The 57,671-nt window shown below is 38.9% G+C and carries 52 protein-coding genes and 19 tRNA genes (1 of these 71 running past the window's edge); 36 read left to right on the top strand and 35 right to left on the bottom strand.

The genetic code is table 11. The features are described from left to right. The 4 genes from DC53_RS12765 to DC53_RS21970 form a co-directional block, all read left to right on the top strand. Positions 1-169: the final stretch of an RDD family protein gene (locus DC53_RS12765; protein ID WP_033029104.1), read on the top strand. Its footprint begins 842 nt before the window's first position; 169 of the gene's 1,011 nt are visible here — the last part of the coding sequence; the start codon falls outside the window, past its left edge; the stop codon is at positions 167-169. Positions 170-257: 88 nt separating this feature from the next. Beyond that, positions 258-509 (top strand): type II toxin-antitoxin system Phd/YefM family antitoxin, encoded by a 252-nt coding sequence (locus tag DC53_RS12770; protein ID WP_033029102.1) that lies wholly within the window; start codon positions 258-260, stop codon positions 507-509. Then, positions 499-789 carry a type II toxin-antitoxin system RelE family toxin gene (locus DC53_RS12775; protein WP_033029100.1) on the top strand — a complete coding sequence of 97 codons (291 nt, stop codon included), beginning with the start codon at positions 499-501 and terminating at the stop codon, positions 787-789. The genes DC53_RS12770 and DC53_RS12775 overlap by 11 nt, the downstream gene beginning before the upstream one ends. 89 nt (positions 790-878) lie before the next feature. Then, positions 879-1,049 carry a hypothetical protein gene (locus DC53_RS21970; protein WP_239462874.1) on the top strand — a complete coding sequence of 57 codons (171 nt, stop codon included), beginning with the start codon at positions 879-881 and terminating at the stop codon, positions 1,047-1,049. Between the two features lie 118 nt (positions 1,050-1,167). Here the strand turns inward: DC53_RS21970 and DC53_RS12780 are convergent, their stop codons facing one another. The 7 genes from DC53_RS12780 to miaB all read right to left on the bottom strand — a co-directional run bounded on the left by DC53_RS12780 (position 1,168) and on the right by miaB (position 8,454). Then, entirely contained in the window at positions 1,168-2,229 is a 1,062-nt protein-coding gene (locus DC53_RS12780) for a DUF262 domain-containing protein (RefSeq protein ID WP_033029097.1), read from the bottom strand. A 4-nt stretch (positions 2,230-2,233) separates the two neighbouring features. Further along, on the bottom strand, positions 2,234-2,821 hold the full coding sequence (locus DC53_RS12785) for a hypothetical protein (protein ID WP_045984479.1): 588 nt from the start codon (positions 2,819-2,821) through the stop codon (positions 2,234-2,236). 162 nt (positions 2,822-2,983) lie between these two features. Beyond that, entirely contained in the window at positions 2,984-4,546 is a 1,563-nt protein-coding gene (gene lnt, locus DC53_RS12790) for an apolipoprotein N-acyltransferase (protein ID WP_033029094.1), read from the bottom strand. Next, a complete protein-coding gene (gene corC, locus DC53_RS12795) occupies positions 4,527-5,411 on the bottom strand; it encodes a CNNM family magnesium/cobalt transport protein CorC (protein ID WP_002958541.1) in 885 nt (294 codons plus the stop codon). Before corC ends, lnt begins: the two co-directional genes overlap by 20 nt. 22 nt (positions 5,412-5,433) lie before the next feature. Continuing rightward, complete coding sequence (gene ybeY / locus DC53_RS12800; RefSeq protein WP_033029091.1) at positions 5,434-5,892, bottom strand: rRNA maturation RNase YbeY; 459 nt, start codon at positions 5,890-5,892, stop codon at positions 5,434-5,436. Between the two features lie 4 nt (positions 5,893-5,896). Continuing rightward, complete coding sequence (locus DC53_RS12805; RefSeq protein WP_033029089.1) at positions 5,897-6,955, bottom strand: PhoH family protein; 1,059 nt, start codon at positions 6,953-6,955, stop codon at positions 5,897-5,899. A 50-nt stretch (positions 6,956-7,005) separates the two neighbouring features. After that, positions 7,006-8,454, bottom strand: a complete 1,449-nt coding sequence (gene miaB / locus DC53_RS12810) for a tRNA (N6-isopentenyl adenosine(37)-C2)-methylthiotransferase MiaB (RefSeq protein WP_033029087.1) — start codon at positions 8,452-8,454, stop codon at positions 7,006-7,008. 244 nt (positions 8,455-8,698) lie between these two features. On the opposite strand from miaB, the gene DC53_RS12815 reads away from it, so the two are divergent. Beyond that, a complete protein-coding gene (locus tag DC53_RS12815; RefSeq protein ID WP_033023809.1) occupies positions 8,699-9,880 on the top strand; it encodes an FAD-dependent monooxygenase in 1,182 nt (393 codons plus the stop codon). 193 nt (positions 9,881-10,073) lie between these two features. Beyond that, positions 10,074-11,663, top strand: coding sequence for a putative bifunctional diguanylate cyclase/phosphodiesterase (locus tag DC53_RS12820; protein WP_033029084.1), 1,590 nt, complete (start codon positions 10,074-10,076; stop codon positions 11,661-11,663). 5 nt (positions 11,664-11,668) lie between these two features. Here DC53_RS12820 and DC53_RS12825 read toward each other — a convergent pair. The 16 genes from DC53_RS12825 to lolB form a co-directional block, all read right to left on the bottom strand. Further along, positions 11,669-11,743, bottom strand: a tRNA-Gln gene (locus DC53_RS12825). A 39-nt stretch (positions 11,744-11,782) separates the two neighbouring features. Next, a tRNA-Leu gene (locus DC53_RS12830) sits at positions 11,783-11,867 on the bottom strand. A 71-nt stretch (positions 11,868-11,938) separates the two neighbouring features. Further along, positions 11,939-12,013 (bottom strand) — tRNA-Gln (locus DC53_RS12835). Between the two features lie 40 nt (positions 12,014-12,053). Continuing rightward, positions 12,054-12,138: transfer RNA gene (locus DC53_RS12840), tRNA-Leu, on the bottom strand. 71 nt (positions 12,139-12,209) lie between these two features. Further along, positions 12,210-12,284, bottom strand: a tRNA-Gln gene (locus DC53_RS12845). Positions 12,285-12,323: 39 nt separating this feature from the next. Beyond that, a tRNA-Leu gene (locus tag DC53_RS12850) sits at positions 12,324-12,408 on the bottom strand. A gap of 89 nt (positions 12,409-12,497) precedes the next feature. Continuing rightward, positions 12,498-12,574, bottom strand: a tRNA-Met gene (locus tag DC53_RS12855). 5 nt (positions 12,575-12,579) lie between these two features. Continuing rightward, a tRNA-Gln gene (locus DC53_RS12860) sits at positions 12,580-12,654 on the bottom strand. 39 nt (positions 12,655-12,693) lie between these two features. Then, positions 12,694-12,778 (bottom strand) — tRNA-Leu (locus tag DC53_RS12865). Positions 12,779-12,825: 47 nt separating this feature from the next. Next, positions 12,826-12,902 (bottom strand) — tRNA-Met (locus DC53_RS12870). Between the two features lie 446 nt (positions 12,903-13,348). Then, entirely contained in the window at positions 13,349-14,440 is a 1,092-nt protein-coding gene (gene ychF, locus DC53_RS12875) for a redox-regulated ATPase YchF (protein ID WP_007378123.1), read from the bottom strand. Between the two features lie 53 nt (positions 14,441-14,493). Then, positions 14,494-15,078: an aminoacyl-tRNA hydrolase gene (gene pth, locus DC53_RS12880; protein ID WP_033029079.1), complete on the bottom strand. Its 585-nt coding sequence runs from the start codon at positions 15,076-15,078 to the stop codon at positions 14,494-14,496. 19 nt (positions 15,079-15,097) lie between these two features. Next, positions 15,098-15,709 (bottom strand): 50S ribosomal protein L25/general stress protein Ctc, encoded by a 612-nt coding sequence (locus DC53_RS12885; RefSeq protein ID WP_033029113.1) that lies wholly within the window; start codon positions 15,707-15,709, stop codon positions 15,098-15,100. A 148-nt stretch (positions 15,710-15,857) separates the two neighbouring features. After that, complete coding sequence (locus tag DC53_RS12890) at positions 15,858-16,805, bottom strand: ribose-phosphate pyrophosphokinase (RefSeq protein ID WP_007378121.1); 948 nt, start codon at positions 16,803-16,805, stop codon at positions 15,858-15,860. 88 nt (positions 16,806-16,893) lie between these two features. Continuing rightward, complete coding sequence (ispE, locus tag DC53_RS12895; protein WP_007378120.1) at positions 16,894-17,751, bottom strand: 4-(cytidine 5'-diphospho)-2-C-methyl-D-erythritol kinase; 858 nt, start codon at positions 17,749-17,751, stop codon at positions 16,894-16,896. A gap of 2 nt (positions 17,752-17,753) precedes the next feature. Continuing rightward, positions 17,754-18,341: a lipoprotein insertase outer membrane protein LolB gene (gene lolB / locus DC53_RS12900; RefSeq protein WP_033029111.1), complete on the bottom strand. Its 588-nt coding sequence runs from the start codon at positions 18,339-18,341 to the stop codon at positions 17,754-17,756. Between the two features lie 83 nt (positions 18,342-18,424). Here lolB and hemA point away from each other — a divergent pair, with 83 nt between their 5' ends. From hemA to rlmM, 12 genes are all read left to right on the top strand, one after another. After that, the gene (gene hemA / locus DC53_RS12905) at positions 18,425-19,681 is read left to right on the top strand and encodes a glutamyl-tRNA reductase (RefSeq protein ID WP_204247253.1); all 1,257 of its coding nucleotides are present in this window, start codon (positions 18,425-18,427) and stop codon (positions 19,679-19,681) included. A gap of 7 nt (positions 19,682-19,688) precedes the next feature. After that, on the top strand, positions 19,689-20,774 hold the full coding sequence (prfA, locus tag DC53_RS12910) for a peptide chain release factor 1 (RefSeq protein ID WP_007378117.1): 1,086 nt from the start codon (positions 19,689-19,691) through the stop codon (positions 20,772-20,774). A 2-nt stretch (positions 20,775-20,776) separates the two neighbouring features. Beyond that, complete coding sequence (prmC, locus tag DC53_RS12915; protein ID WP_033029070.1) at positions 20,777-21,616, top strand: peptide chain release factor N(5)-glutamine methyltransferase; 840 nt, start codon at positions 20,777-20,779, stop codon at positions 21,614-21,616. Between the two features lie 54 nt (positions 21,617-21,670). Beyond that, complete coding sequence (locus DC53_RS12920; RefSeq protein ID WP_007378115.1) at positions 21,671-23,215, top strand: DUF3369 domain-containing protein; 1,545 nt, start codon at positions 21,671-21,673, stop codon at positions 23,213-23,215. 28 nt (positions 23,216-23,243) lie between these two features. After that, complete coding sequence (locus DC53_RS12925; RefSeq protein WP_007378114.1) at positions 23,244-23,618, top strand: SirB2 family protein; 375 nt, start codon at positions 23,244-23,246, stop codon at positions 23,616-23,618. 149 nt (positions 23,619-23,767) lie between these two features. Beyond that, complete coding sequence (locus DC53_RS12930) at positions 23,768-24,595, top strand: tetratricopeptide repeat protein (RefSeq protein WP_007378113.1); 828 nt, start codon at positions 23,768-23,770, stop codon at positions 24,593-24,595. 14 nt (positions 24,596-24,609) lie between these two features. After that, entirely contained in the window at positions 24,610-25,863 is a 1,254-nt protein-coding gene (locus DC53_RS12935) for a DUF819 family protein (RefSeq protein ID WP_007378112.1), read from the top strand. 9 nt (positions 25,864-25,872) lie between these two features. Further along, positions 25,873-26,727 (top strand): 3-deoxy-8-phosphooctulonate synthase, encoded by an 855-nt coding sequence (gene kdsA, locus DC53_RS12940; RefSeq protein ID WP_007378111.1) that lies wholly within the window; start codon positions 25,873-25,875, stop codon positions 26,725-26,727. Positions 26,728-26,860: 133 nt separating this feature from the next. After that, the gene (locus tag DC53_RS12945; protein WP_033029067.1) at positions 26,861-27,757 is read left to right on the top strand and encodes a transcriptional regulator GcvA; all 897 of its coding nucleotides are present in this window, start codon (positions 26,861-26,863) and stop codon (positions 27,755-27,757) included. 1 nt (position 27,758) lies between these two features. Further along, entirely contained in the window at positions 27,759-28,406 is a 648-nt protein-coding gene (locus DC53_RS12950) for an alpha/beta family hydrolase (protein WP_033029066.1), read from the top strand. Next, positions 28,406-28,774, top strand: a complete 369-nt coding sequence (locus tag DC53_RS12955) for a DUF423 domain-containing protein (RefSeq protein ID WP_033029060.1) — start codon at positions 28,406-28,408, stop codon at positions 28,772-28,774. Before DC53_RS12950 ends, DC53_RS12955 begins: the two co-directional genes overlap by 1 nt. Before the next feature lie 17 nt (positions 28,775-28,791). Next, positions 28,792-29,877 (top strand): 23S rRNA (cytidine(2498)-2'-O)-methyltransferase RlmM, encoded by a 1,086-nt coding sequence (gene rlmM / locus DC53_RS12960; RefSeq protein ID WP_007378107.1) that lies wholly within the window; start codon positions 28,792-28,794, stop codon positions 29,875-29,877. Positions 29,878-29,925: 48 nt separating this feature from the next. On the opposite strand, the gene cysZ is transcribed toward rlmM, so the two are convergent. Then, positions 29,926-30,636, bottom strand: a complete 711-nt coding sequence (cysZ, locus tag DC53_RS12965; RefSeq protein WP_188085232.1) for a sulfate transporter CysZ — start codon at positions 30,634-30,636, stop codon at positions 29,926-29,928. Positions 30,637-31,182: 546 nt separating this feature from the next. Between cysZ and DC53_RS12970 the strand changes: the two genes are divergently transcribed. The 6 genes from DC53_RS12970 (at position 31,183) to speB (ending at position 37,533) form a co-directional block, all read left to right on the top strand. After that, positions 31,183-31,818, top strand: coding sequence for a sulfotransferase (locus DC53_RS12970; RefSeq protein WP_157847572.1), 636 nt, complete (start codon positions 31,183-31,185; stop codon positions 31,816-31,818). Between the two features lie 259 nt (positions 31,819-32,077). Next, complete coding sequence (locus DC53_RS12975) at positions 32,078-32,539, top strand: GNAT family N-acetyltransferase (protein ID WP_033029056.1); 462 nt, start codon at positions 32,078-32,080, stop codon at positions 32,537-32,539. Positions 32,540-32,865: 326 nt separating this feature from the next. Continuing rightward, positions 32,866-33,735 (top strand): MYG1 family protein, encoded by an 870-nt coding sequence (locus tag DC53_RS12980; protein ID WP_008138255.1) that lies wholly within the window; start codon positions 32,866-32,868, stop codon positions 33,733-33,735. Positions 33,736-33,812: 77 nt separating this feature from the next. Then, positions 33,813-34,145 (top strand): YnfA family protein, encoded by a 333-nt coding sequence (locus DC53_RS12985; RefSeq protein WP_007378102.1) that lies wholly within the window; start codon positions 33,813-33,815, stop codon positions 34,143-34,145. Between the two features lie 547 nt (positions 34,146-34,692). Further along, positions 34,693-36,606 carry a biosynthetic arginine decarboxylase gene (speA, locus tag DC53_RS12990; RefSeq protein WP_033029053.1) on the top strand — a complete coding sequence of 638 codons (1,914 nt, stop codon included), beginning with the start codon at positions 34,693-34,695 and terminating at the stop codon, positions 36,604-36,606. A 3-nt stretch (positions 36,607-36,609) separates the two neighbouring features. Beyond that, on the top strand, positions 36,610-37,533 hold the full coding sequence (speB, locus tag DC53_RS12995) for an agmatinase (RefSeq protein ID WP_024597470.1): 924 nt from the start codon (positions 36,610-36,612) through the stop codon (positions 37,531-37,533). Between the two features lie 54 nt (positions 37,534-37,587). Here speB and DC53_RS0120445 read toward each other — a convergent pair whose 3' ends face one another. From DC53_RS0120445 to DC53_RS13005, 3 genes are all read right to left on the bottom strand, one after another. Further along, entirely contained in the window at positions 37,588-37,953 is a 366-nt protein-coding gene (locus DC53_RS0120445; RefSeq protein ID WP_033029049.1) for a DoxX-like family protein, read from the bottom strand. Between the two features lie 181 nt (positions 37,954-38,134). Then, positions 38,135-39,157: a M48 family metallopeptidase gene (locus DC53_RS13000; RefSeq protein WP_033029046.1), complete on the bottom strand. Its 1,023-nt coding sequence runs from the start codon at positions 39,155-39,157 to the stop codon at positions 38,135-38,137. 9 nt (positions 39,158-39,166) lie between these two features. After that, complete coding sequence (locus DC53_RS13005) at positions 39,167-40,276, bottom strand: YjgN family protein (protein ID WP_008138245.1); 1,110 nt, start codon at positions 40,274-40,276, stop codon at positions 39,167-39,169. A gap of 392 nt (positions 40,277-40,668) precedes the next feature. Here DC53_RS13005 and DC53_RS13010 point away from each other — a divergent pair, with 392 nt between their 5' ends. The 10 genes from DC53_RS13010 to msrB all read left to right on the top strand — a co-directional run bounded on the left by DC53_RS13010 (position 40,669) and on the right by msrB (position 52,724). Further along, on the top strand, positions 40,669-40,872 hold the full coding sequence (locus DC53_RS13010) for a DUF1656 domain-containing protein (protein ID WP_024597474.1): 204 nt from the start codon (positions 40,669-40,671) through the stop codon (positions 40,870-40,872). Positions 40,873-41,040: 168 nt separating this feature from the next. Continuing rightward, on the top strand, positions 41,041-41,901 hold the full coding sequence (locus DC53_RS13015) for an efflux RND transporter periplasmic adaptor subunit (RefSeq protein WP_033029044.1): 861 nt from the start codon (positions 41,041-41,043) through the stop codon (positions 41,899-41,901). Between the two features lie 10 nt (positions 41,902-41,911). Next, on the top strand, positions 41,912-43,948 hold the full coding sequence (locus tag DC53_RS13020; protein WP_033029041.1) for an FUSC family protein: 2,037 nt from the start codon (positions 41,912-41,914) through the stop codon (positions 43,946-43,948). Positions 43,949-44,024: 76 nt separating this feature from the next. Then, positions 44,025-44,756, top strand: a complete 732-nt coding sequence (locus DC53_RS13025; protein WP_033029039.1) for an RNA methyltransferase — start codon at positions 44,025-44,027, stop codon at positions 44,754-44,756. A gap of 67 nt (positions 44,757-44,823) precedes the next feature. Next, entirely contained in the window at positions 44,824-48,225 is a 3,402-nt protein-coding gene (locus DC53_RS13030; RefSeq protein WP_033029036.1) for a chromosome segregation SMC family protein, read from the top strand. A 73-nt stretch (positions 48,226-48,298) separates the two neighbouring features. Continuing rightward, positions 48,299-49,066 carry a cell division protein ZipA gene (gene zipA, locus DC53_RS13035; protein WP_008138233.1) on the top strand — a complete coding sequence of 256 codons (768 nt, stop codon included), beginning with the start codon at positions 48,299-48,301 and terminating at the stop codon, positions 49,064-49,066. A gap of 80 nt (positions 49,067-49,146) precedes the next feature. After that, positions 49,147-51,165: an NAD-dependent DNA ligase LigA gene (ligA, locus tag DC53_RS13040; protein WP_033029034.1), complete on the top strand. Its 2,019-nt coding sequence runs from the start codon at positions 49,147-49,149 to the stop codon at positions 51,163-51,165. Positions 51,166-51,175: 10 nt separating this feature from the next. Continuing rightward, the gene (locus DC53_RS13045; protein WP_008138231.1) at positions 51,176-51,694 is read left to right on the top strand and encodes a DUF2919 domain-containing protein; all 519 of its coding nucleotides are present in this window, start codon (positions 51,176-51,178) and stop codon (positions 51,692-51,694) included. Positions 51,695-51,696: 2 nt separating this feature from the next. After that, the gene (locus tag DC53_RS13050) at positions 51,697-52,137 is read left to right on the top strand and encodes a hypothetical protein (protein WP_033029032.1); all 441 of its coding nucleotides are present in this window, start codon (positions 51,697-51,699) and stop codon (positions 52,135-52,137) included. 146 nt (positions 52,138-52,283) lie between these two features. Then, positions 52,284-52,724, top strand: coding sequence for a peptide-methionine (R)-S-oxide reductase MsrB (msrB, locus tag DC53_RS13055; protein ID WP_033029030.1), 441 nt, complete (start codon positions 52,284-52,286; stop codon positions 52,722-52,724). Here the strand turns inward: msrB and DC53_RS13060 are convergent. From DC53_RS13060 to DC53_RS13095, 8 genes are all read right to left on the bottom strand, one after another. Beyond that, on the bottom strand, positions 52,721-54,358 hold the full coding sequence (locus DC53_RS13060; RefSeq protein WP_033029028.1) for a tetratricopeptide repeat-containing response regulator: 1,638 nt from the start codon (positions 54,356-54,358) through the stop codon (positions 52,721-52,723). The genes msrB and DC53_RS13060 overlap by 4 nt on opposite strands. 786 nt (positions 54,359-55,144) lie before the next feature. Next, positions 55,145-55,220: transfer RNA gene (locus tag DC53_RS13065), tRNA-Val, on the bottom strand. A 61-nt stretch (positions 55,221-55,281) separates the two neighbouring features. Continuing rightward, positions 55,282-55,357: transfer RNA gene (locus tag DC53_RS13070), tRNA-Val, on the bottom strand. 32 nt (positions 55,358-55,389) lie between these two features. Continuing rightward, positions 55,390-55,465: transfer RNA gene (locus DC53_RS13075), tRNA-Val, on the bottom strand. A gap of 48 nt (positions 55,466-55,513) precedes the next feature. Next, positions 55,514-55,589: transfer RNA gene (locus tag DC53_RS13080), tRNA-Val, on the bottom strand. A 153-nt stretch (positions 55,590-55,742) separates the two neighbouring features. Then, a tRNA-Val gene (locus DC53_RS13085) sits at positions 55,743-55,818 on the bottom strand. Between the two features lie 50 nt (positions 55,819-55,868). Beyond that, positions 55,869-55,944, bottom strand: a tRNA-Val gene (locus DC53_RS13090). Between the two features lie 152 nt (positions 55,945-56,096). Then, positions 56,097-56,172 (bottom strand) — tRNA-Val (locus tag DC53_RS13095). Between the two features lie 1,166 nt (positions 56,173-57,338). Between DC53_RS13095 and DC53_RS13100 the strand changes: the two genes are divergently transcribed. Together DC53_RS13100 and DC53_RS13105 are read left to right on the top strand one after the other, a co-directional pair. Then, a tRNA-Ala gene (locus DC53_RS13100) sits at positions 57,339-57,414 on the top strand. Between the two features lie 37 nt (positions 57,415-57,451). Beyond that, positions 57,452-57,527 (top strand) — tRNA-Glu (locus DC53_RS13105). Positions 57,528-57,671 lie beyond the last annotated feature (144 nt).

The following is a 57,671-nucleotide window of genomic DNA, read 5'->3' as shown; positions in this document are numbered from 1 at the left end:
CGGCGGCTACGGTGCAGGCTTTGCTACAGGCTTGTTAGGGTTTTTACAGATATATTGGGACCCAAACAGACAAGCTATTCAAGATAAAATATCAGCGACTGTGGTTATTAAAGGTGACCTGAATCAAGTGGTGGATGTTGAAACAGTTATAGATGCAGTGAAAGAGTAATAAAAACTAACAAGATTATAAAAAAGAATAGCTATAAATAAAAAAAGGTCTAAAATTAGGGCTTAATTTAGTTCTTTTTAGGTGTTTTATGAGACAAGTTTTAGCTGATTGTTCGGCAAGTATTTCAGAACTTAAAAAAAATCCAACAGCGCTTTTAAATGAAGCAGATGGCGCTGCAATAGCCATATTAAATCATAACAAGCCCGCTGCTTACTTAGTACCTGCACCAATGTATGAGCTAATTATGGAACAACTGGATGATTATGAACTAACTAAAGTTGTTGAGAGCCGCAGAGGCGATTTATCTCAAGCGGTTGAAGTCAGTATAGATGACTTATAAGTTAAAGTTTTTGCCTGCGGCGTTAAAGGAATGGGGAAAGCTAGCGCCCCTACTTAAAAGTCAGTTTAAAAAGAAGCTCATTGAACGCTTAGATAACCCACATGTGCCTGCATCCAAGTTGCGAGGCTTTGATAATGTTTACAAAATAAAATTGCGCACGGCAGGGTATCGCCTAGCTTACGAAGTTATTGACAACGAAGTTGTGGTTTATGTACTTGCAATTGGTAAGCGCGATAAAGATGCGATATATAAAAAGTTAGCGTCGCGAATTAAGGAATAGCTTGGCTGCTTAGCAATAAAAGCGATGTTTTGATTGCTGAAAGAAAGCCAGACGTTTCTTCTTATTTTGTTATTAATACAAGGATATGTATGAAAGTCTTATCAACAATATTTTTATATTTATTTTTCACAATAAATGTAAATGCCTCAGAGTTTATTATTTTAGCCAAAACGTATCATTTAAAATCTAGCATTTTAAATGAACAGCGTAATTATAGTGTTTACTTACCAGTAATACATTTAGGTAAAGCCTATGGATAAATCAGGCTACTGTGAAAATGAACATTATAAACATTCATTTTGCTTAGTTGGTATGATGTAATAATATGAAAAACCTCATAGATAATTTCAACTATGAGGTTTTTTATGGGCAGCGTAATTATTGAGACTTTTTTATTATATCCATTAGGTAAGAATGTCGTAGAAGTCTTTCGCTCGTATTATTTACACCTTCGGTTGCAGCTAGTCGATAATCCTCAGGTAAATTTGATTCAAATAATTCAAGATTATCGCTTAAAATATTGATATTGATATTAATATTACTTTCAATAGACGAGTATAATGCAATGAACAAGCTGAAAAAGTTAGCTTTATTATTCCAGTAAGATTTAGATTTCAATTTTAATTTTGAAAATACTTCGGCTACATTTTCGATATTTTTTATTAAATTAGTTTTATCGCGAAAATCTAAAGAAAAGTCATCAAGGAAGTTTACTACTTTGTCATTTCTTCTATACATCCCACCTATTACAGTAGACATTATATTTAAGATATACATAAGGTTATTTTTTTTTGAGATTTCAGTAATTGAAAAAATTGCTTTTGAAGTAAATAACTTAGTAGATTTTGATATTTTTTGCTTTTTTGCCCACTCATAAAATGAATCGGGTATATTCGGATCTTCTTTAAATGAATTATCACTTTTAGTTAATTCTATTTGGTCTGTTAGTAATTTAGCAACTAACATGTATTCTGAGGTTGAGTATTCTGAAGCTAATTTTTCAATAATAGTTAGAGAGTTTGATGTACGGTTAATTCTTTGGAAAATCTCTTTAACTCTTAGATCGTCATTTTCTAGATCTAGTTCGATTACAGCAATTTCATATTTTAAAAAGCTAGATTTTTCTTCTTCTGTAAGATCTTTATAGTATGAACCATCAACATCAAATTCATTTGAGATAAAAGTTTTAATTGCATCTGTTCTTTGTTGGCCATCAACAATACAAGAAACTGTGGACATTTTCTCTACATCTATTTTTCCCTTTGATATAAATATTTCAGGGAAAGGAAAACCGAGTAAAATAGTTTTTATAAAATCTTTCTTATGAGTTTCACGCCAAACTAAGTTTCTTTGGAAGTATGCATCAGGGATAAGCAATCCTTTATTTATGTCATTAACTAAATTTAATAATGATATAGATCTTACTTTATAACTAATCATAGAGTTATAGTTCCTTATTTTTTATATGGGCTTCTATCGCTGTTCTTTGTTTTTTTTCAAAAAAGCTTTGTGATAAATATAAATATGCATTTATACCCTTGAAGTATTTTGTATGTTTAGTTGCTAGCTTGCCGAAGAATGAATTAATTTCATTTCTTTCCTCGCATGCTGGCATTATCCTAGGCGGAAAAATACCTTTACTTATGCATGTAAGGTACTCACTTTTGAGGGATACTCCTGTGCGGGTATCTCTACCAAACTTTGTCGCATCTCTATATCCGTTAGTTAAATTAGAAACTATTTCCATATATTTTATAAAAAGGCGTTCATCAATAATGGCTATGTCTAAATCTGATTCAACTGGATCAAAAACAGTGTTTTTGTGTAGACTTTGGCCAATTTTACCTGAGCCAGTAATTTGAATAGAATGTATAGGAATAGAAAAAAAGTTACTGACTTCACTGAATATTTCGTATTGTAAATTTTCTTTACCAATAAAAGCAAAATGAGGGTATGAAAGATAAACTTTTCTAATTGTTTCTTCATGCGGGATATCTTTTTTAATATCTTGTTCTATCGCTTCTATATGCACAAAATCTCCTTAAATTTCAAATCCGTTTTCTAGATAGTAACTACTTTTACCCCACGGTAGAAGATCTATATAAGCTAAATATGGGTAGAACTATAATTAATATGACGTATTTCATTGTTTAACTGAGTTGCGATACCACATTGTATGAAAATAGAACCGAAGCTAATCAGCTCTAAAAAGTCTAGATGCTGAAATTAATCCCATACTACCAAGCAACAACACAAATCCCCACACAAATATGTTGCCGTATTGGCTGTACACGCTGTCGCCTTTTATAAGCTTAATGTTGGCTTTCAATATGGTAGCTTCAAACTGAGGCATGGTTTGTTGTGTGTGGCTTATAGGGTCGTATACAGCGCTTACCCCATTGTTAGTAACACGCACTAGAGGGCGTTGTAGTTCGAGCGACCGCATACGGGCTATTTGCATATGTTGCAAAGGTCCAATAGAGTCACCAAACCAGGCATCGTTACTTACAGTAAAGAGTAGGTCAGAATCGCTTTTGTAATTACCGCGGACTAAATCTGCAAAAACAATTTCGTAGCAAATAGCGGGTAGTAAATTAAAGCCGTTGGCGCGCAAGTTATTTTGCACTTTGTCGCCACGCGTAAACGACGACATAGGTAAATCGAATAACGGGGCAATAGGGCGCAAAAAATCTTGAAACGGTACAAATTCGCCAATAGGTAACAGCTGGTGTTTTTGATAGCGGTTTTTATTAAGGTAATGATAATGCCCGTGCTCGTCGCCGCGTTCTTTATTGCCGACCACAATAAGCGTATTGAATATGTTTTTGGTGTCTCGCTGGTAGTCAACAATACCGGTTACAAGGGCGGTTTTATTAAACGAGGCGGCACTGTCTAAATTGGCTAGGTAGGAATCAGCAAGCATTTCTATTTCAGGCACTGCGGCTTCTGGCCATACTATTAAGTCGGCATCCCAATGTGGGCGTGTCAGGTCTTGGTATTTGCTCATTGTGGTCCAAAACTCACTTGGCTCAAAGCGCAGGTGCTGCTGTATGTTCCCTTGTACGAGCAATACTGACATGTTTTTATCTGTGTAATGAATACTGCCGGTGGTGCTTGCGCCTGTAAAAATAAGCGCAACAGCTGTCGCAGTAACCGCCGGGGTTTTAAAATCTTTTTGGGTAAGTCTATATAGTGCAAAGCCAATAGCGACACAGGTGAGTGTTAAGCCAAACTCGCCAATATAAGGGGCAAGCAACCTTAAAGGTCCGTCGGTTTGTGTGTAGCCAAAACTTAACCACGGGAAACCGGTAAGTACGGTGCCACGTAAATACTCACTAATTGCAAAGCATGCAATGAGTAATGCGCCAAAGCTTTTAGGGCCACTGGCAAAGCGTGTAGTTGCCCAAAAGGCAAGTGCGGGAAATAACGCTAAGTATGCGCACAAAAATGCCATTAACGAGAGCGACGCTATAAGCGGCATACCGCCAAAGGTGGCAATAGAAACATGTACCCAGCTTATACCAGCACCAAACCAGCCTAGGCCAAATATAAAGCCATATTTAGCAGCGGTTTTTGCGTGTGCTTTACCGGTATTATTGGGATTAACGCAAAAAATTATGGTACCAAGGCTAATAAATACGATGGGCCAAATTTCAAAGGGGGCATAGCCAAAAGTTAAAACAAGGCCCGCAACGAGTGCGAGCCATGCTTTTTTATCTTTTGCTAATAAGGTAAGTCTAGTTAGCAGTTTCTTCACTGTCGTTATCATCAGCCTTAGGAACGGTGACTTGCAGTTGCAAAATACGACGATTGTCGGCGTTGGTTACTTTAAATTGGTAACCTTCTATGTCAATCGTTTCACCACGGCTTGGCATATGGCCAAATGCGTGCAGTACAGTTCCGCCAATAGTATCGGCTTCGTCTGTGCTGTAGCCTGTTTTAAAATGTTCGTTAAAGTCATCTACAGGTGTGAGTGCTTGCACTACGTGAACATGTTTAGCAAGTTGACGAATATCTTGATGTTCTTCTTCTTCGTCGTGCTCATCTTCGATTTCGCCAACAATTATTTCAAGAATATCTTCAATCGTTACCAAGCCCGATACGCCGCCGTATTCGTCAATAACAACAGCCATATGGTAGCGTTGCTGACGGAATTCGTTTAGCAATGTATCAACACGTTTGCTTTCTGGCACTACCATAGCTGGGCGTAAATAATCGCGTATTGATGGTAAGTGCTCGTCTTTATTTAAGATAAGCGGTAGCAAATCTTTAGCGAGTAAAAAACCTTCTACATGGTCTTTGTCTTCAATCACCACTGGAAAACGTGAGTGAGTTGAATCGACCATCATTGGAATTAGCTCTTCAAGCGGGCTGTCGATCTCAAGAGTGATCATTTGTGAGCGCGGAACCATTATGTCTCTCACTTTAAGCTCAGACACGCCAAGCACACCTTCTATCATCTCTTTTGTTTCAGGATCGATTACGTCTCGTTCTTGCGCATCGGCAATAACTTCGACCAGCTCTTCTCTATTCTGGGGTTCCCCTTGCAACATTTGGGCTATTCTGCCCAACCACGTTTTGCCAGAAGAACCCTGGCTAGATTGCGAGTTACCGTCGCTCATTGCGTCTAATTGCTCCGTTAATTTAAATATCGTCCCGGTATGGGTCTGCTATGTTTAGCTCTGCAAGTAATTGCTTTTCGATGCTTTCCATCTCAAAAGCATCTTCACTCTTTATATGGTCAAATCCAAGCAAATGCAAGCATCCGTGAATAACCATGTGAGCAAAGTGATCATGAAATGACTTTTCTTGCTCAATTGCTTCAGCTAATACAATGGCTGGGCAAATAATTAAATCACCAACCAAAGGAATATCTATTCCGGGTGGTGCTTCAAATTCAAACGACAGTACGTTGGTTGGTTTATTTTTACCGCGATAGTCGTTATTAAGTTGTTGCGATTGCGCTTCGTCGCTAATAACGATGCTGAGTTCTGACTCGTCACGGTATTGGCTAAGGGCTTTGTCGGCCCATAGTGCAAATTGTTCTTCGCTTGGGAGGTTGTCAAACTCACAGGCTATTTGTAAATCAAGTTCGGTTGTCAAAGTATTACTCTTTAGTAGTAGGCTGTTGAAGAGCTGCAAGTGCGTCTTTTGCATTTTGCTTTTCAATGCGCTTTAGTCGCTCGCTTTCGTCGTTACGCTCGTAGGCTTCAACTATACGAGCTACAACAGGGTGGCGTACTACGTCGTGGGCTTTAAAGTAGTTAAAGCTAATTTCGTTTACGCCATCAAGTACTTCCATTGCATGGCGAAGGCCTGAGCGTGTGCCACGAGGTAAATCAACCTGTGTTATATCGCCAGTAATAACCGCTTTTGAGTTAAACCCTATACGGGTTAAAAACATTTTCATTTGCTCGGCGGTGGTATTTTGGCTTTCATCTAAAATAATAAAGGCATCGTTTAGAGTACGTCCGCGCATGTAAGCAAGCGGTGCGACTTCGATGATATTTTTTTCGATAAGCTTTTCTACTTTTTCAAAACCTAGCATTTCAAAAAGCGCATCGTAAAGAGGGCGCAGGTATGGGTCTATTTTTTGACTTAAGTCGCCTGGTAAAAAACCAAGCTTTTCGCCGGCTTCTACAGCAGGGCGCGTTAATAATATACGGCGTATTTCTTGGCGCTCAAGGGCGTCGACAGCGGCTGCAACTGCAAGGTAGGTTTTACCAGTACCAGCAGGGCCAATACCAAAGGTAATGTCGTGGTTTAAAATATTAGCCACATAAACACCTTGGTTGTCGTTACGTGGTTTAATAACACCACGGCGGGTTTTAATCACCATTTCTTTGCCGTAAGCGCTGCTTGATGCATCTTGCTCTAGGGCTTTTGATTCGGTAATCGCTAAATGAACGGCATCGGGTTCTATTTCGCCTAAAACACCACGCACTGGTTGAGTATCAACATAAAGGTTTTTTAAGATTTCTACAGCGCCGGCGCAGTTGTGTAGTTTACCGGTTACTTTAAAAAAGTTGTCACGGTGAATTATTTCAACAGCCAGGTGGCGTTCAATTTGTTTGATGTTTTCGTCAAACGGGCCACATAAAGAAGAAAGGCGTTTGTTATCGGCAGGTTCTAAATAAATCTCTAACGTTTTTAACTGATTACTCAAAATTGCTTCCTATCGTACTGCGCCAGCGTTAACTGGCGCTAATTGTGTGACTAAGGAACGAAAGTAGCTACGCCAATTTCGTTAACAGTGTCTGGTTTTGGCTCTGCAGCTGCAGCTTTAGTTAAAATAGCTGAAGGAGCGACTTCACGTCGTAAGTTCATTTCTGATTCTGTACGAATTAAGTCACCACGTAAAGAGTTAGGCAGTGCTTCGGTAATACGTACATCAACAAACTGTCCGATCACTGTGTGCGGGCCAACAAAGTTTACTACACGGTTGTTTTCGGTACGGCCACGTAATTCCATTGGGTTCTTCTTAGAAGGACCTTCAACAAGGATACGTTGCTCTGTATCGAACATTTGACGGCTAATTTGCTGCGCCATTTGTGTAATACGGTTTTGTAGTAAGTATAAGCGTTCTTTTTTCTCTTGCTCTGTTACGTCATCTGGCAAATCTGCCGCTGGCGTACCTGGGCGCGCACTGTAAATAAAGCTAAAGCTCATATCAAAACCAATGTCGCTAATAAGCTTCATGGTTGCTTCAAAGTCTTCTTTACTTTCGCCTGGAAAACCAATAATGAAATCTGACGACATGCTTAAGTTAGGGCGAATTTTACGTAACTTACGAATTGTCGATTTGTATTCAATTGCCGTATGGCCACGTTTCATTAGGTTTAATATACGGTCTGAACCACTTTGTACTGGTAGGTGTAAGTGATCTACAAGCTCTGGTACATCGGCGTAAACCTCAATGATGTCTGGCGTAAATTCTACCGGATGCGATGTGGTGTAACGAATACGGTCAATACCATCAATAGCAGCAATAAGACGAATTAAATCTGAGAAGTAACAAATTTCGCCATCGTGCGTGTCTCCGCGGTATGCATTTACGTTTTGGCCTAATAGGTTAACTTCACGTACGTTTTGCTCAGCAAGCTGTGCAATTTCAAGTAATACGTCATCTACTGGGCGACTAACTTCTTCGCCGCGAGTATAAGGTACAACACAAAAAGTACAGTATTTAGAACAGCCTTCCATAATTGATACAAACGCAGATGGGCCATCAGCTTTTGGCTCTGGCAGGCGGTCAAATTTTTCAATCTCTGGGAATGAAATATCAATTACCGATGAGCCTTTGTCGCCTTGCACTTGTTTAATCATTTCTGGTAAACGGTGTAGTGTTTGTGGGCCAAAAATAACATCTACAAATGGCGCACGTTGACGAATAGAGTCACCTTCTTGTGAAGCAACACACCCACCTACACCAATTATTAAATCTGGCTTGTCGTCTTTTAACAACTTCCAACGACCTAACTGGTGAAATACTTTTTCTTGTGCTTTTTCACGAATTGAACAGGTGTTGAGTAAGATTACGTCGGCATCTGTTGCATCTTCAGTTAGCTGGTAGCCGTTAGTGGCATCTAAAAGTTCAGCCATTTTCTGAGAGTCGTATTCGTTCATCTGACAACCCCAGGTTTTAATATGCAGCTTTTTGCTCATTGAAATATAGCCTCGTGTTCAATTCGATAGTGGCACAAAAATGTGCTTGAAACAGGATTAAGGAGCAAGCATGCTCACTTAAAGGACGCGTATTTTAGCTGGATACCCGCCCAGATCCAAGTATAGTTTTCATGTTTGTGATCTCAAATCAATACGAGGCCAGTTTAATGTGCTGTTAGGGATATCCTCTGGTATAAAACAAATTAATTTTGATACAATCAAAACAGACTCAAGTAATAATAAAATGATGAAAAACATGACTAAAAATAATGTGATAGTGGTTGGTGGGGGCATGGTTGGCGCGGCTATGGCGATAAAGCTTGCCCAGCAAGGCTTTGGCGTACGTATAATCGAAAAACACCTAATAGACCCATCGCACATTTTTAGTAGCGATAAGGTGGATATTAGAGTGTCAGCTATTAATCGTTTTTCAGAAAATTTGCTTGATGAATTAGGTGCCATGCCGCTTTTAAGACAAAACCGCATAGCGCCTTATCAACAATTAGAGGCTTTTGAACGCGGTGGTGACAATTTGTTATTTGATTGCGCCGATATAAACACCACGCATTTAGGTCATTTGATTGAAAATAATTTAATTCAAGCCTGTTTATGGCAGCAATTTGATCATTATAAGATTGAGGTTATTGAGCAAGCCACACCGATTACTAAAATAGAGCAAACCAGTGATTTAATTACGCTTGAGTATGGCGCTCAAACCTATACCGCTGATTTAGTAATTGCAGCCGATGGTGGGCAGTCGCAATTGCGTGATAAGGCGAATATTGGTATTACGGGGTGGCAGTACCAGCAGCATTGCATGGGGGTGTTAATTAAACTCGATGCGCCGCAACAAATTAAAACCTGGCAGCAGTTTACGCCAAGTGGGCCACTCGCATTTTTGCCAATGCAGGCACCGCACGCTAATTTAATTTGGTACGACGATGCAAATACACTGCAAGCATTTAAAGGGCTAAGCCCAACTCAGTTAAAAACGCACATACTTAATAAATTCCCAGAGCTTGCTGGAGACTTTGAAGTACAAACCCATGCGATATTTCCGCTTACTCGCCAACATGCTAACAATTATTCGCAAGGGCGTTTGGTTTTAGTGGGCGACGCTGCACATACAATTAATCCGCTTGCAGGGCAGGGTGTAAATTTAGGTTTTCAGGACGTAGTGGCACTTGCTGAGGTTTTAGACAATGCAGGGGATATAGGGTGCCCGTTAATGCTTAAAGAGTATGAGCGAGCTCGCCGTAAGGCTAATTTGTTAATGATGAGCATGATGGATGCCTGTTACTTTGGCTTTTCTAACCAAGTAGCGCCGCTTAAATGGGCACGTAGCCAGTTTTTAAAAATGGCTAATAATACAGGGCCAATAAAAAACTGGGTGTTAAAATATGCCATTAGCGGAGAGCTAAGTTAGTTTCTAAAAAGATTACCCCCTAATAAAGCGATTAACAATGCTGTTAATCGCGCCCTTAAAAGTTATAACCTCTTCATAAAACAACAATCATATTTGGTAAGTGGGCTACCCTGAGCTTTTTAATGTATTTTATTTCGTTATTAGATTTATTAGCCATACTAAATGTATAACAAATTGCATTTAAAGAGTGTCTGTGGATAAGCCATTTATTTTTATGATTATAGTAGGGATATTACTGTTAACTGTAAGTATCAAACCAACAATACAAGTATGCAAAAGAACGAATCGGTTTGCATGGAGCTTACAGCTTATTTTAATTGTGCTGTTTATTTTTGGCTACTGTTGGGTACTTTATTATTTTACTTTTTATGGTAGTGAACCGTTTGTAACAACTAGTGTTTCATTTATTTTAGTTGGTGGCGGCACATTTGTGTATTTAGTTGTTAGGTTAAGCCTCAAAAGTATCTTAGAGCTAGAGCGATCAGCTCAACACCAACAATTTCTAGCTGAACACGATAGTTTAACTAACCTACCTAAACGTAAAAAATTCTTTAATGTACTCAATGAGAACATAGAATATAACCAACCTTTCATTTTGTTTTTAATAGATTTAAATAACTTTAAACGTGTAAACGATACTTATGGAAATAATTTTGGGGATTTGTTGTTGTGTGCATTTTCCAAAACATTAAGCCAACACTTATCCGAGATTGCTAAGTTATATAGAATCGGGGGAGATGAATTTGCATTGCTTTTAAACTCAGCCACTCAGGATAAGTATGATTTATGTATTCAATTAATAAATAAGTCAGTACAAAAACCTTTTTTAATTTATGAACAAACTATACGCGTTAAGCTAAGAATTGGAGTGAGCTATTACCCCAAACATAGTATGCAAACTAACGAACTATTCAAACAGGCTGATTTAGCGCTGCATGAAGCAAAAAAGACACAGCAACAGATTGTTATTTATTTTAAGGATTTGAGCATTAGGGCGGATAATTTATTTGATATGTCCTTACTTATAAAGCAAGCATTGAAAAATGAAGAGTTTGAGCTTTATTTACAACCAATATTTTCTTCTAACCTTAATGAAATGCATGGAGCTGAAGCATTAATACGCTGGCCACAAAGTGATGGTTCATTTATTAGCCCTGAGGTGTTTATTAAAACAGCTGAGCAAATGGGGTTAATTTTAAATATTTCCAAGTGGGTGGTGTTAGAAACTATAAATCATTTAAAGTCGTTAAAAGCTTTGGGGTTTATCGGGGCTATTCACGTAAATTTATCAACAAGGGATTTAGAGAGCCAAGATTTTTACGAGCTTATTGAGCAATTAATCAGTGTCGATCCGACGTTGAGTGACTCAATAATTTTTGAAATCACAGAGGGTGCTATGATGACAAATATAGAAGCCGCTCGCACTATGATGTACAAGCTTAACGACCGCGGTTTTGAGTTTAGTGTAGATGATTTTGGGACTGGATTTTCTTCGTTATCATTACTAAGAGAGTTACCAATCAACCAAATAAAAATAGACCGGTCATTTATTAAAGATATGCTAACACAACCCGCTGACTATGCGATTGTAGAATCAACGTTATTTTTAGCTAGCAGACTTAATTGTAAAGTAGTGGCAGAGGGCATTGAAAATAAAGCGCTTAGAAATACACTCACAGCAATGAAATGTGATTATTTACAAGGGTATTATTATAGCAAACCTATTAAAATTAATGATTTTATACTGAAGTACTTAAATGAAGAAATAGGTGGGGTAGTTTAACAAATTGGCTGGGATACCAGGATTTGAACCTGGGAATGCCAGGATCAAAACCTGGTGCCTTACCGCTTGGCGATATCCCAACTATAAATTTGCATTAGTTTTAGTTCTTAATAAGAACATGGTGCGGAAGGAGAGACTTGAACTCTCACAACCTAAGTTACTGGAACCTAAATCCAGCGCGTCTACCAATTCCGCCACTCCCGCATCACTAATTTGCTCATTTAAACTCTAAGCGAGAGCTATTCTTTTATCCAACTTTCCTTGGTAGAAGAAGTTGGCTGGGATACCAGGATTTGAACCTGGGAATGCCAGGATCAAAACCTGGTGCCTTACCGCTTGGCGATATCCCAACAAAGAATTATTTGATAGGTTTAGTTCGTATCAAGAACATGGTGCGGAAGGAGAGACTTGAACTCTCACAACCTAAGTTACTGGAACCTAAATCCAGCGCGTCTACCAATTCCGCCACTCCCGCATCAACAATTTGCTCATTTAAACTCTAAGCAGAGCTATTCTTTATGTCCAACTTTCCTTGGTAGAAGAAGTTGGCTGGGATACCAGGATTTGAACCTGGGAATGCCAGGATCAAAACCTGGTGCCTTACCGCTTGGCGATATCCCAACAAAGAATTAATTGATAATTTTATTTCTTATCAAGAAATGGTGCGGAAAGAGAGACTTGAACTCTCACAACCGAAGTTACTGGAACCTAAATCCAGCGCGTCTACCAATTCCGCCACTCCCGCATCGTTTGTGTAATAAAACACAGGTAGTTATTTTAAACTCTTCATTGAGTGCAATTTAACTCTTGCAGAGCCACTTCTAAAATAAGAAATGGTGGCTAAGACGGGATTTGAACCTGTGACCCCATCATTATGAGTGATGTGCTCTAACCAGCTGAGCTACTTAGCCATTGTTGGCTGGGATACCAGGATTTGAACCTGGGAATGCCAGGATCAAAACCTGGTGCCTTACCGCTTGGCGATATCCCAACAATAACAATTGATAGTTTTAATTCTTATCAAGAATTATGGTGCGGAAGGAGAGACTTGAACTCTCACATCCTAAGATACTGGAACCTAAATCCAGCGCGTCTACCAATTCCGCCACTCCCGCACACAAGGTAGTTATTTTAAACTCTTCATTGAGCAACAAAAAAATAATGGTGGCTAAGACGGGATTTGAACCTGTGACCCCATCATTATGAGTGATGTGCTCTAACCAGCTGAGCTACTTAGCCATCTTTTTTTGTTAGCACTTCATCGCTGAGTGCGGGGCGTATTATGCTGATATGACCCAAATTCGTCAACACCTTTTTTGCAAAAAAACACTTAACAGTGTTTGTTTGCAGGAAAATTAAGCTAAGCGGCTAACTTTTAATAAAAATGATGATTTTTTGACTACAATTCACATACAAAATTTACAGTTAAATAAAAAAGAGCAAAAGCCTGCAATTTAAAACTGTTTGATAATTAAACAAATTGTTAGGGACTTAACATTAACTTGTCGATGAGGTATTTTTTATTGAGGTTAAATCTTCGCCGCTGTGTATTTTTTAGATTAAACGCTGACTTTTAGCTTGTGATTACATCAATTTTATAAGTTTATAAAGCTGAGGGTACAAAAAAGGCTCGTAAAAACGAGCCTTTAAAAATTATTACCAATCTAAATTGGTTTAATTTGTACTTATACGTTGAACAAGAAGTTCATTACATCGCCATCTTTAACAATGTACTCTTTACCTTCTTGACGCATCTTGCCTGCTTCTTTTGCGCCACTCTCACCTTTAAAGGCAACAAAGTCGTCAAAAGCAATAGTTTGCGCACGAATAAAGCCACGCTCGAAGTCAGTATGGATTTTACCCGCTGCTTGTGGCGCTGTCGCACCTACAGGGATTGTCCATGCACGCACTTCTTTTACGCCAGCTGTGAAATAAGTTTGTAACTGTAGTAATTCATAACCACCACGAATAACAAGGTTAAGACCTGGCTCTTCTAGACCAAGATCAGCCATAAACTCAAGCTTGTCTTCGTCATCTAGCTCTGAAAGCTCAGACTCGATAGCGGCACATACAGGAACAACAATCGCATCTTCAGCTGCAGCAATAGCGCGTACACGATCAAGGTATGGGTTATTTTCAAAACCATCTTCAGCAACGTTTGCAATATACATTGTTGGTTTAATCGTTAAGAAGTTAATAGAGCTGATTGCTGCTTTTTCTTCTTTAGTAAGTGCTAGACCACGTAAAGTTAAGCCTTCATCAAGATGTACTTTTACTTTTTCAAGGACAGCATTTTGCTCTTTAGCGTCTTTATCGCCACCTTTTGCTTTTTTTGCATTACGGAAAAGGGCTTTTTCAGCGCTATCCATATCAGCAAGTACTAACTCAGTGTTGATTACGTCAATATCGTCAGCAGGGTCAATAGTACCAGCTACGTGGATGATGTTTTCATCTTCAAAACAGCGAACTACGTGGCCAATTGCATCGGTTTCACGAATATTAGCTAAAAACTGGTTACCAAGGCCTTCACCTTTAGATGCGCCTTTTACTAATCCTGCAATGTCTACAAATTCCATACTAGTGGTAAGAATTCGTTGAGGATTAACAATTTTAGCAAGTTCGTCTAGACGAGGATCTGGCACAGGTACCACACCTGTATTAGGCTCAATGGTACAAAAAGGAAAGTTAGCGGCTTCAATACCCGCTTTAGTTAGTGCATTGAAAAGCGTTGATTTACCAACGTTAGGCAAGCCAACGATGCCACATTTAAAACCCATAGTAAGATACCTTGTTTAGAATTCGTTTAAACGGTGTACTTGGACCCAAGTTACTAGGGTTTAAACGAATGTAGTCTGTTTTGTGCTTTTAACACACCATCTTTTGCAAGCATTTCCATGCAACGAACTGCTTCATCAACAGCAGCATCCATTTTTTCTTGGTCTTCTTTGGCCGCTTTTCCAAGCACCCAACCAGTTACCATTTCACGATGCCCCGGATGACCTACACCAATGCGCAAGCGCATAAAGTCTTTTTGATTTGCCATTTTTGCAATAATGTCTTTTAAACCATTATGACCGCCATGCCCGCCGCCTTTTTTTAATTTGGCAACGCCTGGGTCTAAATCCAATTCGTCATGGGCAACTAAAATGTCCTCGACAGGGATTTTGAAAAAATTAGCTAAACTACTGACCGCTTTACCACTTAAATTCATGTAAGTAGTGGGGATCAATAATTTGAATTCTTGGCCTTGAATTATCACTTTGCCTGTAAGGCCGTGATACTTAGGATCGTGTTTTAGGGTGCAGTTATAGCGTGCAGCGATTTGCTCGATAAACCAAGCACCTGCATTGTGGCGTGTGTTTGCGTATTCGGGGCCTGGATTAGCCAGGCCCACAAGCATTTGAATAGAATTCAAGGTTGCGAGACCTTAAAAATTATTCTGCTGCTGCAGCGTCGTCTTCAACTGGAGCTGCTTTGTTTGCTTTGATAGTCAGGATAGACTGATCATGGCCTTCGCCTTTACCTAAATCTACAGAGCTAACGCCTTTAGGGAAAGTAAGGTCAGAAATATGAACAGAATCGCCAACAACAAACTTAGAAACATCTACTTCAATGAATTCTGGAAGTGCTTTTGGAAGACACGTAATTTCAACTTCAGTTAACTGGTGAACAACAGTTGCGCCAGCTTTAGTTACAATCTCTTCACCGATGAAGTGTAGAGGAACTTTAGTTTGAAATTTATGAGTAGCATCTACACGTTGGAAATCAAGGTGAGTAAGCTTAGGCTTGAATGGGTGACGTTGGATATCTTTTAAGATTACTTCAACAGCTTCGCCATCTACGTTAAGCGTAAGGATATGCGTGTAAAAGCCTTCGTCTTCTTGTGCTTTGATCATATCTTTATGAGCAAAAGTAAGTGATAAAGCTTCTTTATCAGCTCCGTAAAGGATTGCTGGAACTTTGTCTTCGCGACGTAGGCGGCGGCTCGCACCAGTACCAGTTTCTACGCGAAGTTCAGCGTTATAAGTGTAAGTTTTGTTAGACATGATGTCTCCAATAATTAAATGTGTAGGGCCTTTGCGACCAAGGACCCCAGCCAAAAGGCGCGCTATCATACCACCACACGATTTTAAAATATACATCGCTTACAAAAAAAGCGCCTAAAGGCGCTTTTATATTCAGAAATGTTTGATTTTAGTGCTCGAACATCGCTGAAATAGATTCCTCGTTACTAATACGACGAATAGTTTCCGCTAACATATCTGCAAGCGTTAATACCTTAATTTTATCAAGGGCTTTAAGTTCCTCAGATAATGGAATTGAGTCAGTTACAATAACTTCATCAATTACTGAGTCACGTAAATTTTCTGCTGCTTTACCTGAAAGAATCGGGTGGGTAGCATAAGCAAATACACGCTTTGCACCATGTTCTTTAAGTGCTTCAGCTGCTTTACATAAGGTACCACCGGTATCAATCATATCATCGACGATAATACAATCACGGCCTTCAACGTCACCAATAATATGCATTACTTGAGAAACGTTTGCTTGTGGGCGGCGTTTATCAATAATAGCTAAATCAGTATCATTTAGTAATTTTGCAATAGCGCGAGCTCGAACAACACCACCAATATCTGGAGATACAATCACGACATCATCAAAATGACGCTCTTTCATATCTTCAAGTAATACAGGGCTACCGAATACGTTATCCACTGGTACATCAAAGAAGCCTTGGATTTGCTCTGCGTGTAAATCAACCGTAAGAACACGGTCAACACCAACGCTTGATAAGAAATCTGCAACAACTTTAGCAGTAATTGGTACACGGGCAGAACGTACACGACGATCTTGACGGGCATAACCAAAATAAGGAATGACGGCAGTAATACGACCTGCAGATGCACGACGTAGTGCATCAACCATAACGATAAGTTCCATAAGGTTATCGTTTGTAGGGGCACAGGTTGATTGCAATATAAAAACATCCGAGCCACGAACATTTTCATTTATTTGAACACTGATCTCACCGTCGCTAAAACGGCCAACAACAGCATCGCCTAATTCAATATATAAACGTTTTGCAACTTTTTGAGCTAACTCAGGTGTTGCGTTACCAGCGAAGAGCTTCATGTCAGGCACGGTTGGGTTCCTCAGGCACTGAAATTTTGGACTAACGGGCAATGATAAATACCACTGCGAGTTAACTTATTATTACTTGTACGTTACTTCATTGATCGAATATGGCGGCTAACTCCGTATGAGCAGGGGAGATATTAACGCTTGAGGCGATAAATCCCTGCCAAGTATGGGGGAGATTAGCAAGTACATCTTGTGCTTGAACTTGACTCGCAAATTCTACAAAACAACATGAACCTGTTCCGGTCATCTTCGACGGAGCGTATTTTAGCAACCACTGGAGGGTCTTTTCAACCTCGGGACAGAGCTTTTTAACTAAAGGCTCACAATCGTTGGTCAAAGTATGGTGTTTCCAATCGCCTAAAATTTTTGGTGTATCGCGTTTTAAATCCGGATGCGTAAATATTGTAGCTGTACTTACATGTTGATTTGGGTGTACGACGCAGTACCATTTTTGCTCAAGTTCTACTTGGTGTAATTCTTCGCCAATCCCATGTGCTATGGCGCTTTGACCTCGAACAAATACAGGAACATCAGCCCCTAGTTGTAACCCTAAACGTGCTAATTCATCTAAACTACGATCAATTTTCCAGAGTTTATTTAAGGCCAATAACGTGGTCGCAGCATCAGACGAACCACCGCCAACACCGCCACCCATTGGTAAACGTTTTATTAAATTTATTTTTACACCCAGTCGTGTTTTACTCTGAGTTTTTAATAATAAAGCGGCTTTATAGATTAGATTATCGGTTAATGGTATGCCTTTAGTGTCACCTGTTATAAAAATGTCGGGTGTATCTATCAGCTCAAAAGTCAGTTCGTCACCAAAATTTAAAAAAGTAAATAACGTTTCTAACTCATGATAGCCATCTTCACGGCGACCATTAATGTGTAAAAATAAGTTGAGTTTTGCCGGAGCAATAAGTGTAAAAGACGTCGTGTTATTCATATTTAATTAAATTGCCAATCGTAGAGTTGAATTTTGATTTTAATTTTTTGGTGTTTTAATGTTATTTTTGTTGGCAGCCAATATCCTGCACTTTGTATATAGCTGGCATACTCTATTTGCCACTTTTTACCTATGTCATCGAACCACAGTACTTGTGTGGCACGACCAAGTTCATCGACTTTTAAACTTTGCGCGTCAATTGTGCCTTTTAACCAATTTTCAGCATTATTAACAGGGAGAGTAAAACCAGTTAAACGCTTAAGAAGTTGTGCGGCATTTGTGTCGTAATACTTATCATCATCAAATTCTAGTTCTGCGCCTTCGCTTGTTTGTTTGAGTTGCAAAATACGCGTACCAATAAATGAGGTAAGCACTAAATTGTTATTGTTTTTGGTTTGTTGCCAATTTAAATTTGCAGATTGGCGCTCATCTGGGCTTATAAAAGCCAATTTACCTTTTACATGCCAAGTTTTTTGATCTGCTAGGTGAGTTTTCCAATTGTCATAAAGTATTGTTTTAGATGTTATTTGTTGGGCGCAACCGCCTAAAAATAAAAAAAACATGAGTAAAATAAAATATTGTCGAATCAAATGTTGTTCCTTACTTTCCATATTCCGCTGATTTTTGATAAAATTGCCGCCTTTGAAGTAGGGCTCAGCAATATTTGGCACATATGACCATAATAGCACTCGGTATTAATCACAAAACCGCTTCCGTAGAATTACGTGAGAAAGTGGCTTTTTCGCCTGAGCAAATTTCAGAGGCGTTGCAACAATTAAGTGGCCACGCCGACTTTAATGAAGCTGTAATTGTTTCTACCTGTAATCGAACTGAAGTCTATTGTAGCCTTGCTCAGCAAAATTCCCAAACACTGTTGAGTTGGCTTGCCAGTTTCCATGGTTTGGATGAACTTGAACTGATTAAGAATATATATTGCTATGAAAATAACGAGGCAATAAAGCACTTAATGCGTGTTGCTTGCGGGTTAGACTCTTTAGTTTTGGGTGAACCGCAAATTTTAGGGCAAATTAAGCAAGCCTACAATAGCGCCAAAACGCATGATGCTGTAGGTGTTACATTTGATCGGTTGTTTCAAAAAACATTTTCGGTTGCTAAAGAAGTTCGTACAGAAACCAATATTGGTGCAAGCGCTGTTTCAGTGGCGTTTGCCGCCGTTAACTTGGCAAAACATATTTATGGCAAACTCGACAAAACCAATGTTTTATTAATTGGTGCAGGCGAAACAATTGAACTGGTAGCTAAACACTTATACCAAAATGAGCCGCAAAATATCACCGTTGCCAATAGAACAATTGAACGAGCGCGTAGCTTAGCTGATGAAGTGTCTGCGGATGTTATTGCATTAGCGCAACTGCCTGAACGTTTATATAAAGCGGATATCGTGATTAGTTCTACCGCCAGTACATTACCAATTATTGGTAAAGGGGTTGTTGAGCAAGCGCTTAAACAGCGACGCCATAAACCTATGCTATTTATTGATATTGCGGTTCCACGCGATATAGAAAGCCAGGTAGGAGAACTTGATGCAGCCTATTTATATTCCGTTGATGACTTACAAACCATTGTAAGCGAGAATATGGCGGCACGAGAACAAGCGGCTGAACAAGCACAAATAATTATCACTGAACGCACCAAAGAATTTGCAATGTGGATGCGCTCACTCGATTCGGTAGATTTAATTCGCCATTATCGAAATGATGTACAAACAATAAAGTCGGAATTAGTGGAAAGAGCCGTTAGTCAGCTCTCTAGTGGTAAAGACGCAGAAAGAGTAATTTTAGAGTTGGCCAATAAATTAACCAATCGCTTAATGCACGCGCCTACCCGTGCAATACAAGATGCAGCGAAAAAAGGTGAAGTGGCGCAGCTAAACCAGTTGAAAAAAATGTTAGGTATTGATCAGGAATAACCGTTAAATGAAAGAGTCTGTTTATAATAAATTAGAAACCTTAGTAGAGCGTTACGAAGAAGTACAAGCGCTGCTAAGCGACCCGTCGGTCATTAGTGATCAAAATCGTTTTCGTGGGCTTTCAAAAGAATACTCCGAGCTTGAAGAGATTGTAAAAACGTTTTTAACTTATAAAGAAACGCAAGACAATTTAGCCAGTGCAGAAGAGATGCTTAAAGATTCTGACCCTGAAATGCGTGAAATGGCGCAAGAAGAATATAAAGAAGCTAAAGCACAAATTTTGGTAATTGAGGATCAAATTCAAGTATTAATGTTGCCAAAAGATCCGCGAGATAACAATAATGTGTTTGTTGAAGTACGCGCTGGAACAGGCGGTGATGAAGCGGCTATTTTTGCTGGCGATTTATTCCGTATGTACAGCCGCTATGCAGAAACTAAAAAATGGAAAGTAGAAGTTGTGAGCACCAATGAAGGTGAGCACGGTGGTTACAAAGAAGTGATTGCGAATATCAGTGGCGAAGGCGTCTACGGTCAATTAAAGTTTGAATCAGGTGTACACCGTGTACAACGTGTGCCAGAAACTGAATCACAAGGGCGAGTGCATACCTCTGCGTGTACTGTTGCGGTAATGGCGGAAGTACCAGAGGCCGAAGCGATACAAATTAATACCGCAGATTTAAAAGTTGATACATTTCGTGCATCAGGCGCAGGTGGTCAGCACGTTAACAAAACCGATTCTGCTATTCGACTTACACATATACCTACCGGTGTTGTGGTTGAGTGTCAGGATCAGCGTTCGCAGCATAAAAACCGCGCTAAAGCGATGTCAGTACTTGCAGCACGTTTGCAACAAGCTGAAGATGAAAAGCGCCATGCGGCAGAAGCATCTGAACGTCGTGACTTAGTTGGTAGTGGCGATCGTTCTGAACGTATCCGTACTTATAACTACCCGCAAGGTCGTATTACCGATCACCGCATTAACTTAACACTTTATCGTTTAAACGAAGTGGTAGCGGGTGATTTAAGCTGCGTTATTGACCCATTAATGCAAGAGTATCAAGCTGACTTATTAGCGGCTATGGGCGACGAGTAATCGTGAGCCAAACTCTTGAACAAGCAATTGCTGCAGGCGCTAATTTATTAGCACCTAGCAGCGAAAGTGCTAAATTAGACGCACAAGTTTTACTTCTACATATTCTTCAAAAACCTCGCAGTTACCTTTTTACTTGGCCAGAGCATGAACTTAACGCTAAGCAACAACAGCAATTTAATACATTTTGCCAACGACGTTTAAACGGTGAACCTGTTGCACATATTACAGGGCAACGTGAGTTTTGGAGTTTATCGCTTGAAGTTAACGCAACAACCTTAATACCTCGCCCTGATACTGAAACATTAGTAGAACAAGCACTTGAAGTGGCTGTTCCTGCTACAGCTAAAGTACTTGATTTAGGCACGGGTACTGGTGCAATTGCGTTGGCACTGGGTAGTGAAATGCCTGATTGGCAAATTATTGCAGTAGATAGAGTAAGTGATGCCGTTGCACTTGCTACACGTAACCAGCAGCGATTGGCAATTAATAACGTGCACGTTAAACAAAGCAACTGGTTTAGTGAGTTGCACGGTGAAAAGTTTAATCTAATAGTCACAAACCCACCTTACATCGAAAGCAACGATATACATTTAAATCAGGGCGATGTGCGTTTTGAGCCTTTATCGGCATTAGTGGCTGATGATTGCGGAATGTCTGATATTAAACAAATAATTACACAATCACGTGACTATTTGCTATCTAATGGCTATCTTTTAATAGAACACGGTTTTGAGCAAGGTGAAGCTGTTCGTCATTTCTTTGAAAAAATGGCGTTTGTTAATATTAAAACAGTGAAAGACCTTGGTAATAATGACCGTGTAACGCTCGCACAGTGGCCTTAAATAGTAAAAATTGTCTACTTGTGTATTAAAAAATGCTGCGAGGAAATTTTAGCTATGATGGATGATTTCTTATTTTCAGATGAGCCTCAAGAGCCTGTTAGTAAAATAGAACAGGGCACCTGGAAAGTATTAATCGTTGACGACGAACCTGAGGTTCATGCTGTAACAAAATTGGCATTAAGCGATTTTGATTTTCAAAATAAACGATTGGAGTTTGTAAGTGCATACTCTGGTGCAGAAGCGAAAAAGTTAATAGACGAGCACTCTGATGCCGCCATAGTTTTGCTTGATGTAGTAATGGAAACGGATGATGCGGGTTTGCAAGTCGCTAAATACATTCGTGAAACAGCTAAAAACAATCATATTCGAATTATTTTACGAACGGGTCAACCGGGTCAAGCACCTGAAAGACAAGTTATTGTTGATTATGATATTAATGATTATAAATCGAAAACGGAATTAACGGCGCAAAAACTATTCACTGTTATTATGTCTAGTCTTCGTTCATATCGCGATATTATTTCTATTGAACAATCACGCGAAGGGCTAGAGAAAATAATAAAAGCCTCAAGGGATATATTTTCGGCTCATTCAATAGATAGTTTCACTGAGGGCGTAATGCAGCAACTTACCTCGTTATTAGGTATTGCAGATCAAGCAATGTACGCCACTACATTAGTTGCTCAAAATCCAGAAGAAAACAATAACAAAAAGCTTATTGTTCGTTCAGGTACAGGGGACTTTGAACAAAGTGAAGGAAAAGAGTTAGAGCTGGTTCTTAAAAGTGAACAACTTACGGCGTGTCAACAAGCATTAAGTGACAAAACAATCGTATATAAAGATAATTACCTATTCGCTTACTGCAGTAGTCAATATAATCATAACTCAATGTTATTTATATCAGGTATCCCAAAATTATTAACGGATACGCAACGTCATTTAATTGAGATTTTTTCGCAAAATGTGCAATTAGCATTTGAAAATGTGCAGTTACAATCAGAAATAGAAGCAACTCAGCAGGAATTAGTTTATAGATTGAGTGAAGCGGTAGAGCAGCGCTCAAGTGAAACAGGTAATCATGTTAAGCGTGTGGCTAATATTTGTCATATATTGGCTGAGGGTTATGGCTTATCTAAGCGAGAAGCCGATTTAGTTCGATTAGCATCGCCTTTGCATGATGTTGGAAAAGTAGGTATACCGGATGCTATTTTAAATAAACCAGGAAAGCTCGACGGCCAAGAGTGGGAAGTGATGAAAACCCACACAGATAAAGGTTATAGCATTTTAAAAGATTCACCGAGGGAAATTGTTAGTGCTGGTGCAATTATAGCAAAAGAACACCATGAAAAATGGGATGGCTCTGGCTATCCGAATGGATTGAAAGGTGAAGAAATAAATGTATTTGGCCGAATAGTCTCTCTTGCTGACGTTTATGATGCACTTCGCCATAAACGCTGTTATAAAGAGCCTTGGTCACTGCAACGAGTGGTTGATGAAATCAATTCACAAAAAGGATCGCATTTTGAGCCTAAACTTGTTGAAGTGCTTAACGATAAGCTTAATGAAATAGAAATAGTATTAACTCGTTTTCCAGATTAATATCAAAAATATAGAAGTACAGGGGCATATGGATTATTTAGCAGTAAAGCACTCACACATGGCAATTGCTATGCTCAGTGTTATTTTATTTTATGTTCGCTCTTTTTCGCGAATTGGTAGTGGCAAAATAGCTAAGAATAAGTTGGTACTTATTGGTAGTCATAGCATAGATACACTACTGTTGGTTTCTGCTCTTACACTTGTTTTTATGGCTAAAATTAACCCTTTTGAGCAGCTATGGTTGTTAGAAAAGATAATTTTAGTTGTTGTGTATATTGCGATAGGGGTTAAAAGTTCAAAGCAAACTAACACCCTAGCTAAAATTATTTACATTGTAATTAATACCGTTGTTGTTTTAGCGATAGGTTATTTAGCGACGTCTAAATCAGCTTTGTTGTTCTAAAGTCAACCTTAATAATTTGAGCTTTACGGTATTGTCTGTAAAGCTCGTTCTTCCACCTCGCTGCAAGTATTCAAAAACATCACTATATTGGTATATAGCTTTAAAGTTAGGTAAACTACGCCTTCGTTTTCTAAAATGTTGCAGTATTGATGACCACCCTCGGGTTTGATGAACACGATGAATCTTATGTTGATGATGCTTTTGATGAATTTACCCCAGCGGCAATTTATCGTTGTATTAAAGCTGAGTCTAAATGGGATCCTCAATTAGATTTAACAGCAAGTTTTGACATTCTCACCGACTTTGAGCAACAAATAAATGTTTTGTGCTTAAAAGTCAGCGACGATCACGATCGCTTAGAAAAATTATTAGATACTTTTTATAGTACCTGGCTATTTAGTGCCTCAAGCTTAAAAGTGCCTGAGCATAAACTAAATAGTTTAAGTTATACCTTAACCATGCGCAGTGGCTCCCCAACTACATTAGCTATTTTACTGTGCCACTTTTTACAACACGCTAAACTCGATGCTAGCATGAGCTTAAACCAAGGCGATATTGGTGTGCATGTCGCTATTAGCGATGAGGAAGGCTACATAATTGAACCAAGTAGCGGTCAACAAAGTTGGTATATTATCCCTGAAAATGCGGATGAAGATGATGGGCAAGAACAGGAACCACTAGAACTTATTTTTGATGATGAAGTATATAAATTGTTCTTAGCTCAACAAAAATGGTCTTTTATAAGCGAAAATAAATTTGGCCATGCTTTAACGTGTGTAGAAATGTTGATGGAATTAATTGGCGACGACCCGTATGAAAGACGCGACAGAGGCTACTTATTAAATCAACTCGATTGTCCTAAAATGGCACGAGATGATTTACAATTTTTTGTCGATGAATGTCCTGACGATCCTGCTATTGAGATTATTCAACATCAGATAGAAGAATTAGAAGATAATAATAAAACTCACCATTAAGAATAGGAAAAATTATGGTTGAAACTCAAAGTGCATTAATAACCAATGATGCCGTTGTACTTGGTTTACTTGCTGTTATTTTGGGGTTTATATTTAAAACCTCAAACAGTGAACGCCCAGCACTAAAAAGATTTTATAAATACGTACCGGCCTTGTTACTTTGTTACTTTTTACCGTCACTACTGAATACATTTGGTATAGTTGATGGCAATAAGTCCAATGTTTATTACGTAGCTTCGCGCTACTTACTGCCAGCTTGTTTAATACTTCTTACCATTAGTATTGATTTAAGAGCCATACTTAATTTAGGCCCTAAAGCACTTATTATGTTTTTAGTAGGTACCTTGGGTATTGTTATTGGTGGACCTTTGGCTATTTTAGTCGTCAGTGCTGTTGACCCTAGTATTGTTGGTGGCCATGGTCCTGATGCGGTATGGCGCGGTATGACAACTGTTGCGGGTAGCTGGATTGGTGGCGGTGCAAACCAAGCTTCAATGAAAGAGATGTTTGAAGTTGGCGGCGATATATTTTCGGTGATGGTTACTGTTGATGTAATAGTCGCTAATATTTGGATGGCTGTTTTATTGTTAATGGCAGCAAATCATAAGAAAATTGATGCGGCAACAGGTGCCGATACTAGCGCAATTGAAGATTTAAAACGCCGAGTAGAAACATATCACGCAGAGCATGCTCGCATGCCTACTCTTAACGACTACATGACATTACTTGCTATTGCATTTGGTATTACTGGTTTAGCACATTTTTGTGCTGATTTTCTAGGTCCTTATTTTGGCACTACTTATGAGTGGGCAAAAGAGTACAGCCTAAACAGCAAATTCTTTTGGTTGATTGTCATATCGACTACGATTGGTATTAGTTTATCTTTTACTAAAGTGAGACAAATAGAGGCGTTTGGTGCTTCAAAAGTGGCCTCTAGCTTTTTATATATTTTAGTTGCATCGATTGGTTTGCATATGAATGTAACCGCCATTTTTGATAATCCCGGCTTGTTTTTAGTGGGTGCTATTTGGATGCTTGTACATGCAAGTTTAATGTTGCTAGTTGCTAAACTAATTAAAGCACCGTTATTTTATATGGCAGTGGGCTCGCAGGCTAATGTGGGCGGTGCAGCGTCTGCACCTGTTGTAGCATCAGCGTTTCATCCGTCATTAGCGCCTGTTGGTGTTCTGTTAGCTGTACTGGGCTATGGTGTGGGTACGTATATGGCTTATATTTGTGGATTAATGATGCAAGCAGTTGCACCGTAAGGAATTTAAATGAAAGACCAAATTATTAAAATTAATGAAATTGAACTAGCAAACAACAAACCGTTTGTATTGTTTGGTGGTATTAACGTATTAGAATCTCGCGATTTAGCTATGCGTGTTGCAGAGCATTACGTAGAAGTAACCGCTAAATTAAATATTCCTTATGTATTTAAAGCGTCATTTGATAAAGCTAATCGATCTTCAATCAATTCGTACCGTGGTCCAGGTATGGAAGAAGGTTTAAAAATATTTGAAGAGATTAAAAAAACGTTCAATATTCCGCTTATTACCGATGTACATGAACCACATCAAGCGGCCCCTGTTGCTGAAGTTGTCGATGTTATTCAGTTACCAGCATTTCTAGCACGTCAAACTGATTTAGTGGTTGCTATGGCAAAAACAGGCGCGATCATTAACGTGAAAAAACCACAGTTTTTAGCACCACACGAAATGCGTCACATCATTACTAAATTTAATGAAGCGGGTAATAACAACGTAGCACTTTGTGAACGAGGCTCTAGCTTTGGGTATAATAATCTAGTGGTTGATATGCTTGGCATGGATGACATGAAAGCAATGGCTCCTGTGATTTTTGATGCAACACATGCGCTACAACGTCCTGGCGGTCGTACAGATTCGGCTGATGGTCGTCGTGCACAAGCAGCTGAGCTTGCCCGAAGTGGTATGGCATTGGGTATTGCTGGTTTATTTATAGAAGCGCACCCAAATCCTAACGAAGCGAAATGTGATGGCCCTTGCGCGCTAGCACTTAGCAAGTTAGAAGGTTACTTATCGCAAATGAAAGCGGTAGACGATTTAATTAAAAGCTTTGAACCGCTTGATACAAGTGCAAATGACTTATAATTAAAAGCTTAACAATTAAGTGAAATGTTAGAAAAGCGACTTAGGTCGCTTTTTTTACACCTTAAATATACTCTTTCTCAGCATAGGTATATAATTCACCGCATAAGAAAAACTAATTCTAAGCTTGGTCATCATGTCAAGACGAGTACCTCCATTAAACGCATTAAAAGCTTTTGAAGCCGCTGCGCGCCATTTAAGTTTTACAAAAGCTGCGGAAGAGCTTTATGTAACTCAAGCGGCTGTCAGTCATCAAATAAAAACACTTGAAGAACATTTAGGTTTGAAATTGTTTTTACGTAAAAATCGTTCGTTATTGTTAACCGAAGAAGGGCAAGGCTACTTCCTCGATATTAAAGAGATTTTTACGCAACTAATTGATGCAACCGAAAAACTATTAGCGCGTGGTGCTAAGGGCTCATTAACAGTTAGCTTAACACCAAGTTTTGCAATTCAATGGCTTGTACCTCGTTTAAGCTTATTTAATGAGTTACATCCTGAGATCGACGTGCGGATCAAAGCGCAAGACCAAGACGAAAACTCATTAACAGATGATGTTGATGTGGCTATTTATTACGGGCGAGGTCATTGGAGTGGTGTGCAAGCGTATAAATTACATACCGAGTATTTAGTCCCTTTATGCAGTCCTATGTTGTTAAGCGGTCCAAAACCGCTTGACCAACCAAGCGATTTAGCACATCACACTTTACTGCATGACACTACCCGTAAAAACTGGAAAACATGGATGAAAACGGCTGGTGTGCGCAATATTCAAGTTAACCAAGGTCCTATATTTAGTCATTCATCGATGGTGCTGCAAGCAGCAGTGCATGGCCAAGGTGTGGCAATTGGTAACAGCGTGCTGGCAAAGCCTGACATTGACGCTGGGCGCTTAGTGATCCCATTTAATCACAGTCTTGAAAGTAAAAACGCCTATTATTTAGTCCTTAGAGAATCACAAACAGAGCTAGGTAAAATAGTATCCTTTAAAGAGTGGATGTTGAGCTTAGTAGAGCAAGAGCAAGAGTATTAATATGATTGAGTGGGTTAAAAGTAGTCAGCAGCCAGCAATAGCGCAATTTATATTTGCCCATGGAGCTGGTGCCGGTAGTGATTCAGACTTTATGCAGCATGTGGCAAAACTAATCAGTGAACAGGGTGTTGATGTCGGCCTATTTGATTTTGAGTATATGCAAATAGCCAAACAAACGAATAAGCGTAGGCCTCCTGAGCGAGCACCTAAATTACTTAGTTATTACGAGCAAATACTTAGCCATACACAGCCAAATGTTCCGCTATTTATTGGCGGGAAATCAATGGGTGGACGAATGGCATCCATGCTTGCTTGTACGACAGAACAACCTGTTTTAGGTGTTCTTGCTTTTGGCTATCCGTTTCATCCACCAGGCAAACCTGAAAAGCTGCGTACCGATCACTTCGCAGATATAGTCTGCCCTTTTTTAGTATTGCAAGGTGAGCGAGATACGTTTGGTACTCGCCAAGAGCTTGCAACAATGGTTATGCCGAAACAGCCACAATACATATGGCTTACAGATGGGGACCACTCACTTAAACCTCGTAAAAAAAGTGGTATGACTGAGCTACAAAATAGAGAAACAGCTGCTTTGGAGGCTGTTGAATTTATTAAAAACTGTGTGGATTTAAATTTAGAGGGTAATTAATGATTAAAGTATTTTTAATGATGGGCAGTATTTTTTGTATGCTTTCGGTCATGTTAGGTGCATTTGCAGCACATGGTTTAAAAAGCCGTTTAACAGAGTATTCGCTTGGGGTTTTTAAAACTGCTGCTGAATATCAAATGGTGCATGGACTTGCGCTTATTGCGGTTGCTATTTTAATTAAGTGGGGCATAAATCTGAGCTGGGCTGGTGGTTTTTTTATAACAGGCACACTACTTTTTAGTGGCAGTTTATATTTACTCGCATTAACTGGTATGAAGTGGCTGGGGCCAATAACACCAATTGGTGGGCTGTGCTTTATTATTGGTTGGGTAGTTATTTTAGTGCAAGTTGCACGATTTAAGTTTTAAAGAGTTTAAGGGTTTATATGTCTAGTGTTGTGATTTACTGTCGTAGTGGGTTTGAAAACGATGCCGCTGCTGAAATAACGTTTCACGCTGCAGAGCAAGGCTTTGCGGGTTATGTAAAAGCAAAGCCAAATACGGGTTACGTTGTTTATGAATGTTTTGAAGCGCATCACAGCGACGAAATAATCAAAAAAGTTGATTTTAAAAATATGGTGTTTGCACGCCAATGGTTTGCCGGTACATTACTTGAAAACATGCCTGTGGAAGATCGCGTTGGCGCGGTAGTTGAAGCTGCAAAAGAGTTTACATTGTGCTCAGAGCTTCGTGTAGAAACCCCTGACACAAATGAAGGAAAAGAGCTTTTAACGTTTTGTAAAAAAATATCAACACCACTTAAAAAAGCCCTCGAAAAACAAAATACAGTATTGCGCGAACCCAAAGCAAACCGTCCTGTAATGCATGTTATGTTTTTAACAAACAACACAGCTTATGTAGGTTACTCATATAGTTTTAATAATTCTCCATTTTTTATGGGTATTTTACGTCTTCGCATGCCAAGCGATGCACCGAGTCGATCAACATTAAAGCTTGATGAAGCGTTTAATGTATTTATTCCTGAACAACAGCGCGAATCTCGTGTTGCAGCAGGTATGCGTAGTGTCGATTTAGGCGCTTGCCCTGGGGGCTGGACATATCAGCTTGTTCGCCGTGGTATGTTTGTAAGTGCAATTGACAATGGTCCGATGAATGATGATTTGATGGAAACAGGCCAGGTTAAACATTTTAGAGCTGACGGTTTTAAATATCGCCCTGAAAAAAGAAATGTTACCTGGTTAGTGTGTGATATGGTGGAAAAACCCACTAAAGTGACGACCTTAATGATTGATTGGGCTGTGAGTGCCTACGCTAAAGAGTTTATATTTAACTTAAAGCTTCCAATGAAAAAACGTTTTGACAGTGTCTACGAATGCCTTTCGATGATTAGAAAAGAGCTAGATAAACAAGGTATTAACTACGAGTTGCAAGCTAAGCATTTGTATCATGATCGTGAGGAAATAACCGTTCATTTAAACGTTACTAAGGTGCCACAAAATCTATACAGCTAAGTTTTATTAGTAATAAAAAATGGGTCTGATGACCCATTTTTTGTATATTTAACTTCGATATTTGGGCCTGTAATTATCAACCCATAAACGCGTAGCCCCACACACAGCGACAGGCATTACTATTAAGTTTATAAATGGTATTGCTGTTAATAGCATAACGGCAAAGCCAAACCCATACGATAGACCTTGTTTACTTTTTAAATCGTCTTTCATCTGTTTAAACCCAATTTTATGGTTATCGAACGCATAGTCTTCGTATTGCACTGCGAACATCCAACAGGTAAATAGGACCCATAATATTTGACCAATGACGGGGAGTATCCAAAGCAGTATAAAAAAACCTATAGCGCGAGGAAGGTAATAGCATAACTTTGTCCACTCGCGGGCTAGCATACGAGGTATGTCTTTTACTAATTCAGCAAAGCCATCATCGTTAATCTTTTGGCCTGTTAAATAAAGTTCTACTTTTTCGCTTAACAAAGCGTTGAAGGGGGCTGCGATAAAATTAGTGATCACTGTAAAGAGCATACTGTAGCTAAATAAAACCATTAATATAGCAATTGGCCACATTAGCCATTCAAGCCAACTTAACCATTGTGGCAACATATCATTGATGTAGCTAAAACTGTCACTTAGCCAACCGAATAAGAAAAATAGCGAGCTACCAAAAAGTAAAATATTAATTAATAATGGAATAAAAACAAAACGTTTTAACCCCTTTTGAGTAATTAATTTAAAACCTGAAAAAAAATATTCCATACCTTGTACTATCTGCACAGTAACCTCAATAAATGTTTACCACTGTAGCTAGTATAAATAGCTGAATTTTTTTGAACAGCGTTTTTAGGTAACAAAGTGTTTAAATACTAGGCTTGTTTATCTTTCGAGGTTAAGTTTTCAGCAGTGTGTTTGGTATTTAGGCAAAGCAGAGCCTATGTAGTGTGGTTATTCCCCATAAATAGGCGATAACGTAGAATAAATGCCAAGCATGCGCTGCCCGCGGAAGCTTGGCTCGGTTTTTACTTATTCTTACATGGATGTAAGCCAGTAGAGTAATACAGGAGCAGTTACCGAGCCCACTAGGTTACAAACCTCACGCCGCGATTAAATAGCCCATAGATTGAATGAATTTTAATTCTGAAAGGCCAACAGGCACTAATAATGCTATAAAGTGGCTTAACTTAATGGTGATTTATCTATGGCAGGGAATTAAGTTACTTTTTTATAGAGAGCTTAGGCTGATTCTGTTCAGCTCCCTAACGCATGCAGTTTTAGTGACATTATTTTAAAAGCGAGTAATTATAGATGGCTAAGATCTTTGTGATTGGGTTGCCCAGAACTGGCACTACTAGCATAAGTGTTGCGCTACTAGAAATGGGCTTTTCGGTGGCGCATACCGCTTTTACAAAGCAAGCATTTGAAATGTCTGATGCAATATCTGACGCACCTTGCTTTAGTGACTACATGCATTTAGACGAGTTATTCCCAAATGCTAAATTTATATACTTAAGTCGAGAGCTAAACAAATGGGTGCCTTCAATTACTATGTTGCTCGAAAAAATGGCGCCTCATTTAGATTTAAATACAGGTAAGTTTAATCCTATTTTAAAGCGTAGTTTTCATCGTACGTTCTCTGATGTATTACCCTTATCATCGACAGCGCTAGCTGGTTGTTATTTAAAGCATGAACAAGCTGTTTTTTCGTATTTCAAAAATAGTGACAATTTTTTAGCAATAAATATTAGTGAGCCTGATAGTTTGTTAAAACTAAAACAGTTTTTAGGCGTGGAGATACAAGGAAATACCTGTTTCCCTAAATTAAATATAGGACGTCAAGTCGCCAACTGGAAAGAATATAAACACCCAAATAAAATTAACTCTAATTTAGCTGGAAAAGAACATAGAAAATACTTTGACTATTCGCTGACCCCATTAAAGTGAATACGAAATATGACTTTTCTGTTATTAAAATTTTTTGCATCGACCAAATTAAATAAAATGATTGAGCTGGTAGCATATGCTATTTTTAGAGGCCTACACTGAATTTAGCAAGTAATTGCATTTAATAATGAGGGCATTCTTTATTCGCGTAAATTACTGGGTTTATTTAAACGTTTAAATAAGTAGAACGAGGTTGTTCATTTTTGACAATTCGGTATAGTTTGCCAACACATATTTTTAATATAAATTGAGATGTTCTATGCAGTTAGTTGATTTAAAACCGAATGACCAGGATGTGATTAATGTTTTTTCTGATATCGACCGACTAATAAACTCTCTATATCCAGTTGCCACTGCACAGTCTCTTACGTTAAATGAACTAAATGAGCCAAGTGTGTATGCGATTGGTTTAAAGAATGATGATGGTATTATTGCGTGTGGCGCTATTGTAAAGCAGTTTGATAAAACGCCCTATGGTGAAATTAGACGGCTTTATGTAAGCCCTAGTTATCGTGGTAAAGGGTTATCTAGGCGTATTATGCAGATACTTTTATATCACGCAGGTGAGGAGAAAATCCCACTGATCAGGCTAGAAACAGGGCCAAAGCAAATTCAATCGATTAAGCTATATGAAAATCTTGGTTTCAAACGATGTGCTAGTTTTGGGCCTTACCTCGAGAATCCACAAAGTGTATTTATGGAGTTAGGCCTAAGCCAGTAACAAAGCGCATAAAGGTTAACAGCTTCACTCTAAGTGACCACACTAAATTATTTAAGTAGCAATTCATTATAGTTTTTTATAGTGTATAAATTAAACTATAATGAATTGCTACTTTCAAATATACCCAAAGTTCATTAGTACTATTATATATTGTCTGTTAAAGATCATTTCAAAAATGCCCTCTTAAAATTAACAAAAGCAGAATACTGTTTTTGTTGGCTATAATCGTATAAAATCCGTCATTTACTATGCTCCTTAAAATACTTCAAACCATAACGTTTAAATAGCGAGACTTTCTTATCCTTTCTAAAAATGACACTAAACCAATGACAGACATAACAGTAGTAACCCATAACGGTAATTTTCATGCGGATGACGTTTTTAGTATTGCAGTACTTAAACACGTGTTGCCAGCGTTTAAACTGGTACGTACTCGCGATAAAGCGCTTATAGAAAATGCCGACTTTGTAATTGATGTAGGTGGCGAATACGACCCTGAAACGAACCGCTTTGATCATCACCAGCGTGGTGGTGCAGGCGAGCGAGAAAATGGCATTCCTTTTTCGTCGTTTGGTTTAATATGGAAAAAATACGGCTTAGCGTTGTGTGATGATAACCAAGCCGTTGCTGATAGAGTGGATTCAGGCTTAGTTTCAACTATTGACGCCATCGATTGTGGTCATGTTGAAGGGGTATCAAAAGGGATAAGCTTGAGCCAAACAATCTCAATGTTTAACCCTACGTGGGAAGAAGAAAGTAACTTTGATACTTGTTTTGACGAAGCCGTTGAATTTGCAGCTCGCATGCTTATTCGTTTTATCGCTTCGGCTCACGGAAGTGTAAATGCAAAAGAGATTGTCGCCAAAGCAATTGAAAATGCTGAAGATGCCAGAGTAATTGTACTTGAAAAATACACACCGTGGAAAAAAACGGTGCATATTTTATCAAGCGATGCGCTATACATGGTTTACCCATCGCATTCTGGACAATGGATATTACAAACTGTACCCGTTGAGCCAGGTTCGTTTGAAGATAGAAAATCGCTGCCTAAAGCATGGTCTGGTTTATCTGACCAAGCGTTTGTAGATGAAACAGGTATTGACGACGCTGTGTTCTGTCACAATGGTTTATTTATAGCGGGCACTAAGTCGTTTGAAAGCACAATGAAACTTGCCACTATGGCGCTTAGCGAATAACAACTCAGATTCATAACGAATACTAAGCATAACAATTTATATAGATTGTTATGCTTGTTATCTTAGCGCGGAGCATTATGTTTGAATTAAAAACAATCGCACTTTTTACTATTACAGCCTTAGCAGAAATAGTGGGTTGCTATTTGCCCTACCTTTGGCTTAAGCAAGATAAAAGCATTTTACTTTTAATTCCAGCGGCTTTAAGTTTGGCACTATTTGCATGGTTGCTCTCTTTACATCCTACTGCTGCCGGGCGTGTGTATGCAGCTTATGGCGGCGTATATATTTGCGTTGCGCTATTATGGTTATGGGTTGTTGATGGCGTAAAGCTTACTATGTGGGATATTATCGGTGGTTTAGTTGCACTGCTGGGTATGGCAATAATTATGTTCGCCCCAAAAAGTGCATAGCTAGCTTATACTCAATTAATCGAATTCGCCTGCACACTACTGCAATTTCCTACTTTCAATGCCACAGGCAATACCTAACGCTACATATGCGCCAAGTAATGATTTAAGCTGGTGGATGTTATCCATCGCGTTTTAGACGTGTAGTTTTTATTCATGTTGCAGAATACATAGGTATTACTTGGTCACAACACGTTGGCTAAATAGCAGTAATTTGAGGCGTTGAGAACACCTTACTCTAATCCATCAAAAGTAAATTCAATAAGCAAAGTAACTCAAGATTAATTTTAGTGAATGAGCTAACTCATTTTGCTAATAAAATTTATAATGAGTCATTTAAAAACAGCCATTTTTTACAACTTTTCTTATCTTTAATAATCATCAAAGTCCTATTTTATATACGCTAGCGAGCAATACGTGATTGGTTGTTTTATCAACATTAAAAATCACTCGTTACGAGTAAAAATACTTGTTGGACTTAAATCTCTATTTTTCTTTTAATGCGCGGCACTAGCCGAGTCGGCATTAATTAAATAAAAGAGAAAGATAAATGAAAGAAACAACATCACTAGAACAAGCTCGTACGAGCTACAATGTTCGTCATTGGAGCCAAGGTTTTTTTGGTATTAATGATCAAGGTGATGTGTATGTTGCACCCAAGGCTCATGCACCAGAGCAAACCATTGCATTAACAGATATCGCAAAGCAACTACAAGATAAAGGTTTAAGCTTACCTGCTTTAGTTCGTTTTCCGCAAATTTTACACCATCGTGTACACAGCTTATGCGGCGCATTTAATACTGCGATTGAAAACTATGGTTACCCTAAAGACTACCTATTAGTTTACCCAATAAAAGTAAACCAACAACGTGAAGTGGTTGAAGAAATAGTAGCAAGCCAAGCACAAGTAGAAAAAAAGCAACTTGGTTTAGAGGCAGGCAGCAAGCCTGAACTACTCACAGTATTAGCATTAGCTGAAAAAACCAGCGCTGTTATTGTATGTAATGGCTACAAAGATAAAGAATACGTACGTTTAGCACTTATTGGCGAAAAGCTAGGTCATAAAGTGTATATCGTACTTGAAAAGCTTTCTGAGCTAGACATGGTACTTAGCCAAGCAAAAGAGCTTAACGTAAAACCACGCATTGGTATTCGTGTACGTTTAGCGTCGCAAGGTAAAGGTAAATGGCAAGCGAGTGGCGGCGAAAAATCAAAATTTGGTTTATCTGCATCGCAAGTTTTGCATGTAGTTAATCGTTTAAAAGACGCAAACCAGCTTGATTTGCTTCAGCTAGTACATTTTCACTTAGGGTCACAAATGGCGAACATTCGTGACGTACGTTTAGGTGTAAGCGAAGCGGCGCGTTTTTACTGTGAGCTACGTAAATTAGGCGCAGAAATTGATTGCCTTGATGTAGGCGGTGGTTTAGCTGTTGATTACGACGGCACGCGTAGCCAATCGCATAACTCTATGAATTACAGCTTAGCTGAATATGCAAATAACATCGTGTACACCATTGGTGATACATGTAAGCAATATGAGCAACCAATGCCGACTATTATTTCTGAGTCGGGTCGTGCGCTTACGGCGCATCATGCTGTGCTTATTTCTAATGTTATTGGTACTGAAAGCTATACGCCAGAAGAGTTAGTAGCGCCAGCGGCAGATGCACCCCTGTTATTAAAAAACATGTGGGCATCGTTTGTACAGTTAACTGATTTAACGGATGACCGTGCATTAATTGAAATTTATCACGACAGCCAAGGTGATTTAGCTGAAGCGCATAATCAATTTGCACTCGGTTTATTAGACTTATCGCAGCGTGCGTGGGCTGAGCAAATTAATATTCGTATTTGTTATGAACTTAACAAGCACATGGATAATAAAAACCGTTTTCATCGTCCTATTATTGACGAGTTAAACGTTCGTTTAGCCGATAAGTTTTTTGTAAACTTTTCGTTATTTCAATCGCTTCCAGATGCATGGGGCATTGATCAAGTGTTTCCGGTATTGCCATTAAGTGGCTTAACGCAAGCACCAAAAAAGCGTGCTGTATTACTTGATATAACCTGTGATTCAGATGGCGCACTTGAACATTACGTAGATGGACAAGGTATTGAAAGCACATTACCTGTACCAGAGTTTAGTGCTGATAAACCTTATTTAATGGGCTTTTTCTTGGTGGGTGCTTATCAAGAAATTTTAGGTGACATGCATAACTTGTTTGGCGATACGCACAGCGCAATTGTCAATATGGATGAGCAAGGCGTTGCAAGTATTACCGAGATAAACCAAGGTGACACTGTTGCCGATATGATGCGCTATGTACATTTAGATGTAGAAAGTTTTCAGCAATCATACGAGCAGTTAGTAAGCACTAAAATTGAAAAACACGAACAGCAAAGCGTTTTAGACGAGTTGCAAAGCGGCCTTGATGGCTACACTTATTTAGAAGAGTTATAAGCAATGTCGACTTTGTTTGGTCACGCAGATCACTCATTGTACTCAAATGGGATGACGTTTTTACGTCGTCCTATGGTGCAAAATATTAATGCAATTGATGCAGACGTAGTCGTTTTAGGCTTACCGTTTGATTTAGCGACATCGGGTCGCCCTGGTGCGCGCTTAGGCCCTGATGCAATTCGTCGTGCATCGGTTCATTTAGCATGGGAAGACACTAAATACCCGTGGACGTTCCCGTTGTTTGAGCGCCTAAAAGTGGCAGACGCAGGGGACTTTACTTACCCTGTCGGGGATCCTGAGTATTTTACTGCGCAACTTGAAATGGCTGCTGATCAAATACTCCGTCAAGGTAAAACGCTATTAGGTTTAGGGGGCGATCACTTTGTAACGCTTCCGCTATTACGTGCTCACGCAAAAATACATGGCAAAATGGCGTTAGTACATTTTGATGCGCACACCGATACCTATAGCAATGGCTCGCGTTTTGATCACGGCACTATGTTTTATCATGCGCCAATGGAAGGGCTGATTGATGTTGAGCACAGTATACAAATAGGTATTCGTACCGACTTTGATCAAAGTAAACATGAGTTTGCTGTGATTGATGCAATGCAAGCCAACGATTTACATGCAAATGATATTGCAGCGCAAATACTTGAACGAGTAGGTGACCTACCTGTTTACTTAACGTTTGATATTGATTGTTTAGACCCTGCGTTTGCGCCTGGTACAGGCACTCCTGTGTGCGGTGGTTTAACGTCAGATAAAGTACTTAAAGTACTGCGTGCGCTAAAAGGCATAAACATGGTAGGTATGGATGTGGTAGAAGTATCACCTTCGTACGACCAAAGTGAGCTTACCGCTATTGCCGCAGCAACCATTGCGAGCGAATTACTGCATTTGTGGACGCATAAAAACAAGTACTAATTATATAACTTAAGTACTACAAAAAAGGGTATGCGCAGGCATACCCTTTTTTATTTAGAGGTATCGATTATTCAGCAGCTTAATTTCCTTTAACCAAATAACGCTTAGCCCAATAAGAGGCAGGTTAGTAGTAACAGGGTTAAATGCTTCAATAAGTAATTGTGGCTGCATTGCAACTACAGCGAGTAAAAGGCCAATTAATGCTAAAATATTTAAAATTACTAGGTGTTTATTTTTATAAAACACAAATAAACACAATCCAAATATAATCTCGCCAACACCCGCCGAACGTGTAATTAAGTCAGACACCTGTTCAGAATAGCCGGCACTGCCAGTCATTAATTTTTCAAGCGGTGCTACGTGATAAAGCTTTGGGAAAAAGCCGTGAATGATACTAACCCAAATAACTATTTGAACAATTTAACGTTCTAAATCAATTACTAACGTCGTTAAAAAACTTTTATTTAGAACCACTAAACACAAAGTTTTTTGCCTAGTTACTAAATGATTTATTTAACGTTAAAATAGCCCCCATAGTTAATTGAATTAGTATATCCAACTTAAACTCACTATGTAGCGAGCAAGTTGAATATAACCGCGATTATTTCCTAGCATTGTCAATACGCTCTTGTGCACTTGGGTGGCTAGACAAGTACTCTAAAAAGTCATTTACTTTTTCGAGGTGCTCGTTTTTGCTGGTATGGCTTTCTTGTAGGGCCTCTATTGCATCAGCAAAGTCATTACTCGAATACCCAAGCGACTCTAATTGAATGAGTGCAAAGGTATCTGCCTCGCGTTCCATATCTCGTGAAAACCCTTGCTGAGCAAACGATGCACCCGTACCTAATGCAACCTCTGCAACCCCTTCTAAATCACCAAATACAACCGCTAGCACAATCGTACTTGCGGCAGATTGTGCTGTAATACGTACGCTATGCTGGTGGACTACATGGCCCATCTCGTGTAGCAATACCGCTTTTAGTGCATTGGGTTTATCGGCAAGTAAATTTGCTAAATCATCTGTGACCACGATACGGCCATGGGGTAGTGCAAACGCGTTAGCACCAAAGCTGTCTGATTTATAAAACGATAATCTATAAACCGATTGATCAAGCGATAACGCATTAAGCATACTTGTAAAATGTGCTTGTACTTTAGCTTGCTGCTCTGCGGGGAGCTCACTTGGGTCAAGCGCAATCTTTTTAATAAGTGTAAAGCTTTGCTCCCCCATTTGTTCCACAACATTACGTGGCAGGGTATCAACACTGTAAACAGCAATGGCCGGTACCGCTTTATAAAGTACTAACCACATAAAAAGTGGTGTAAATATGACTGCGGCTAAAATTGCCCATTTACTTTTTTCAAGGCGCTCCATTATGTGATGGTTATTTTCTTTAAATGGCCATCTGTAACTTACATCTTGAGGAATAAAACGACTACCATCTTCAAAGTTTAGTTCGTCGGCAAGTCCTGCCATCCCCGAACTTAATTTTAGACTTGAGATTGCGTGGCGAGCTATAACGTGTTCATCGTTAATAACTTCAATGTGCGTGTCGCTAATAGTTGCAACACACACTTGATAGTTACTCGATGCGATGGGGAAAAAATGTCCCTTTACATGCATAGTGAGCTCTTAAGTTAGAGAAAGGTCAATATCAAATACGTTTGCAGCTTCCTCAGCAAATGATGATTGCTGTTCTTGCGCGGTATCGATTAGGTTTAATGCACCAGGATAAATAGTGACGTTAGTTACATCAGCGAGCATTTTTGATGTACGTACTTTTGTCCATGGGTATGCAAGCCCTAAAGAAAATACAATAGCCAACATATTAGTTAATAGTAAAACAGCGAAAGGAATTGGTTTTAGCTCTGATTTAAATGTGGCAACGCCTTCAAAATGGCTGTTATCAAAAATGTGATTACGAATAGCGGCGTGCCATACAGCAGAAACAATGGCAATCATTAGTACATAGGCAATCATCATAAAGATAGGAAGCATAACCATAGCAGCGGAGTTTTCTAAATTTTGTTGATTTTCAACATCTATTAAGTTGAGGCCAAATAACCCTAAAATTCCCATAAAGAGCACCATGGTGATAGAGCTCACTACAAAACAAATAAGCGCTGTTAGGTAATAGGTTTCGCCTTTTAGGTTTACAGTAAGTGGTTTGTCACCGTAACTAATATTGCTATGGATATAGCTATCAATACGTTTTATAACATAAGGCATTAATAAATAAAGTGTAAATATGCTGGCGATAGGCAAAAGTATAAAGTTAATAAAGGCTTCGCCGTAATTGCCTTTAAAAGTAAAACGAACATTACGATGGCGCGTCATACGCAGATTAAAACGTAAACCTTGATTAATAATCCATGGCATTAAAAAGATAAAACCAAGAGCAATAAACAGCCCTAAAATAGGCAAAAAGCTAATAGAGAATGTGTAAATAAAAAATACAACAACCGCTAAAATCCGACCTTTTAAAATTTGTATTGGTGTTGCTAGGTAGTCAAAGCTATGACCATCTATACGAGTGTGGCCGTAAAAATAGCGATGCGTACGTACTTTAGCCCACGCTGAATATATGCCAAGCGTAATAACGCTAAGTAATATATTTACAATCCAAATTCCAAAAAACTCACCGCCTTTACCACTAAATTGCACTTTTCCGCTAAAAATTGGTTCAGCAGGCTCATTTATTGGTGGGCTTGTTTCAGAGAGGGTAGGGTGTATTGATTCCATTAAAATTATGTCCATATTTTTTTTGTTAATTTACCTATTTTTAGTGCAAAATTCAATGTTTATAATTATCTCACCCTTCTGTAAACAGCTATAAATAGGCGTTTTAAGTATTGAGTTAAATACTCTAATACTTTTTTATAAATAAACCTCGCTGGTTTTATTTATTTGGCTGGTAACTGGGAACTTTAGCTTTTTAATATGCGATTTAGCTACTATACATAGTTAATGCTGCTTAAATGTAATGGCATTAATTATGTATTAAGCACACCTACGTACAATTAAGCTAATTGATTTATATGCCAAAATAATAGATTGTAAGAGTAGTGAGGATGTAAATTTATTTAGGTTTTACAGCTTTTATCACCGCTTTAAATAACATTAGGATATTTATTATGTTTCAAGCAGTCGTGTTAGGGGGATTAGAGTTTAGCCCGCTGATTGTTTACTTCCCAATTGCGTTTATTTTAACAGCGCTGACTCGTTTTGCTTTGCATCGACTAGATTGGCATGACCGTATTTGGAAAGTGGCTTGGTTTGAAGTGTCACTATTTGTTTGTTACTTGGCACTGGCCGTCTATTTATACCAATTTGCTTAATTAAGTGAGCTATTTTGAGGTAAGAAAACCGTGTCGATAACAAGGCAAAAATTTCGTTATTTAGTTGTTCTATATCAGAAATTTTTAACACAGTTAGCGTCTGGTTTAAGCCCTCAAATTGCTCAAGTATTATTGCGGATTGGTATTACTAAGTGGAAGATAAATTGAATGATTAAATATCTGCGTATTACTTTTACTATCTTGGTTGTTATAGCTGCGGTTTTTGCTGGGCGTTGGGTATGGACTGACTACATGCATACTCCTTGGACGCGTGATGGGCGTATTCGAGCCGATATTGTCACGGTTGCTCCAGACGTGTCGGGCTGGGTAACTGTTTTAAATATTAAAGATGGTCAAAACGTACAAAAAGGCGAAGTACTTTTTAATGTTGATAAAAAGCGTTATCAAGCAGCGCTTGATAAAAGTAAAGCAAACACAGAAAACGCATTGTATACATGGGAACTTGCCAAGCACAAATACGAAAGACGTGTTGAGCTAAAAACTCAACAGGCAATTAGTGAAGAAACGCTAGAATCAACTCGTATTAATACTAAAATTGCTGAAGCAAATTATAACTTAGCCAAGACAGAGCAAACAATTGCGCAGTTAAATGTTGATAGAACTAAAATTGTTGCGCCTGCATCAGGGCAAATAATTAATTTGAATTTACGCCAAGGTAACTATGTAGCTCAAGGCACACCTGTTTTTGCTATTGTTCAGTCAGATTCATTTTATGTAACGGGTTACTTTGAAGAGAGTAAAATACCGCTTATTTATCCTGATCAAAAAGCTAAAATAGCCCTTTTAAGTGGTGGTAAGCAATTAACAGGGCATGTAGTGAGTGTAGGCAAAGCCATTGCAAATACGAATACACAAAGTAACGGTCAGCTTTTACCACAAGTACAACAAACATTTAATTGGGTGCGTTTATCGCAACGTATTCCTGTTGATATTAAGTTAGATTCATTGCCCGAAAATACACAGCTTAGCGCAGGAATGACCGCCACTATACATCTCGCTACACGTTAAGGGGAATACAGTGGGCGTTGTATTACAAAATTTGTTTTTTCCTAAAAAACAGGCAATTATTTTTGCGACTAAGGGCGTTATAGCCATGGTGATGGCGCTGACTATTGCTATGTCGCTTAATCTTGAAAGGCCTTATTGGGCGCTAGTATCGGCTATATTTTTGCAATTACGTCCGCAAAGTGGATTGGTAATAGAAAAAGCAATTTGCCAAATAATAGGCACCGTAGTGGGTGGTCTGTTAGGTATATTACTTTTAACCCAGCTTATGCCTTACCCATATTTAGCGCTCGGGGCACTTGCTTTATGGCTGGGCGTTAACTCTGCGTTGTCGGCCATGGTCCGCCAAGCAAATTTTGTGTATGCATTCGCTATGGCCGGTGTAACTGCCGCTATTATTGTGCTTTTGGTTATGGTTACTCCGGCAATGGTAAGCAGCCAAAGTATATTTGATATTGCGCAAGCGCGCGTGAGCGAAATAATAATTGGCTCTGTATGTGCAGGGCTTGTGAGCCATTTATTTTGGCCTGTAAAGGTTAAAAATTTGCTGCAAACGCAGGCACGCTCAGTTATAAATCAAACATTACATTATTTGGTTATTGAACTTGACTCTAAGGGCTCGCACGAAAATCGCCATCAACAAATAGATGGTATTATGGCAACGCTGGGATCTATAAACGAAGATTCTAGCGCAGTAAGGTACGAAGGCCCAAAAGGACCTGGGCGCTCGCGTGCTGCAAATCAATTATCGCAAAAAGTACTTTCTTTATTGGCCTTAATTCAAATAATTGGCCGCCTACAGAGAAACCACGAAGACCTTATAACACCTACGTTAGATAAATTAATAAATAAACTTAAACACGTATTTGCGCAAATTAAAGAGTCTGGCGATTTTGATTACTGCGCCGAACAAGTTAAAACACTGCGTAAGGAACTAACCGAGTACAGAGCAAATACGGTGTGCGATTCGCCATTTGAATCCCATATGCTCAATGTGGGCTTAGAGGTGGCTAGCGATTTAACAATTTTACTACGGGCATACAGAGCTTTAGAGGAGAGTGATAAAGCATTATTAAATGCACCGAGTATGCTTACATATCGCGACCCGTTAGCGGGCATCATTGTTGGCTTTAGAACAATGCTGGTGTTTTCTATCGGCGCATTTATTTGGATTAATACAGGCTCTTCTGCGGCATTATTAATTATGATTCTACCCGTCATATTTTCAATAATGTTGGCGCGAATACCCTTAGCTATTTTACAGGTGGTTATAAAGCGCTTGTTGGTAGGCGTTGTAGTGGCGAGCTTTGTCACTATTTTTTATGCACTTAATTTATTATCACAAAGTGGTGGGCAATTGGAAATATTGCTACTTGTGTTAGCTGGGCCTTATTTTCTTGGTTTATTATTACTAGCAGAGCAGCAAACACTGCCATATGGTTTAGGTTTTTGTATTCCGTTTACTATTTTAGTAAGACCCAGTACGGATATGAGCCTTGCGTTTTCAATTGATTACACACTGAGCTCTGCAATGGCAATTTTTGCCGGAGTGAGTATTTTATTTTGGATTTTTCAGTTGTTTACAGGTCCGAGTGCGCAATTACTTGTTCATCGTGTTTTTAAGGCTACTTATAAAGATTTACTCGAAATAAACAACCATTCAACCCCAAGCATTTGGTACAACCGTCGCATGGCAGATAGGTTAATACGCTTAACTAATTACGATCAAGGTTCACACTCACGCGTTATTACAGACCTTGCGTTGACCGGGTTAAACTTAGGGCATGCTTCAGTGCGATTAAACTCAATTTGTGAAAATTTGGCTGGTAATACAAAGCTAAAGTATTTAAATGAGTGGCAACGCACGTTGGCTGATGCATTTATGTTGGCAACCAAGGGCAAGTTTAATAATAAGTTTAAGCAAGCGTCAGACAATCTTTATGAGGAATTGGCTCAGACGGTTGACGATTCAAATCAATTAGAAGCTATAAAAGGCATGTTTATTCGCATTGATCTGACCTTTGAAAGAAGTGCGAGTAAGATAAATTAGGCCCATTCGCTGCTTTTCGAGTTCAGATGTTATAGCTAAATCTGTTATACTTGATGGATAATTTTATGGGGCTGTTATGATTTCAAAAAACCAACTCAAACTTATTCGCCAACTTGGCCAAAAAAAGTACCGAAAGCAATATAATCAATACCTTGTACAGGGTGAAAAAAACGTACTTGAGTTATTAAACAGCCCATTAAATGTGGTTAATATTTTTGCTACAAGCGAGTTTATAAATGCGTACCAAGGTAAATATCCGCAAGCTAATTTTATTGAAGCAGATGAAGAGACCCTCACCAAAGCCAGCACGCTAGTTAGCAATAATGCAGCCATTGCTATTGTTGATATGCCAAAGACAGCTTTACCACACGCAAATGGCTTAATACTCGCACTTGATGGCGTATCAGACCCTGGAAATTTAGGAACAATAATAAGAGTGGCAGACTGGTACGGTATTAAGCATATAGTAACTAGCACCGACAGCGCTGACGCTTACAACCCAAAAACAATTAGCGCCACAATGGGCTCGTTTGTAAGGGTATCGGTAAGCCAAGTAGATTTACCTGATTATTTACAATCTTTAAGCTTACCTGTTTACGGTGCTTTTTTAGATGGGCAGAGTGTACACAAAACCCAATTTACGGGCTCCGGTGTTTTACTAATGGGCAGTGAGTCGCATGGAATACGCGAGGCATGTGCAAAATTAGTAACCAATAAAATAACCATTCCCGCTTTTGGTGGTGCAGAGTCGCTTAATGTTGCAATGGCGACCGGTATTATTTTAGATAACTTTAAACGACAAGCTTAACAATTTAACTATTTATGAGTTAAATTGTTTGTAATCAATAACAATAATAATTGGTAATAACAATAAGATGCGCTTAAGCACCATTAAATTAGCGGGCTTTAAATCGTTTGTAGAGCCTACTAAAATTCCATTTCCTGATCAAATGACGTGTGTTGTTGGCCCCAATGGCTGTGGCAAATCTAACGTTATTGATGCAGTACGATGGGTGCTAGGTGAAAGCTCTGCTAAAAACCTGCGTGGCGACGCCATGACCGACGTTATTTTTAATGGCTCAACTAATCGAAAAGCCATATCACAAGCCTCTGTAGAGCTTGTTTTTGATAACGATAAAGGAAGTCCTTCAAACACATTTGCCGATCGAAACCAAATTGCTATTAAGCGTTTAGTAACGCGCGACGGACAGTCACTGTATTTTTTAAATGGCAGTAAATGCCGTAAGCGCGATATTACCGATATATTTTTAGGCACCGGTCTTGGTCCACGTAGTTACGCAATTATTGAGCAAGGGATGATCTCGCGCTTAATAGAAAGTAAACCACAAGAGCTGCGCGTATTTTTAGAAGAAGCCGCTGGCGTTTCTAAATACAAAGAGCGCCGCCGCGAAACACAAACTCGTATAAAGAGCACTCGCGAAAATCTTGAACGTTTGTTAGATGTGCGTAAAGAACTACAAAGCCAGCTAGATAAATTGGCTGTGCAGTCGGTTGATGCAAAAAAATACCGCGAATTAAAAGCACAAGAACGTACGCTAAAAGGCCAAATTGCCGTTTTAAAATGGCAAAAGTTACATCAGCAGCAACTTGAAAAAAGTGCCCAAATTAAAAAGCTTAATGATCAAATTTTGTTTTTTAAAACCGCTAACTCAGGGCATGACGATGTACTTGCAAGCTTAGAAGGGCAAGTACAAGCTCAGCAAGATAAACTAAGCGATGCACAGCATCAGCAACATGTAATACACACAGAGCTTACCCGGGCTGAGCAACAACAAATCAATGTAAAGCAGCAAACCCAAACACTTAAACAAAATTTAATTAAACTACAGCAACGCCAAATCCATAGCACTGAGGTGAAATCGCAGCAGCAAATTGTGTGCGAGCAACTCAACGAAGCCCTGCAAGAGGCAAGTGAAAATGCCTTAATATGTGAAGAGCAAGTTAGTGGGTTAACGCATGAACTTGAGGACTTATTAGCACTTAAGCAGCGCCGTAACACTCACTGGCAAGCTTTGTGTGAACAACAGCAACAACTTAATAATAATGCGCAATTGCATAGCAGCCACATTAAGCAAACACAGCAGCAAATAAGTCACGTTAACGAGCAACTTAATCAGTTAAATTCGCAGCTTAGCGAGCTACAAAGTAGTGATGTAGAGCAACAATTAACACAGCAAACACAGCAAACACAAACATTAACTCAAGAACTGGCCGCTAAACAAACAGCGCATACACAGTGCAGCGCAAAGCTTGAAGTGCAAAATGAGCTTGTTAATAACTCACAAAAGCAATACTCAGCGCTTACTCAAACAATAAATGAGTTAAAAGCCAGTATAACGGGGCTTAAAAGTACATTAGGGCTTGATGAAGAAAATGAAAATACTAATGTGTTGTTTAATCAGCTAAGTGTTAAAGAAGGCTTTGAGCCCTTAATAGAGCAAGCACTTAAATCGCTAGAGCACTTAAATGTAAGTGAGCAGCAAGCTGATAATAGTGTGTGGCCAATTAGTACTAAGCAAATTGCTGAAAATAGCTTAGCGGCATTTGTAACAAGCGGCGTGTATCCAGAACATTTAACGCGTATTGCTTATAGCGAGAGCGGTGATGTAACGCTGTTAAATGATGATTTTTACATAGCTGTTATGGATGAAAATGGTGCAATGCATGGTCGTAACTGGCATGTAAGTGCAGATCGAAATGCCGAAAACTCATTGCTTTTAAAACATAAGCAATTACAGGATAAAACTCAGCAGTTAACTAGTGCCGAGGATGAGCTAAAACAAATAACATCGACTCGTGATGAACATACAGCCAAGCAAGTAAAGTTAACTAACGAGCAGAGCGAGCTTAAAGAAGCGATACATGAGCTTGCGCAAAATATAGCGGTAGCCAGTACGCGCAGCGACATGCTTGTGCAGCAAGTAGCACAATTTAAGTTACAACTAGAAAAGCTACAACAACAAAAACAGCAATTAACCACTCAGCATTTGCAATTAAATACCGTGCTTGGTGAGCAAACTGCGAAATTTGAAGTGTTAAATGAGCAGCAATTCAACTTAGCGGATGAAGTAGACGCTGCAAATAGCTTGCGCTCACAAAGTGATAAAAGTTATAGCGAAGCATTAAGCATGCTTGAGCAATATAAAACACAAGCACATAAGGCAACGCTATCAGAGCAAAAGGCACGCAGTGAATGGCAGTTAAGCCAAACCAAATTGAGCCATGCAGAGAAAGAGCACGTTAGTGCATCAGAAGGTGCGCAAGAACTACTTAGTGAAATAGAAGAGCTGCTGATACCAGAGCAAGAACTTAGCGATAAAATTACGCAGCTCTTAGCACAGCATCAAAAAGGTGAGCAGGCATTAGTATTGCTACAAAAAGAATTAGCTCAGGCCAAAGAAAGCTTAAACACTAAGCAAGTAAGCCTTAAAAATTCACAAGGTGAGCTGGTGGGCTTGCAACAGCAGCACCAAAAGCTAACAATTGAAGAGCAAAGCTTACTGATAAAAGCACAAGCTGCGCTTGAACCATTAGAAGAATTAAAACAAAGCTTAAAAGCGATACTTGATGAATTACCAGATTCATTAAATTTGAGCGCAGCGCAAAATCAGTTAACCGGATTTACTAATCAGTTAGATAAATTAGGTGCAGTAAACTTAGCGGCAATAGAAGAGTTTGATTTAGCCAAAGCTCGTAGTGATTATCTTGATAATCAATTAGATGATTTAACAAAAGCGTTAAATACCCTTGAAGGTGCTATTCGTAAAATTGATATTGAGACCAAAACACGCTTTAAAGCGACGTTCGATCAAGTTAACGAAGACTTTGCTGAGCTATTTCCTAAAGTTTTTGGTGGTGGCAGTGCGTATTTAGAATTAACCAGTGACGATTTACTCGAAAGTGGTGTTAGTATAATGGCACGACCACCGGGTAAGAAAAATTCAACAATTCACTTGTTAAGTGGTGGAGAAAAAGCGCTGACCGCATTATCATTAGTGTTTTCTATATTCAGGCTCAATCCAGCCCCATTTTGTATGCTGGACGAAGTAGATGCACCATTAGATGATGCTAATGTTGTTCGCTTTTGCCGTTTGGTTGAAGAAATGTCACAATCAGTACAGTTTATTTATATTAGCCATAATAAGATTGCGATGGAAATGGCGGGTAGATTAACAGGTGTAACTATGGCAGAACCTGGCGTATCGCGTATGGTTGCTGTAGATATAGAACAAGCAGTGCAACTTGCACATGTATAAATTTTTATAACAAGTATATTAGTTTCAATTAATATACAGGCTTTAGGCATATCAAATAAGAAAAGGTGAGGGGATGGCCGAACAATTAAGATGGGTTTTAATCATTATCAGTGTAGTTGTCATTGGTGGTTTATTAATACATGGATTGTGGTCTGTTAGAAAAAAAGACCGCCCAGAAGTGTTAAATAACGAACGGGTTGAACCATTGCAAGAAAGTGCACCAGCTTCATCTAAATCATTTCCTACAGAGGCAGAGCTAAAAGAGCCTGTGGTAGAAGAACGTGATGAACCACAATTCGGTGAGCTTAACTTTGATGAGAATGAGCCACAAATTGATACAAGCGTACCAGCAGTGCCCATTGAAGATGACCTAGAAGTAGTTGATGATCTAGAAGCAAAAGAGCAAAATGATGAAAAATCATCTGCGCAAATGCCTGACTTTGTTATTGTGCATATTCAAATGCCAGAAGGGCTTAGCATGCAGGGCAGTAAATTATTACCAGCCGTTAACACGTTAGGATTTAAATATTCTGAGGAAGGCTTTTTTAATCGCCACTTAGATCCGGCAGGCCAAGGCCCTGTATTATTTAGATTAGTAAATATGTACAACCCAGGTACGTTTGATATTGATAATATGGAACAGTTTAGTACCGCAGGGGTTAGCTTATTTATGACATTGCCGTGCGACGGTGACGGCCTAGCTGCATTTAACATGTTGCACAGTGCAGCTAAAAAGTTAGCTGACGAGTTTGGTGCGCAAATTTTAGATGCAGAGCGAAATGAAATGACCGTAGAACGCGTCAGGCAGTATGTTGAGCAGGTCCGTTCTTTTTCAGCGTAAATAGCGCACATATTATATTTTTATAAGCCACTGGATGATTATTCATCAAAGTGGCTTTTTTTATGTTTATTGAGGTTTAAATGTCTAGCAGCATTAGTGAGCAAGTTAATCATCTTCGTACTACATTAGAGCAACACAATTATAACTATTATGTGCTTGATACCCCCAGTATTCCTGACTCTGAATACGATAGGTTATTACGCGAACTAAGCGCACTAGAAACCGAGCACCCTGAATTTTTAACCGCCGACTCCCCAACACAAAAAGTAGGCGGTGCAGCACTGAGTAAATTTGAGCAAGTAGCGCACCAAGTACCCATGCTTTCACTTGATAACGCCTTTAGTGAAGAAGAGTTCACTGCGTTTAATCGCCGTATAAAAGAGCGTTTAATGAGTACCGATGAGCTTACTTTTTGTTGTGAGCCAAAACTTGATGGTTTAGCTGTATCAATTATTTATCGTGATGGTGTACTTGTACAAGCGGCTACGCGAGGTGATGGTTTTACCGGTGAAAACATTACTCAGAATGTAAAAACAATTCGTAATGTACCACTTAAGTTACGTGGCGATTACCCAAAAGAGCTTGAAGTGCGCGGCGAAGTATTTATGAACAGCGCCGGCTTTGACAAACTAAATTCGGAAGCGCAAAAACGTGGAGACAAAGTATTCGTTAATCCGCGTAACGCAGCGGCAGGTAGCTTACGCCAACTCGACTCTAAAATTACCGCTAAACGCCCATTGATGTTTTATGCTTACAGTACTGGACTTGTTGCTGATGGCAGCATTCCAGAGGATCACTATCAGCAACTAGAAAAGCTGACTGACTGGGGGTTGCCACTGTGCCCAGAAACAAAATTAGTTGAAGGTCCTAAAGCCGCGCTTGAGTACTACAGCGGTATTTTAACGCGCCGTAGCGAGCTTAAATATGAAATTGATGGCGTAGTAATCAAAATAAACCAAAAGGCCTTACAAGAGCGTTTAGGCTTTGTAGCACGTGCTCCTCGTTGGGCTATTGCTTATAAGTTTCCGGCGCAAGAAGAAATAACTCAATTACTTGATGTTGATTTTCAAGTAGGGCGCACAGGGGCAATTACGCCAGTTGCGCGTTTAGAGCCTGTTTTTGTCGGTGGTGTAACCGTATCAAATGCAACACTTCATAATAGCGATGAAATTGCACGTTTAGGTGTAAAAGTAGGCGACACGGTTATTATTCGTCGCGCAGGAGATGTAATCCCGCAAATAACACAAGTTGTACTTGAACGCCGTCCTGATGATGCTAGAGATATTGAATTTCCAGTGACTTGTCCGATTTGTGATTCGCATATTGAAAAAGTGGAAGGTGAAGCTGTAGCCCGTTGTACTGGCGGGCTTGTGTGTCCTGCACAACGCAAACAAGCGATAAAACACTTTGCTTCACGAAAAGCGCTAGACATAGATGGCCTTGGCGATAAGATTGTTGATCAACTTGTAGATAGAGAGCTTATAAAAACGCCCGCTGATTTATTCGTTTTAAAACAAGGGCATTTTGAATCACTTGAACGTATGGGACCTAAGTCAGCTAAAAACTTAGTAACAGCACTTGATGAAGCTAAAGGCACTACGCTCGCTAAGTTTTTATACTCACTAGGTATTCGTGAAGCGGGGGAAGCGACAGCACAAAATTTAGCTATTCACTTTTTAACCCTTGAAAATGTAATTAATGCCAGCATTGATAGTTTAACGCAGGTAAGTGATGTCGGTGAAATAGTTGCAGCGCATGTTCGCGGTTTTTTTGCTGAAGAGCATAATTTAGCGGTAGTAAACGCATTAATAGAGCAAGGCGTAAATTGGCCAGCGTTAAGTGCGCCTTCTGAGGAAGAGCAACCACTCGCAGGACTTACATATGTACTTACCGGCACGCTTAATACACTTAACCGTAATGATGCTAAAGCTCGCTTGCAGCAATTAGGTGCTAAAGTCTCGGGTAGCGTATCGGCTAAAACAGATGCGTTAGTCGCAGGTGAAAAAGCAGGTTCAAAACTAACTAAAGCGCAAGATTTAGGTATCGACATACTCACGGAAGATGAATTAATTGAGCTGCTTAAAAAGCATAATGGCTAGGAAAACGACAATGAGCCGATATGGGCCAGAATACTGGGATAAGTACGGAAGTTACCGTACACCTATAGCATTTCATTTAAGTTTGCTGGTGCTTTTACGTGGCTATTTTATTTGGGTTATTGCGGCTTTAAGCCGCAGGCCTGAACTGGATTTAATGTCGTTATTTTTTAAAAATAAAAATGATTTTTTTATCGCAATAGCAATTGGAAGTATTGCAATAATACCGACTATTTTATTTTGTTTACGTCGGCCGCGAGACTCCCACAGTGCGAGCGACAGGTTAGCAAAAGTATGGCGACATATGCGCTGGCCTCTTATTTTATGTGCTGTTGTTGATTTAACATGGTTAAGTATTCAAGCCGCGCATAGCCATTATCGATTTTCATCATTTTTAGCAGTACAAATGATGATTGTTTTATGGGTATTGTGGTATTTGGTGAAAAGCCGTTATTTAACCGTTTTTTTTAATGATTGGCCTGAGCCGACAGAAAAAGCATCAGAAGAAAAAAAGCGACTTAAAAGGGATTAGTTGTGGACGCTGTAAATAAAAAAATAGCGATAGCTATATCGTTAATAGGGTTAGTGCTTATTATTTTAATGATTAGCACTGAGCTTTTAGAATTTATGTGGTTTAAAGCGTTATTTGGTTTATGGGTATTTGTTTTTTGCTCAAGCGTTTATAGGCTAACGCCTCTATTTAAATCAAGAAACCGGTTAGAGGATTTTATTCAGCGAGACGCCCAACACTTATTACTTTTTAGTTTAATGGGTTTTTTTGATAAAAAGCACGGTTCAGATTGGTTAGTAATTGAGAGTATTGAACGCATAACGACGAAGGATGACGAGCTAATAATTTACAGTAATAACGAGCGCCAAATGAGTGTTAGCTTACCTGCAAAAAAAGCAGAACTAGATAGTTTTATTAAACGAATATTTACCGACTCAGAGAAACAAAATATTACCTTTAGCTAGGAAAATCACCTTAAAACTGAACAAGTTTTAGTTTTAAACGGTCAACACTCTTTAGCTGATCTTTAGTGTATTCAATAACGTAATAACTAACCGTACTTTTTATAATTTTATTAAGTACGGTTAATTAACTATTCAATGAGGTTATCATGTTGAAGTGGAATGATGTTATTAACTTTGCCACCAACGGCAATCCTACTCCAAGTAAAAAAGTAGTCAAAACGGACGAGCAGTGGCGGATGCAACTATCAGAAGATGAGTATTACATAACACGTAAAAAGGGAACCGAACGTCCAAGTAGTTCTGGTAGTTGCACATTATTGGAACCTGGTAAGTATGTGTGTATTTGCTGCGATAATTTATTGTTTGATGCAGATGAAAAGTTCGATAGTGGCACTGGTTGGCCGTCATTTACACAACCGGCGACAATTGAAGCAATTGGCTACGTAAGTGATACAAGTTATGGTATGGAGCGCATAGAGGTGGTTTGCAACGTGTGTGATTCACATTTAGGCCATATTTTCCCTGATGGTCCATTACCGACCGGTCTACGCTATTGCGTTAATGCGGCATCAATGAAAAAGCTTTAACTTCCAATATCTAAATTCATTTCTTTTGCTATGTGCAAAATTTTATCTAACCGCTGCGTCTGATCTGCTGGTAATTGAGTTTTGGTAAGTAAGGCGTAGCATTTTTTAGCAAGTTCAAGATTAAATGAGCCATTGTGTTGCTTAGTGGAATCAAATAAACACTGCAATAAATTAAGCGCAATACTCTGATTACGAGGCATAACCCTAAATGCTTGCGTAAAAGCTTCAAGTGCAGTGTTTAACTGTCCTCTATTAAATTGAGTAACAGCATGGTTGTTGAGCTCCTTTGGCCCCATTTTAATATCGCGTCGCTCACTTTGCTGTTGCTGGATATAACGTAAGTAAGTTGTGTCGCTAACACTTGGATGGCGTTCACAGTGTCCAATAATTTGAGTGAAGAGAGTTTGCGCTTTTTGATGAAAGCCCAGCTCATGGAACGCTTTCGCTTTATCAAGTGCACCATCGACAGAGCGAATATGTGTATCATCATCTTCGAGTTGCTCAATGAGTTTTTTCGCTTTTTTATGCTCATCTTTTAAATAATGAAGCCGTGCGTTAAGCACATCAATTTGAGCTTGATTGGCATTGTTAGGAAACTGCTTTTTTAAATCGCTTATATATTGATTAGTTTGTCTAGATATTCTCTGTATTTGATCTGTTTGATCTGTTGTTAATGCAAAGTCGATACCGGCACGTGCTGCATTCAAATATACATCGGGGTGGTCGTGTATTGAGTGCTTTGCAAAGGTGGCTATATCTTTTTGAGTTAAATAGCTTTTTTCGTAGTCGTGATTAATTAGCGACACATTACTTAACGATTTTTGGCGTGTGATGTTTCGCGGTGCAATGTCGGCTGCTTGGCTTAAAAAACTTTGCGCTAGTTCAAACTGATTAAGTTTTATTTCTAAACGGCCGAGTAAATCAAGCGCAACTAATCGAGTTTCTTGTCGTTCAAGCATCGTTTTTAGCATACGCTGAGCTAAAATATGTTCATTATTTGCTGTAAGTGCTTCTACTAAACCTACTTTTGCCCAAGCAAATTTTTGTATATCGAGAACAGATTTAAAAAAGTCTTTTGCATTTTCGCTGCGATTTAAACGAAGAAGAGCATCACCTTTTAAACGCAGTAAGATAGGGCTATAACTATTGTTTTTTTTATTTAGAACGGTGTCGATGTATTTAATTGCTTTTGAATCGTTACCATCATCAATTAGAGTATAAACCGTTTGCAAATCGTGTTTGCGTCTTAAAATACGCTCAATACGTACTTGTAGTTCCTGAACGGTAAAAGGTTTCACTAAAAAATCATCAGGTTGTAACTCAAGAACACTATGAACTAGCGAGCCATTTGTTTCAGCAGATATAAAAATGAAGCCTGTAGAGCTTTTTATGAGGTGCTTAACACGTAACTCTTCGTAAAGTTGGTAGCCGTCTTGTTGTTTGCTTAAATTAAATGAACAAACGATCAAATCAAATTCTTCACTTAAACACTGCTCTTTTGCTGAGTTTGCATGATCAGCGAAGTGCAATTGCTGAAAGCCAAGCCTTTCTAACGATTGTTTCATATAGCTTTGAGCAAGTGGTTGCTCCTCGACTATAAGTATTTTTGCTTTTGAATAAATCTTAGTTGGCATTGGCTTAACAGTTATTATGTTTAGTACTGACTATAATCAACACTTTAGCTGCTTACAAGAAAATTCAAATGATAGCAGTATTTATTAGGTATTTAACTTTTCCTAATACGTTTTTGCTAACTATAAAAGCAAGGATCTAAATAACATAATTAAATGATGAGTGTTTTGATATGAAAATTTATATTTTTAAAGAAACTATCGAATGGGATTTATGTGTGATGGTTGATTACTTGGCTTGATACCTGTGACCCTCGCCATTATTTGTAAAGGGTGGCGATGCTCTTTTTCTTACGGCTAAGTTAATTACATACGACGTATACCAACCTACATAAATCTTTGATCAATTTAACGAATTAAATTGCACTATAACGTCGTTAAAAATTTTTTATTTAGAACAACTAGATATAAAAATTTTTGCCTAGTTCTAGCGTAATTTTCTTAACGTTAAATAGACCCCATATATAAGCAGATTGGTATTATATATTGAGTTTTTATGAAGTTATTAAATGTATTTAATATGGGAAGAAAGAGTTATTACTAGAGAAGTTATTATTAAAGGAGTTATCTAATGGTACTTATATGTGATAGTTGATTACTTGGCTTGATACCTGTGACCCTCGCCATTATTTGTAAAGGGTGGCGATGCTCTTTTTCTTACGGCTAAGTTAATTACATACGACTTATATATTGAGTTTTTATAAAGTTCTTAAATGTATTTAATATGGGAAGAAAGAGTTATTACTAGAGAAGTTATTATTAAAGGAGTTATCTAATGGTACTTATATGTGGTGGGTGATACTGGACTTGAACCAGTGACCCTCGCCTTGTAAGGGCGATGCTCTCCCAACTGAGCTAATCACCCACATATAATAGGTATGCCTGTTATTTAATTCTTTATTATCAATTAACCGCTTGATGTAATTTGGTGGGTGATACTGGACTTGAACCAGTGACCCTCGCCTTGTAAGGGCGATGCTCTCCCAACTGAGCTAATCACCCAAATTACATTTTAATATGCACCATTCTAGGAATGGTGGGTCGTACTGGACTTGAACCAGTGACCCTCGCCTTGTAAGGGCGATGCTCTCCCAACTGAGCTAACGACCCATATTAAATTTTAAAACGCGACTATTGATATAATAATAGGTTTATATGTGGTGGGTGATACTGGACTTGAACCAGTGACCCTCGCCTTGTAAGGGCGATGCTCTCCCAACTGAGCTAATCACCCACATATAAATTAAAACGCTACTATTAAAATAAATAGTACTGGACTTTAACCAGTGAACCTCTCCGTTACTTGTAAATAGCGGTTATGCTCTCTTTTTTCTAACTGAGCTAACGACCCATTTAGATTTTCTTGTAATATTCACCATTTAAGAAATGGTGGGTCGTACTGGACTTGAACCAGTGACCCTCGCCTTGTAAGGGCGATGCTCTCCCAACTGAGCTAACGACCCATATTACAATTTTAAAACACGACTATTAATATAGTAATAGGTTTTATATGTGGTGGGTGATACTGGACTTGAACCAGTGACCCTCGCCTTGTAAGGGCGATGCTCTCCCAACTGAGCTAATCACCCACATATAAATTAAAACGCTACTATTAAATAAATAGTACTGGACTTTAACCAGTGAACTTTGCCGTTACTTGTAAGTAGCGGTAATGCTCTCTATTCACTAACTGAGCTTATGACCCATTTAGAATTTAGATGTGAACACTTTAACTAAAAAGTGGTGGGTGATACTGGACTTGAACCAGTGACCCTCGCCTTGTAAGGGCGATGCTCTCCCAACTGAGCTAATCACCCACATCTAAACAACATTGCATTGCTGCGTTGTTGTGGGGCGCTATTATAGATAGAGTTGAAAATGTGTCAACACTTGAATGATAAAAATGTACTGAACGAAGGTTTTATAAACAACAGGATGCGATTGAAGTCTATTTTATCATCAAATTTAAGGTTGCAGTTCAATTAAACACCTAAAAGTGAGCAGGGAATTGTAGTTCTATTAATCTTAAATTTAGTTTTACGATACTCATTGTTTTTTATTGGAGTCGTTTTTATGACTATGAACAAGATGAATTAGCATTAGGGCAAGTTATTTAGAGAGTAGAGCTGACTTTTAAAAATGAATTTAATTTAAACTTCCCAAAACAAATGATATTTACAGCATCCTAAACCCTATTTTTATTTTTGTACTTGCTTTATTTTTATAAGCCAACCTAGCCAATTCGTAAATATCCATTCTTCACTACTAGCTCTTCGGGTTAAAACTAAATAGATCACATATAACTAGTGCGTGTTGACTTTTGTGGATTGAACCCAAAGGGCAGCGCATGTTTGGACTTTATGCGGCGTTATCGCCTATTCATGGGTAATAACCAAACTACATAGGCTCTGCCTTGCCTAAAAACCTAACATACTGCTGCAAATTCACCCATCAAAGATCAACACGCCCTGAAGTTTTGTACATAGAATTACGAAACTGCAATGCTCTTTAAAAAATGTTCTTCAAACAATAATCAAGTTTTTCCAGTACGAGCTACACTGGTTATTAAGCGAGTGAAAGCTGCTGTACTCTCAAATCCACATTTAAGCTTTGGTAATTATAAGCAATTGTAACTTTTAAAAGATTAATGCGATTAGTCAGGCCTTAATGGGTAGTTTTTAGATAAGTTCAATTTGCATATAAATGTATACCTTTACTTAGATGCAGCTTTAGTTGCATTAATTAGGAAGAGTAGGGTGTTATTGAGTATTAGCTGCAATATAGTGATGTTATTATAAGCAGTAGAGCGATAATTTTATTCAGATCGTATTTTTTAGCACGCTTGATAGCCAGTTTGTTGAAAATTAAACCATTTAAATAAAGCTAGGTAAAAAACTGTTGACTTTATTTTGGGTGGTGCATAGAATGCGCCCCGCACTAAGCAATACACGATGTGTTCATCACGACGAGTATTGATTAAGTTGGGGCCATAGCTCAGCTGGGAGAGCGCTTCGCTGGCAGTGAAGAGGTCTGCGGTTCGATCCCGCATGGCTCCACCAAAAATTAGTGTTTTGTCCTAGGGTAGCAGTTTTATGTGTCCCCATCGTCTAGAGGCCTAGGACACCGCCCTTTCACGGCGGTAACAGGGGTTCGAATCCCCTTGGGGACGCCACTTAACTTTTGTTAGTTAAAGGCGGTTTTACCGAGAAAATAGCGTCACAATTAAAGCTCGAGTCTTTACTTGTATTAAACGCAATTACCTTAAAGCTCATGATGTGAGTTAAACTTATCAGATGTCCTAGTGACACATTTATGT

The sequence above is a fragment of the Pseudoalteromonas fuliginea genome (assembly GCF_000690055.1).
Classification (GTDB): Bacteria; Pseudomonadota; Gammaproteobacteria; order Enterobacterales; family Alteromonadaceae; genus Pseudoalteromonas; species Pseudoalteromonas fuliginea.
The sequence above is the reverse complement of the archived record's forward strand: the minus strand, read 5'-3'. Positions and strand labels throughout refer to the sequence as shown.

Bases quoted from the DNA above. Each gene is read 5' to 3' on its own strand.
- DC53_RS12770 (WP_033029102.1), top strand. From the start codon at position 258: ATGAGACAAGTTTTAGCTGATTGTTCGGCAAGTATTTCAGAACTTAAA.
- DC53_RS12775 (WP_033029100.1), top strand. From the start codon at position 499: ATGACTTATAAGTTAAAGTTTTTGCCTGCGGCGTTAAAGGAATGGGGA.
- DC53_RS21970 (WP_239462874.1), top strand. From the start codon at position 879: ATGAAAGTCTTATCAACAATATTTTTATATTTATTTTTCACAATAAAT.
- DC53_RS12780 (WP_033029097.1), bottom strand. From the start codon at position 2,229: ATGATTAGTTATAAAGTAAGATCTATATCATTATTAAATTTAGTTAAT.
- corC (WP_002958541.1), bottom strand. From the start codon at position 5,411: ATGAGCGACGGTAACTCGCAATCTAGCCAGGGTTCTTCTGGCAAAACG.
- miaB (WP_033029087.1), bottom strand. From the start codon at position 8,454: ATGAGCAAAAAGCTGCATATTAAAACCTGGGGTTGTCAGATGAACGAA.
- DC53_RS12815 (WP_033023809.1), top strand. From the start codon at position 8,699: ATGATGAAAAACATGACTAAAAATAATGTGATAGTGGTTGGTGGGGGC.
- ychF (WP_007378123.1), bottom strand. From the start codon at position 14,440: ATGGGTTTTAAATGTGGCATCGTTGGCTTGCCTAACGTTGGTAAATCA.
- DC53_RS12885 (WP_033029113.1), bottom strand. From the start codon at position 15,709: ATGTCTAACAAAACTTACACTTATAACGCTGAACTTCGCGTAGAAACT.
- ispE (WP_007378120.1), bottom strand. From the start codon at position 17,751: ATGAATAACACGACGTCTTTTACACTTATTGCTCCGGCAAAACTCAAC.
- hemA (WP_204247253.1), top strand. From the start codon at position 18,425: ATGACCATAATAGCACTCGGTATTAATCACAAAACCGCTTCCGTAGAA.
- prfA (WP_007378117.1), top strand. From the start codon at position 19,689: ATGAAAGAGTCTGTTTATAATAAATTAGAAACCTTAGTAGAGCGTTAC.
- DC53_RS12920 (WP_007378115.1), top strand. From the start codon at position 21,671: ATGATGGATGATTTCTTATTTTCAGATGAGCCTCAAGAGCCTGTTAGT.
- DC53_RS12925 (WP_007378114.1), top strand. From the start codon at position 23,244: ATGGATTATTTAGCAGTAAAGCACTCACACATGGCAATTGCTATGCTC.
- DC53_RS12930 (WP_007378113.1), top strand. From the start codon at position 23,768: ATGACCACCCTCGGGTTTGATGAACACGATGAATCTTATGTTGATGAT.
- DC53_RS12935 (WP_007378112.1), top strand. From the start codon at position 24,610: ATGGTTGAAACTCAAAGTGCATTAATAACCAATGATGCCGTTGTACTT.
- kdsA (WP_007378111.1), top strand. From the start codon at position 25,873: ATGAAAGACCAAATTATTAAAATTAATGAAATTGAACTAGCAAACAAC.
- DC53_RS12945 (WP_033029067.1), top strand. From the start codon at position 26,861: ATGTCAAGACGAGTACCTCCATTAAACGCATTAAAAGCTTTTGAAGCC.
- DC53_RS12950 (WP_033029066.1), top strand. From the start codon at position 27,759: ATGATTGAGTGGGTTAAAAGTAGTCAGCAGCCAGCAATAGCGCAATTT.
- DC53_RS12955 (WP_033029060.1), top strand. From the start codon at position 28,406: ATGATTAAAGTATTTTTAATGATGGGCAGTATTTTTTGTATGCTTTCG.
- rlmM (WP_007378107.1), top strand. From the start codon at position 28,792: ATGTCTAGTGTTGTGATTTACTGTCGTAGTGGGTTTGAAAACGATGCC.
- cysZ (WP_188085232.1), bottom strand. From the start codon at position 30,636: ATGGAATATTTTTTTTCAGGTTTTAAATTAATTACTCAAAAGGGGTTA.
- DC53_RS12970 (WP_157847572.1), top strand. From the start codon at position 31,183: ATGGCTAAGATCTTTGTGATTGGGTTGCCCAGAACTGGCACTACTAGC.
- DC53_RS12975 (WP_033029056.1), top strand. From the start codon at position 32,078: ATGCAGTTAGTTGATTTAAAACCGAATGACCAGGATGTGATTAATGTT.
- DC53_RS12980 (WP_008138255.1), top strand. From the start codon at position 32,866: ATGACAGACATAACAGTAGTAACCCATAACGGTAATTTTCATGCGGAT.
- DC53_RS12985 (WP_007378102.1), top strand. From the start codon at position 33,813: ATGTTTGAATTAAAAACAATCGCACTTTTTACTATTACAGCCTTAGCA.
- speA (WP_033029053.1), top strand. From the start codon at position 34,693: ATGAAAGAAACAACATCACTAGAACAAGCTCGTACGAGCTACAATGTT.
- speB (WP_024597470.1), top strand. From the start codon at position 36,610: ATGTCGACTTTGTTTGGTCACGCAGATCACTCATTGTACTCAAATGGG.
- DC53_RS13000 (WP_033029046.1), bottom strand. From the start codon at position 39,157: ATGCATGTAAAGGGACATTTTTTCCCCATCGCATCGAGTAACTATCAA.
- DC53_RS13005 (WP_008138245.1), bottom strand. From the start codon at position 40,276: ATGGAATCAATACACCCTACCCTCTCTGAAACAAGCCCACCAATAAAT.
- DC53_RS13010 (WP_024597474.1), top strand. From the start codon at position 40,669: ATGTTTCAAGCAGTCGTGTTAGGGGGATTAGAGTTTAGCCCGCTGATT.
- DC53_RS13015 (WP_033029044.1), top strand. From the start codon at position 41,041: ATGATTAAATATCTGCGTATTACTTTTACTATCTTGGTTGTTATAGCT.
- DC53_RS13025 (WP_033029039.1), top strand. From the start codon at position 44,025: ATGATTTCAAAAAACCAACTCAAACTTATTCGCCAACTTGGCCAAAAA.
- DC53_RS13030 (WP_033029036.1), top strand. From the start codon at position 44,824: ATGCGCTTAAGCACCATTAAATTAGCGGGCTTTAAATCGTTTGTAGAG.
- zipA (WP_008138233.1), top strand. From the start codon at position 48,299: ATGGCCGAACAATTAAGATGGGTTTTAATCATTATCAGTGTAGTTGTC.
- ligA (WP_033029034.1), top strand. From the start codon at position 49,147: ATGTCTAGCAGCATTAGTGAGCAAGTTAATCATCTTCGTACTACATTA.
- DC53_RS13045 (WP_008138231.1), top strand. From the start codon at position 51,176: ATGAGCCGATATGGGCCAGAATACTGGGATAAGTACGGAAGTTACCGT.
- msrB (WP_033029030.1), top strand. From the start codon at position 52,284: ATGTTGAAGTGGAATGATGTTATTAACTTTGCCACCAACGGCAATCCT.
- DC53_RS13060 (WP_033029028.1), bottom strand. From the start codon at position 54,358: ATGCCAACTAAGATTTATTCAAAAGCAAAAATACTTATAGTCGAGGAG.